The organism is Paenarthrobacter sp. 2TAF44, assembly GCF_052114885.1.
GTDB lineage: Bacteria > Actinomycetota > Actinomycetes > Actinomycetales > Micrococcaceae > Arthrobacter.
In genome coordinates this window covers 1-55,562 of sequence record NZ_JBFRFP010000016.1, presented here as the reverse complement: position 1 = coordinate 55,562, position 55,562 = coordinate 1, and the positions used below count along the sequence as shown (strand labels likewise).

Sequence of the window (55,562 nt, the reverse complement as noted above, 5' to 3'; positions counted from 1 at the left end):
CCCGTACCATTCCTGAGTAAGCCTCATCTTCTGGACGATTGTCCGGTGCGGAACTAGCGGCATCAGCAGCATGCCAGTATCCCTCAGCTGATCGATACTGTTTGCAGCGATCCTGCTGATCGGGCCGTTGATTCAGTGGCTGATGCCCTTGTTTACTGTTCCCGCACGCCCGCAAGAACCCATGCCAGCCGCTGCTGTGCGCAGGCAGTAGGCATTCGGGGAGGGCAGTGACGCCAAGCCACGCCGACTCGCGAAACGCAAGTGCCGCCGTCGTACTTCCTGTGAAAAGTACGACGGCGGCACTCGCCGTTTGTTCCGGGGCTGAACGCTAGGCGGTCTGGCCTGCGTGCTGGCCTTCCGAGATCTCTTCAACAACCTTCGCGTTGAACGCCGGGAGGTCGTCCGGATTCCGGCTGGTGACGAGGCCTTGGTCCACCACCACTTCCTCGTCGGTCCAGTTGGCGCCCGCGTTCCGGAGGTCGGTCTGGAGCGTATGGTATGACGTGACGTTGCGGCCCTTGATGACGCCCGCGTCGATGAGGATCCACGGTCCGTGGCAGATCGAGGCCACCGGCTTGTGTTGCTCGAAGAAGGCCCGCGTGAAGTTCTGGGCGTCCTTGTCGACCCGTAAATGGTCGGCGTTCACGACGCCACCGGGGAGTACCAGTGCGTCAAAGTCGGATGCGTTCGCGTCGGCTACCGCGAGGTCGACGTCGAAGGTGTCACCCTTTTCGACGCCGTTGAATCCCTGGAGCTTTCCCTTGGAGAGGGCTACGAGCGTGGGCTGGCCTCCGGCGTCCTTCACGGCCTGCCAGGGGCTGGTGAGTTCGACCTGCTCCACGCCGTCCGTCAGAAGGAATGCGACCTTCTTGCCTGTGATGCTGTGTTCTGACATTGTTCCTCCTCCATTTGCGCGGTGGATTGCTTCTTGAGCGTGGGCCGCCGCCGTGAGAGTTGTTTGTCTGACTTGTTCAAGCCTAGGGAAGGTCATTTTAGTAAGCAAGCTGAGTATTCATTTGCCGTCGATTCCGGGTGCGCACCGCCGGTCTCCGGGTCTACCCCTACTTCCCCTTCTTCCCGCCCCTCTTAGCCGCAGCATTCATCGCCGACTTCACCGCTGGCGGGAGTCCCGCCGTCTCGGTTTCCGGCTCAGCGACGGTCCCGCGCCAGCGAGCCAGCCCCTTCATGCCGTGATAAATCACCAGGGCCGCAGCAGACCCCAAAGCAATGCCGGTGAACTTCAGCTCGCCAATGGTCCATGTGTAATCAGCGATACCGATGATCAGGGCAACAGCAGCCGTGGTCAGGTTGATCGGGTTGGAGAAGTTGACCTTGTTCTGCACCCAGATCTTCACGCCGAGCACACCGATCATGCCGTACAGCATGGTCGCCGCGCCGCCGAGGACGCCGGGTGGCACGGTTGCGATCAGTTCGCCGAATTTCGGGGAGAAGCTCAGCAGGATGGCGAAGATGCCGGCCACCCAGTAGGCCGCCGTCGAGTAGACCTTGGTGGCGGCCATGACGCCAATGTTTTCCGCGTAAGTCGTAGTACCGGAACCGCCGCCGAAGCCGGCAAGTACGGTGGCGGCGCCATCGGCCATCAGCGCCCGCCCGGAGACGCCGTCGAGGTTTTGGCCTGTCATCGCGGCAACCGACTTCACGTGCCCCACATTTTCAGCGACCAGCACCAACACCACCGGCACGAACAGCCCCACAACGCCGATGTGGAACTCGGGCGTTTGGAACAGCGGCAGGCCCACCCAGGAGGCGGCGTCCATCTTTTCGTAGTTGACCTCGCCGCGCATCATCGCCACGAGATAGCCCACCACAACGCCCACCAGAATGCTCAGCCGCCCCAGGATTCCGCGGAACAGGACGCTGACCAGGATGATCGTGACCAGCGTGACCAGGGCGGTGACGGGAGCGGCGTCGAAGTTGTTCTTGGCAGCCGGAGCCAGGTTCAGGCCGATCAGCGCGACAATCGCGCCCGTGACGATCGGCGGCATCAGCCGGTTGATCCATTCGGCGCCGAACTTCTGGACCACCGCACCAATAAGCGCCAGTACGACGCCGGCAAGCACCACGCCGCCCAAGGCGCCAGCAACGCCGTACTGCTGCTGGGACGCCAGAATCGGAGCGATGAACGCGAAGCTCGAACCCAGGTAGCTGGGCACGCGGCCCTTGGTGATGACGAGGAAAAGCAGCGTGCCGATGCCCGAGAAGAGCAAGGTGGTGGCGGGCGGCATGCCGGTGATGATGGGGACCAGGAACGTCGCGCCGAACATGGCGACGACGTGCTGCATGCCGATGCCGATAGTGAGGGGCCAAGCCAGCCGCTCGTCGGGCGAGACCACGTGGCCCGGGCGGATCGACTTCCCGTTGCCGTGGAGCTTCCATTTGGTGCCGAGCATGCTCATGGCGGGCCTTCCTCAGAAGAATGTTGGGATTCGCTGCAACATTACCGCCATTCTGGGGCCCGTTCTACGCGCCTCGCGCGTCGTTTGGCGCACAAAACGGGCCTCGCAACGGAGATCCCGCAGGAGGACTGTGCCGAACGTCACGGTCCGTCATGGGAAGAGGACATGTGAAGTTGAAGTTGCAACCATGGAAAGCAGAAGCGCCTGGCCATCCCGAAGGCCCGGGCACAGCGAAAGGTTCACGAATGACGATCGCCCACGAAGAAGCAGTCATTGACGCCGCAGCAGTCGACGCCATTTTTGCCGAAGCCCGCACGGCCAACAGCTTTGCCGGTGAGGTCACCGACGAGCAGGCCCGCGCCATCTACGAGCTCACCAAGTTCGGCCCCACAGCTTTCAACTCCCAGCCCCTGCGCGTGACTTACGTCCGCTCGGAGGAGGCCCGCGCCAAGCTGGTTGACGCGCTGTCCAAGGGCAATCAGGCCAAGACCGCCTCGGCTCCGTTGGTCGCCATCCTGTCTTACGACACCGATTGGCACGGCCAGTGGGACAAGTTCCTCCCTGCCTACGGCGCCCCCAAGGCAATGTACGACGCCGACCCCGCCTTCGCCGCAACCACGGGCAACAACAACGCCCACCTGCAGGCCGGATACTTCATTCTGGCTGTACGCTCGCTCGGCTTCGCTGCCGGCCCGATGACCGGCGCTGACTTCTCTGCCATCGACGCCGAATTCTTCCCGGCGGGGGATCAGAAGAGCTTCCTCGTGGTCAACATCGGCCAGCCCGGCCCGGATGCCTGGGGCGAAGCCAAGCCAAAGTTCGCTTACGAAGAGGTCGTTCGCACAGTTTAATTTTCTCGTGCTGTTTCGCCGATGCTCTCGTACGTTATGTGCGAGAGCATCGGCGTTTAAGGGTCGGGATGTGAGAGAAGATCCGGGGGTTTGGATGTTCTCTCACATCCTGCGGCTATTTCGGCATCCCTCTCGCAGATCCCGTCAGTTCTGACTCGCTGAGTGGCAAACTATGCCTATGCGGAACCTCATCTGGGTGGCATTTACGGAGCCCGTGCGGCCGGGGCTGGTGTTTCCGCGGAGCGACTGGCCGCTTCACATCACGTTGTTAAGGTTCGACGTCGGAACGGACGTGAGTGCCGACGTCGCCGATGTCCTCGCTGACTTGGCCGAGGCGCCAGTCCAGGGAGCCCTTGGAACGCAACTGACCATTGGGGAAGAAGCGGGCTTTGGCCACATGGGGTCCATCCCCGTGAGCTTGGTGGAACAAAACCCGTTGCTCCAAGGCCTGCACGAGGAACTCTTCGATGCCGTGGTCAGCGTGGGCGGGCGCATCGCTACGCCGAACTACGTCCTCGAACGCTACCGACCGCACATCTCGCATCACGACGGCAAGCGCCCAAAGCCGGGAGACGTCGTCGTGCTTGACCAGGTGGCGCTGGTGGACATGGCGCCGGAAGGCAACCACACCATCCGGCGCATCCTCAGGCTCTGGACGCAGGACGCTGCAGAGGCTGAGGACTCGCAAACCGCCTGAACCTAGGCGATGACCCCATCCACCAAAGCCTTGGCTTCCTCCTGCACCTTGGCCAGATGGTCGGCGCCCTTGAAGGACTCGGCGTAGATCTTGTAGACATCCTCGGTCCCGGAGGGGCGGGCCGCGAACCAGGCGTTCTCGGTAACAACCTTCAGGCCGCCGATTGAAGCGCCGTTGCCGGGTGCTTCCGTGAGCTTGGCGGTGATGTCTTCGCCCGCCAATGAAGTGGCCGTGACGTCTGCGGCAGAGAGCTTGCCCAGCTTGGCCTTCTGCTCGCGGGAAGCCGCGGCATCGATTCGGGCGTAGACAGGCGCGCCGAACTGGTCGGTGAGTCCCTTGTACAACTGCGACGGGGATTTACCCGTGACAGCCGTGATTTCCGAGGCCAACAGGGCCAAGAGGATGCCGTCCTTGTCCGTGGTCCACACGCTGCCGTCGCGCTTGTTAAAGGAGGCGCCTGCCGATTCCTCGCCGCCGAAAGCACCCTCGCCGGACAGCAGTCCCGGCACGAACCACTTGAAGCCGACGGGAACTTCAACCAGCTTGCGGCCCAGCCCTGCAGCGACGCGGTCGATGATCGAGGACGAAACCAGCGTCTTACCCACAACGGACGCGGGATTCCAGCCACTGCGGTTGCGGTACAGATAGTCGATGGCGACGGCCAGGTAGTGGTTCGGGTTCATGAGTCCACCATCCGGCGTGACGATGCCGTGGCGGTCGGCGTCGGCGTCGTTACCCGTGGCGACGTCGTAGGCGGCGGTACCGTCCGCGCCCAGAGACATGCGCTTGATGAGCGAGGCCATAGCCGACGGCGAGGAGCAGTCCATGCGGATCTTCTCATCCCAGTCCAGTGTCATGAAAGCCCACTGCGGGTCGACGGTGGGGTTCACCACCGTCAGGTTGAGCTGGTGGCGCTCACCGATCTCGCCCCAGTAGTCAACGGACGCGCCGCCCATGGGATCGGCACCGATGCGGACACCGGCGTTGCGGATCGCGTCAAGGTCCAGAACGGACGGGAGATCGTCAACATAGCTGCTGAGGAAATCGAACTTTCCAGTGGTGTCCGCATTCAAAGCATCGTTCAGCGGAATGCGCTTGACCCCCCGGAGGCCGTTCTCAAGGAGCTGGTTGGCGCGTTCTGCGATCCACCCTGTGGCATCGGTGTCGGCCGGTCCGCCGTGCGGGGGGTTGTATTTGAAGCCACCGTCGCCGGGCGGGTTGTGGCTGGGCGTGACAACAATGCCGTCGGCCTGGGGTGTCCCCGGCGCGGCTTCGCGGTTGTACTTGAGGATGGCGTGGCTCAGAGCGGGCGTGGGCGTGTAGCCGTGGCGTGCATCCACGAGCACCGTGACGCCGTTGGCCGCGAGGACCTCCAGCGCAGAGTTCTGCGCTGGCTCGCTCAGGGCGTGGGTGTCGCGTCCGATGAACAGCGGCCCGGTGATGCCTTGGCGGCCGCGGTATTCAACGATCGCCTGCGTGATCGCGAGGATGTGGGGCTCGTTGAACGACGACTTCAAGCTGGAACCGCGGTGGCCCGATGTTCCGAACGCCACGCGCTGCGCGGGATCGCCCAAATCCGGAGTGACGTCGAAGTACGCGTCCAGCAGGGCTGTGATGTCAACAAGGTCTTGGGGAAGGGCAACTGTGCCCGCTCGGCTAGCCATGTCGTCCAGCATGCCAGACCACCCCGGTGGCTGACAGCAAATGTCCCGGGATCCGGCCCCTGTGACGCAGAATGGCGGCGATGTGGCGCCGGATGAGCCAAAGATTTACCTCGCGTTTACGAGCGGCGGCTTTAGTGGGAGGATTCCGCCCTGTCGCCCGCCCTGACACTGCGCGGAAGCGGAAAAGCGCGTTGCCTTATGCGGCGCACCCGGCGGCGGTAGGGTGGGAAACAAAGACTTAGCGAGGGGGATTCCCATGTCAGATCAACCATCCAAGGGCAACGAGGACAAACCGGCGGGCTACGAACCGCCGCAATACATCCCGCCCGCCGAATTCAGCCCGCCGGAGCAGAGCTCACAGACGCAGCCGCTTCCGCCGTACGACCAAGGCGCATACACGCAGAACGCCCAAGGCAAGGACGATTTCTACACTCAGCCGCTCCCGCCCACGAGCCAGGGCCAGAGCAGTGCTGGCCAGAGCAGTGCCAGCCAGGGCCCGTACACACCCGGTGATTACAGCCAGCCGAGTCCCTCTCCCTACGGGCAGCCGCCGAGCCCTTATAACCAGAGCCAGTACAACCAGGGCCAGTTCAACCAGGCCCCGTACCAGCAGCAGCCCTACGGCCAGCAGAACCCGTACGGCCAGCCGGCGTATTACGCCATGCCCACCCAGCCAAAGGGCCTGAGCATTGCGAGCATGTGCTGCGGCATTGCCACTTTTATTGGCTTCGGGTTCTTCATCCTGCCGCAGATCGCAGCCGTGATCCTGGGCCACCTTGCCCTCAATCGCGAGCCCGCCAGCAAGGGCATGGCGATTGCCGGCCTGATCATGGGATACGTGGGCGTGGCGATCACGGTGGTCGTCTTGATCTTCTTCTTCGCGGCGATCGGGGCCTCGAGCGGCAGGTACAACTACTAACGCGTACGACGGCGACCCTTACGTCAGGTGGGAATCCCACAGAACGTAAGGGTCGCCGTCGTTGTTAAGCGCAGGGTAGGTGGCTCACGTGCCGTCAGGCCACCCGAATTCGTCAGCGACACCGAATTCGTCAGCGCCACCCGAATTCGTGTGCGACACAGCAACGGACCAGCGCTGCCCGGATGTAGGCGGCGCTGGTCCGTTTGCGTGTCGCCAGCGGGTTTCCGTGACGAAAGCCAGCTACCGCACCCCGCCCATCAGCTTCTTGATGGCTGGTGATCCAGCAGCGAGGGCCACAGCCAACACCACAGCCACGCCGCCAATGCCCAGGAAGTACGGGAGTTCGTCGTCGGGGTTGTAAAGGCCGGCAAGGATGCCTGCCAAAGTGGTGCCCAGGGAGACGGACAGGAAGAACAGCGCCACCATCTGGGTATGGAAAGCCTGCGGGGCGAGCTTGGTGCTCACGGACAGGCCAATGGGGGAGAGGAAGAGCTCCGCCAGCGTGAACAGGAACAGGATTCCCACCAGCGCCAGCAGCGGGGTCTTGCCCTCGCCGGCCAGAGGGATGAAGCAGAGGAAAGCGAGGCCCATGATGAGCAGGCCCGCCGAGAATTTCAGCGGGGAGCTCGGCTGCTTGGAACCCAGCTTGGTCCACAGCGCAGCCATGACGCCGGCGAAGATGATGATGAACACCGGGTTGATGGACTGGACCCATGCGGCCGGCATTTCCCAGCCGAACAGGTTGCGGTCCAGTTTCTCCTCGGAATACACGGCGATGAACGTGAACTGCTGCTGGAAGAGTGCCCAGAACGCAGCCGATGCGATGTACAGCGGGATGAAGGCAACTACGCGTTTACGCTCCACACCGCTAACGAGCGGGCTGCGGAAGATCAGGAAAAGGTAGATCACCGAGGCGCCGATGGCGGCATAAGCCATGCTGCGTGCCAGGTTGTCGGCGTTAACGGTGCCCGTGCCGAGCAGTACGCCGATCACGATCAGGATGCCGAGGAAGATCAGCCCGTACCGGGTGCGGTCAGCAGCCGGCAGCGGGTTGGGAACGCGGTGCGCTTCGGCGGGGAGCTTGTTGCGGCCCAGTGAGTAGATGAGAAGGCCGATCGCCATGCCCACTGCCGCTGCGCCGAAGCCCCAGTGGAAGCCGTTGCTCTCCTGCAGCCAGCCGGTGACCAGCGGGCCGATGAGTCCGCCGATGTTGATGCCCATGTAGAAGATGGAGAAACCGGCGTCGCGGCGTTCGTCCTTCTCGCCGTACAGGCTGCCGACCAGCGCCGTCGCGTTGGCTTTCAGGCCACCGGAGCCGATACCCACAAGTACCAGCCCCGCGATCAGTCCGGGAATGCCGGGCAGGAGGGCCAGCGCGATGTGGCCGGCCATGATCATGAGGGCTGAGCCGAAGAGGACCTTTTCGGAACCGAAGATACGGTCAGCAAGCCAGGCGCCCAGGATGGTGGACAGGTAAACGCCGCCACCATATGCGCCCACCAAGCCGGCGGCGAGGCCCTTGTCTATGGACAGCCCGCCTTGGTCGGCGGTGAAGTACATGTAGTAAAGCAGGATGCCCTGCATGCCGTAGAAGGAGAATCGCTCCCACATCTCCACGGAGAAGAGGCTGGCCAGCATCTTTGGGTGGCCGAAAAATGACGTATCGCCCGATGGTTTTTGGGGCGTAGCCGTGGTTAGAGGTGTGCTCATTTCCTCAATGCTGGCATTGACGGCAGGCATTGTCACATCGAAAGGTGCCCATGGCAACCACTTTCCATATGGTAGACAACCGCACAATCCCGCTTACTGAAAGGCCTCCAGAACGGCCGCGAGCTGGAGAAGCTGCAGCTCAGAGCCCTGTTTCCCGATCACCTGAATGCCCATCGGCAGGCCACTTGCTGTCACATGGACGGGGATGCTGATCGCCGGCAATCCGCACACATTGACCATGGAGGACCAAGGTGCGTACTCGCATTGCCTTCTGTAATCTTCGTCCGCGTCACCGGCCCACTCGCTCGGCCAGGGCTCACTGCTGTGGCCGCCGCCCGTGAACCAGCCGATCGGGCGTGGTGTCTGCGCCAGCGTGGGCATGAGGATGACGTCCCACTCCGCGTATTGCGCGATCGTGTCGTGCTCGAACTGCCGGAGGAAACCCAGGGCTTCATTGACCTTCAACGCGCTGCGCTGCTGCGCACGACGACGGAACGTCCGGGTGAGCGGGGTCAGGAGCGCCTCGCGCTGGGGTGCGATTCGCGCACTTCCGACGCCGGCAGTCCAAGCTGCGGTGAACGCCTCGGGGTAGCGGTTGTCGTAGCGGATCTCCGCTTCCGCAACACGGTGCCCTGCCTCCTCAAGCAGCTTGATCCCCCGCGCCAGGGCGTCCAATGCTTCCTGTTCCACCCCGAAAGGGAAAACGCCGGCCCACGGGCTATCCAGGCTCACGCCTACATTGAGCGGCGTTGGGGCGTGGCCAACGTTGGCGAGATAACCGCCGTCGGGCGCTTGTCCGCGGGGGACCAGTGCGTCCATCAGCAGGGCAGCGTCTGCCGCCGTACGCGCCAGCGGTCCGGCGACCACCAATTTAGCTGCATCGCCCGCGCTCGCTCCGGACGGCACCACGCCGCGCCCGGGCTTGAGTCCCACCAGTCCACAGGCGCCGGCCGGAATCCGGATGGAACCGCCGCCGTCGGTCCCGGGAGCGAACGGAACCATGCCCGCTGCCACGGCCGCAGCGCTTCCGCCCGACGATCCACCGGAACTTCGGCTTAAGGAATGGGGATTGCGCGACGGCGGTGCGATGCGGTTTTCGCTGTACGCGGTGAGTCCGAACTCCGGAACCTGCGTCTTGCCTAGCGAGATGCCGCCCTGGCCTCTCAAAGTGGCTGCGAGGGCGCCGTCCTCCGGCGCAGGTTTGTGCTCCAACGCGGCACTGCCGTGAGTAGTGGGAATGCCTGCCACGTCAGTGAGGTCCTTGAAGGCCAAGGGCACACCATGCAACAGCGGCAACTCAGAAAGGCGGCCATCGCTGCACAGTTTCGAATGGAGATTGTCTGCCCTGCTGGCGTCGGCCATCGCTTGCTCTGGAGTAACGGTAATAAAGGCGCCCAAGTGCCTGTTCCGGGCCTCGATGACGGAAAGGAAATGACTAGTCACCTCCCTCGCCGACAGCTCGCCGGATGCGAGGGCATCGCGAAGCTCCACTGCGCTGAGGGCTTGCGGGGAAAGATCAACCAAGGAAACGAGACTCCAACCGTTCCTCCACAGCGATGGCGTCCACACTCTCGCCAGCACCTGCAGTAACCCGGAATGCAGCCTTGTTCTTGACTTCGGACACCACTTCCACAAGTTCGGTGTCCCGGTAAACCAGCCCCACGCCGTCGTCGGTGCAATGCGCCTCGCCCAGCGTGCCGTTAGCCACGAGCTTGTGGATGGCAGGAGCGCGGCGGGGCTCGGAATCGTAGTGGACGCCGTTGGCGTAAGGAAGGAAGCCAAGCGCGTTGGTCACCGGCTGCAATTCAGGCCCGAAGGAGTCCGTCACACCGCTCTTGAACCAACAAATGGAACCCGCGGAAACGCCGGCCAGGACCACGCCGCTTTCCCAAGCCTTCCGCAAAATTCCATCCAGGCCGTGTGCCCGCCATACGGCAAGCAGGTTGACCACCGAACCACCGTGGACCCACACCACGTCCTGCTGCAGAAGATGCGCTTCGGGGTCCTCAATATTGGGCATGGTGAAGAGGTTCAGATGAGCGAAATCAAACCCGGCGATGCGGGCCGCCTGATCCATCTCAGCCGCCCACCAGCGTTGGTCACCTGATGCCGTACCAATGTGGGTCACGCGCGGTGCGCGGCCACTTACCCCGGATAACTCCACGGCGTAGTGCATGAGGTGGTCGAACTCGATGCGGGTCCGGCTGCCTGGCTTGTAACCGCCGGATGTTGCGAGGATGGTGGGTTGGCCAGCCGCCATGGTCCTGCTCCTAACAGCCGATTCAAGGGAGTCCTTGCGTCCCAGTCTTAGTGCCGTAACCGCGGCGCGCAAGCGACGTCCCGCTTCGCGGCCGCTGCGACTAGGCTGGATGATGACCTGAATCGATGGGAAGGAACCGCCATGAGCGACTTCGAAACCGTGCCTGTGGGCGATATTCCGGCTGATGCCAGCATCCTGGACGTTCGTGAGGACTATGAATGGGTTGCCGGACACGTTGAAGGTGCACGGCATATCCCCATGGACCAACTGCCGAACCGCCTGGATGAACTGGATCCGGACGACGACCTTTTCGTCATCTGCCGTACCGGTGGCCGCTCCTTCCGCGTCGTCCAGTGGCTGGTGGGACAAGGCTACTCAGCAGTGAACGTAGCCGGGGGGATGGATATGTGGTTCGAAGCCGGCAGGCCGATGGTGTCGGACAACGGCCTCAAGCCAGTGGTTCTCTAACCTCCGGCTCAGCCTTTCCCACGCATATAACCACCAAGGAATACTCAATGTCAGCACCGACCTACACGTTCCTGGGCCCTGAGGGAACGTTCACTGAGACCGCCCTCATGCAGGTCCCCGGCGCCGCTGATGCCTTCCGTATTCCTTGTACCAACGTGAACACGGCGCTCGAACGAGTGCGCAATGGCGAGGCCGACGCCGCCATGGTTCCCATCGAAAACTCGGTGGAGGGTGGCGTGACCGCGACGTTGGACGCCATTGCCACGGGCCCCGAACTCCGGATCATCCGTGAGGCGCTCGTTCCTATTACCTTCGTGCTCGTGGCGAGGCCCGGCGTCGTGCTTTCGAGTATTAAGCGCATTTCCACCCATGGCCACGCGTGGGCTCAATGCCGCCTGTGGGTGGATGAAAACACTCCGAACGCGGACTATGTCCCCGGTTCTTCTACCGCCGCATCAGCCATGGGCCTCCTTGAGGGAGATGCGCACTACGACGCCGCTATTTGCGCGCCGCTGATCGCGTCTGAGCAACCCGGACTCAACGTTCTGGCCGAAAACATTGGCGACAACCCGGACGCAGTCACCCGCTTTATCCTGGTGAGCCGGCCGGGTACCTTGCCTGAACGCACGGGTGCCGACAAGACCACCGTTGTGGTCCCGCTGCCGGAGGACCACCCCGGTGCCCTCATGGAGATCCTTGACCAGTTCGCTTCGCGAGGGGTCAACCTGAGCCGAATCGAATCACGCCCCACCGGCCAGTACCTTGGCCACTACTTCTTCAGCATCGATGCCGACGGTCACGCGTCGGATTCCCGCGTTGCTGATGCCTTGGCAGGTCTGCACAGAATCAGCCCGGCAACCCGTTTCCTGGGCTCATATGCTCGTGCCGATAAGCAAGCTGCGGTGGTTGCCCCACATACTTCGGACGCCGCCTTTGCCTCCGCTCATGCGTGGGTCCAATCGATTCTGAAGGGCTAGGTCGCGCTGCGTCTGGCGCTAAATAATTGAACCTTCAACCCCTTTCGCGCTGATGCAAGTGTGCGTATGCTTGCCTGATCCATAAACGATGGATGAATGCCCAAAAGAAGGGAGCGGTCATGTCTGTCCACCGAGATGACAAAGACGGCCAGGGCATGATCGTCAATCCCAAGCCCTCCGGCGAGAACAAGGACGACTGGGACGGCGACGAAGCTGACCGCGCGGATCGACTCCGTTTTGAAGAAGAACAAGCGATGATCCGAGAGCAGGCCGAGGCCCGGGCTGCAGCGAAGGCGGCAGCCGAAGCAGCCGCAGCGAATGCGGCCCAACCCGAGAAGGGCGCAGTCTAGAGGGTTTGAGCCTTCGGTACCCGCACCAACAGCGAACCCGGCTGGACCTGAACGGTGACCTCCGTGGCCTCGCCCGCGGGGTCGCCGTCGAGCTGGGTCGCCATAGGTTCCTGGCTGCGAATGGTGACCTTGCCGGAGCGATAGAAATTCATCACCGGCAGATTCCGCTTGTGCTTGAACAGGATCTTTGCGTACATGGCAATCCATCCGAAGGCACTGCGGGGGCTGATGACGACGATGTCCAGCATGCCGTCGTCGATCATGGCTTCCGGAATGAAATCAATGCCTCCGGGAATCAGGCCACAGTTGGCAAAAAGCACGCTGCGGATTTTCCGGGCCTGCTCCGGCTGGTCATCCATGGTGATGGTGACACGCTTGCGGCGGCCGGGCAGATGCCGGACTCCGGCCTCGGTGTAGGCGAGCCAACCCACGGACTTCTTCAAGTCTTCCTTCGTATCGCCAAGAACCTCCGCATCGAGGCCCATACCGGCGATCACCAGGAACGTGTGGGTGGATGATTCTCCCGTGATGTCGTTGTCTATGGCCATGGTGGCGGTGTCGATAAAGCGCTGATGGCCAAAGAGGGCGATCTGGATGCAGTCGGCGATGTCGTTGACGTCCAGTTCGACATTTCGAGCCAGAAGGTTGCCGGTACCCAGCGGAATGAGGCCCATCGCCACGCCCTTATGCGCCAGCGACTCAGCCACGACACGCACTGTGCCGTCGCCGCCGCACGCAAGAACGACGTCGGCCCCGTACTCCAGCGCTTGGCGCGACTGCCCGTAACCGGGGTCCTCCAGGGTGGTCTCGAAGAACTGGGGACTGTCCCAACCGGCGAGGTCGCATGCGTCGATGATTGCTTGGCGGGCCTCGATCGACTTGTTTTTCACAGGGTTGAGGATCACCGCAACCTTCTGATGCCCAGGCTCCGGCTTGTGCGTGTCCTCCCGAACCGCGCTCCTGATGTGACGGGCTCTCAACCGGCGCACACCCCACCAACTGGAGACGGCAAACGCCACACCCCCAGCGAGAATCACGTACAGGATCCAGTCGCTCATGGTGCTCCAACACTATCGCCCTGCGTAGTCCTGATTTCACGGTGTTATTTCACTGCGTTCTTTTCGGCGCTTGCACGCCTCTGGGTCCGCACGGGAAATCAGCGGCCCATTCGATACTCTTGTGTGGTGATCGACGTAAAAGACCTCAGCGAAAATCCGGACAAGTTCCGTGCCAGCCAGCGCGCCCGTGGCGCCGACGAGTCCGTTGTGGACGCGATCATCTCCGCCGACTCCGACCGCCGTGCCGCGCTGATCCGCCACGAAACCCTCCGTGCCGAGCAGAACGCCTTCGGCAAAAGGGTTGCCCAGGCAAAGGGTGAGGAAAAGCAGGCTCTGCTGGCCGAGGTCAAGGAACTGGCCAACTCGGTGAAGGCTGCTTCCGCTGAAGCCGCTGCTGCCCAGGCCAAACAGGAAGAGCTCCTCCGCGGCATCCCCAACCTGATCGTGGATGGTGTTCCTGAGGGCGGCGAGGACGATTACGTTGTGGTCAAGACCGTGGGTACCCCGCGCGAATTCACGGATTTCGAGCCGAAGGACCATTTGGAAATCGGCGAACTGATCGGCGCGATCGACATGGAACGCGGCGCCAAGGTCTCCGGCGCGCGCTTCTACTTCCTTCGCGGTGTTGGCGCCCGGTTGGAAATGGCCCTTCTGCAGATGGCCATGGACCAGGCGATCGAGGCCGGCTTCGTCCCCATGATTACCCCCACCTTGGTGCGTCCCGAGACCATGCAGGGCACCGGTTTTGATGTAAAGCACGACGCCGAGATCTACCGTCTCGCTGAAGACGACCTTTATCTTGTGGGAACCTCGGAGGTGGCCCTCGCGGGCTACCACGCAGACGAGATCCTGGACCTCTCTGCCGGTCCCATCCGCTACGCCGGCCAGAGCTCCTGCTACCGCCGCGAGGCCGGTTCGCACGGCAAGGACACCCGGGGCATCATCCGCGTGCACCAGTTCAACAAAGTCGAGATGTTCATCTACACCACCGTTGAAGAAGCGGCTGCCGAACATGAGCGCCTGCTCGCCTGGGAAGAGGAAATGCTGGCCAAGTGCGAGCTTCCCTACCGCGTGATCGATACAGCTGCGGGCGACCTCGGCATGTCCGCTGCCCGCAAGTTCGACTGTGAAGCCTGGGTTCCTACCCAGAACGCCTACCGCGAGCTCACGTCCACGTCCAACTGCACCACGTTCCAGGCCCGCCGCCTCAACATCCGCGAACGCGTGATCAACGACGAAGGCGTTGCCAAGGGCACCCGCGCCGTCGCAACCCTGAATGGCACCCTGGCCACCACCCGCTGGATCGTTGCCCTGCTGGAGCACCACCAGAACCCGGACGGCTCGGTCAACGTTCCCAAGGCGCTGCAGAAGTACATTGGCGGGCTTGAGGTTCTTCCGGTCCTGTAGTTCTCTCCGCGGAAGACCCCGCCCTTGTTCGGCAAACCCACCTTTGAAGGGAGGGAATGGCGAACAAGGGCGGGATTTTTCGTTGGGGTCTGTTCCTCAACAGGGGAGGGTTATCCACATGGCCGCCTCAACTGACTCCTGCGAAGCGTGATCCGGCGCAAGGTAGGTGAATGGACATGCTCCCCGGGCTCATCGAAACTCCAGCAATCCTCCGGACGGGGATGGGCACGAGTCCTGTCCACGAAAGATTCACTGCTGGGGAGATGGTCCGCATCCGCCGGGGATACTACGTGGATGTTCCGCGTTGGTTGGAAGCCAAGCCGTGGGCCCGGTTCGCTTGGAGCTTGGCTGCCGCAGCACGGGCGATGCCGGACCTGATCCTGTGCAGGGAAACGTCGGCTTTCGTTAGAGGACTGCCCATCCTTCGAACACCTCCTTACGTGGAATGCACGACGCCGTCTCCGAGCAGATCAGGCCGGCGCCGACCAACGTTGACAGTGGTCGGAGAGAGCCGGGAGGCCCGGCAAATCCGTGGTGAAGGTGGCTTCCCGGTGCGCTTCTACCTGAGCAAGGATCAAACGCCGGAATTGGTCGGAGCGTATCAATGTACCGGTTTAGTTCGGACTGTCATGGATATCGCCTTCTCCTCGCGACTCAGTCAATCCTTGGTGGTTGCAGACGGCGTCGCGAGAGAGCTGTGGAGACGAGGCGGGCTGCCCCCTAATGGAAGGCTCCTGGATGTGGACGAGGTCGCCGCTTTACTGAACAGCCACCCGCATGAAGCAGCACGCCGCCGTGCCGAGCTCGTCCTTTCGTTGGCTAGTCCACTGCCGGAGTCAGTTGGTGAGTCTTACAGCCGGGCCGCATTTGAGTACTTGGGCTTTGAGCAACCGGAACTACAACACGACTTCAGCGATGTCGACGGGTTCATCGGCCGAAGCGATTTCTGGTGGCCCCCCACCGGCAGGTCCCGGGGCGTGGTAGGCGAATTTGACGGAAAGGCCAAGTACACCGAGGCGGAACTGAGGAATGGCGCATCGCCGGAGGAAATCGTCTACAAAGAGAAGCTGAGGGAGGACCGCATTCGGGCCCTCGGATTCGGTTTCGTGCGTTGGGGCTGGGCGCATATTGAGAATCCGGAGAGGCTCCGCAGCAAACTCATCGGCGTTGGCCTCGTCCCGGCTGCACAACGTCGATGAACTTCAGCTGCACAAATCCCGCCCTTGTTCGTCCCACCCGCCCTTGAGAGGAGGGAGTGCCGAACAAGGGCGGGATTCTTCGGAGCGGCCGCGCCGTGGGATGGCGGAGCGGAGCACGGCGTGGGACGGCGGGGCGGGGCGGAGCACGGCGGAGTGTTCACTCGGCGTTAATCCCGTGCTGTGTCCTCGGTCCTAGTGCGGTGTCAGAGGTGTCTGCTCTACTGGAACCATGACTATTTTGACTGACACTCCAGTTGCTGGCATCGATGACCAGCCAAATGACAACAACAAACTCATGATCGCATTGGACGTTGACGGCACGCTCGTGGACCACGATGGCCACATGTCTGCAGAGGTTAGGGCGGCTGCCCAAGAGGTGGTGGCAAGCGGGCACGACGTCATGATCGCCACCGGCCGGTCGCTGAATGCCACCCTGCCCATCATCGAGCAAATCGGCTTGGAACGTGGCTACGCGGTGTGCTGCAACGGCGGCGTGACGCTCCGGCTGGATCCCACCCTTGAGGCCGGCTACGAGATCATCCACAAGGCAACGTTCGATCCCGCTCCGGCTCTGAAGGCCCTGCGCGAACGCCTGCCCAACGCGAAGTACGCCCTGGAGGATGAAGACGGAAACTTCCTCTCCACGGAGCGTTTCCAGGACGCCAGCTTCGGCGTCGAGGCAATCGGCGTGGACTTCCAGACCATGCTGGAGGCCACGGCGGTACGCGTGGTGGTCTTCAGCAGCGACAACACCTCGGACGACTTCAACCACGCCATCCGCCACATCGGCCTTTCCGGCGTGACGTACTCGGTGGGCTGGACTGCGTGGCTGGACATTGCCGCCGAGGGCGTGACCAAGGCCAGTGCACTGGAGGCCCTGCGCCAGAGGATCGGCACGGAGCAGGCCAACACGGTGGCGGTGGGCGATGGCCGCAACGACATCGAGATGCTCACATGGGCCGGCAGGGGAGTGGCGATGGGCCAAGCTCCCGAGGAAGTAATCGCCGCTGCGAATGAGGTCACCGCGTCAGTATTCGACGACGGCGCCGCCCTGGTTCTCCGCAGCCTGCTGTAACAGCCGCGCAGCGCGGAACTACCGGACCCCTTAGTCCACCCGCCCGCGCCAGGCACCGGTTTCGCGGCCGCGGTCCTCGATGAAGTCCTTGAATTTATCCAGGTCCGCGGCCACTTGCATCTCGTCGGCGGAGAGCGCGGCGCCGGCCTTCTCCACGAATCCTTCAGGCTCCCATTCGAGGGTCACGTTGACGCCGCAGTGCTCGGGTCCGAGGTTGTCGAAGCGGACTGTGCCGGCGTTGCGGGGTGCGTCGATGCTTTCCCACGCAATGACGGTATCCGGAACTTGTTGGGTAATGCGGGCATCATATTCGCGCCGCACTCCGCCGACCTTGGTTGAGAAGTGGAGTGTTGAATCGTTGATCTGGCGGACGTTTTCCACGCCGCTCATGAACTCGGGAAACTTTTCGAACTGGGTCCACTGGTTGTAGGCGACCGAAACCGGTACCTCTACCTCGATGGCTTTCGTGACGGTTTGCATGAGAGACACCTCGATTTGGATTGTTGTGGTTTAGGTGAGGGGTTTAAGTGAAATGGGTCTGGACGGGGCCACCACCGGCTGAGTCAACGATTGCCTGCGCAACATCCCGGAGCTTGACGTTCCGGTTGCTTGAGGCCTTTTTGATCAGCTCTACGGCTTCAGCCTGGCTGCATCTGTTTTGGGCGATGATGATGCCCGTGGCGACGTCGATGACCGTCCGGGAGGCCATGGCTGCGCGAAGGTTGGCGGCTGTCTGGCTATGTTGCGCAATCAGCACTGCCAGCTGAAGGCCCTTGGATGCCTGCTGCACATAGTCGCTCGCCCTCTGGACGGCGACCTGGTCAAAGCCGTTGGGGCGTTCGGAGTAGAGGTTCAAGCCCGCCCGTGCGGTGTCATCCGTGAGCGGGAAAGGCACAGCGAGGACAGAATGAACACCATTCGCTAGAGCCAGGTCGTTGTACTCAGGCCACGTGTTGTCTTTTTCAAAGTCCGGAATATGCACTTGGGTGCCTACCCGGCAGCAATGGATGCAGGGACCGTCTGCGAACTGATACTGGAGTTCGTCCAGCATCTGCGCGCGCTCGCTGCTGCTGGCCACGGTGGCCGTCGCCCTATGCCGAAGCATGGTGATTCCGCAGAAGACTTCATTGTCAGGTTTGGTGAACATTGCCGCTGAGTGGCGTGCAAGCTCGGTCAGGAAGGCCTCCACGTCGGGTGTATCCAGAAGCAGGTCCTGGATCTCCGCTGCTACAAGATGCGGTTCGGTGAGTTGTTGGTCTTCCACGTGGATCTCCGATCCCTGGATGCGGCTACCCTTCGAGCCTAGTCCTGAATACCCGTTGAAAGCTAATAGTAAGTGTGCTTCTCTTTTTAAGGAGTCTTGCCGTGGGCTCACTCACTCCGAGCAGGTCTAAGGATTGAAGCCACATGCGACAAACCCGACCACACGACGTCCAAACCCGGCCTCCTGCGCCGGAGAGCACCATCCGTCAAAGCTTTCAAGACGGCTTGGTTTTGGACCATCTCAATCTCGCAAAGTCCATTGCCGCCAGGTATTCCGCCCACACGCACGACATCGACGACGTCCGGCAAGTTGCGTACATGGGCCTAATAAAGGCGGCCCGGGGATTCGATGAAACCAAGGGTGTCAGTTTCCCCGCCTACGCCGCCCCGACCATTGCGGGCGAGGTCAAAAGGTATCTCCGCGATCACTGCTGGGTAGTGCGGCCACCGAGGCCCATCCAGATGTGCGGCGCCAAGTCCTCGCCAGGACGGAGGAACTGACCCAAGCCCTCCAGAGGACCCCAACGCCGGAAGAAGTGGCGGCGGACCTTCGACTGGAGCCCTGCCAAGTCAGGGAAGCGTTGATGGCCGGCACCAGCAAGCGGCCGGATTCCCTCGACGCCCCTGCTGCAGAGGGCCGCGACGGACTGCAAGGATGCCTTTCCGCTTTCGGATGCCCTACGGATCGGCTGGAGGACGTGCTCGCCCTGCGCAATGCCATCCGGGACCTGAGCGCTGAGGACAGGCACCTTCTTTATCGCCGCTACTACAGGGAGGAAACGCAGTCCACCATCGCGGAGGCTCTGGGCATGTCCCAAATGCAGGTCTCGCGGCGGCTTTCCAAGATCCTGGTGTCCTTGCAGACACAGTTACTGGATGAGGAAGCGCACCTCCAGGATGGAACTGCGCCGTAGGAACAGCGACCTAATAAACACAATAAGCAAACAGCAGTCAGCAGGACTCAGCAGCCCAACCCGTCCACGGCATCCAACACGTCACGGACGGTCACGGCAAGGAGCGCGGGATCAGGATCGGCGGCGAAAACGTCACCGCGGCGAAGTTCGACGGCGGTAAGCACCACGTGCGGTCCAGGCGGCGGACCCCATTCTTCAGCAGGAGCGGGGCCGAACAGGACGACGGAGGGCCGGGCATAGGCAGACGCCAGGTGGGCGGCGCCGGTGTCCGCGGAAACGACGAGCCGAGCATCCGCAATGGTCGCTGCGAACTCTTCGAGGCCCTGCCGCCCGGCCAGCACGCCGCCGTCGAGGTTTGCTCCTTTGAGGTTTGCCAAGGCGGCAGTCTCCACTGCCCGCTGGCGCTCGGACGTGCCCCCGGTCAGCACGACGTCGTGTCCCGCGCGGGCGAGTTCAACTGCCACGTCGGCGAATCGCTCGGCGGGCCAGAGTCGGCTGCCATATGCGGCACCCACATGGATGACCGTTGCCCCGGGCCGGGGTGAGGGAATGCTTGGCCTGTTGAGGCGGTAATCCAGGGGATCGGCGTCGATGCCGTGCCAGTTGAGCAAGCGCGTCCAGCGCTCGCGCTCAGGGATGCCAGTTGTCCATTCCGGTCCGTCGAGGCCGGGAGCTTGGTAGGCGAGCACCCGCTTCGCGCGAAGTTCGTTGATTCGTTGGCGGCTTTCGGGTCCGTTCCCGTGCAGGTTCACGGCGACGTCCACGACGCCTGGGGGGATGCTCAGTGGATCATCGAGGCCCGGCGTGGGCAGGTGGTCGATGCCGCCCACCAGTTCCAGGGCCTCCGAAATCCAGGCCGGCGCCGCATACAGAATGCGGTGCTCGGGGAACGCCCGGCGCAGGCCGCGAAGCGCCGGAACGGCAACCAGGAGGTCCCCGAGTTTCAGGGCGCGCAGGGCGAGCAGCAGGGGTTGTCCGTTCTTCTCGGCTATGTCCATGGTGACCTCCCGCTAGGAGTCTAACGGCCAAGGCCAGCGCCGGCGCCGCAGGGAAACTTCTCGCCGCCACGCTGTTTAGTGTCGGGAGAACTGGGGAACGTTGCGGGTATGGGAGGAACTGGAACGTTGAAAGCGGTCCTGTTTGACCGCGATGGAACGCTCGTCGTTGACGTGCCATATAACGGTGACCCGCAACTGGTGCGGCCCATGGAAAGTGCCCATTTGGCGCTGGCGCGCGTACGCCGGGCCGGACTGGCAACAGGAGTGGTGAGCAACCAGTCGGGCATTGCCCGTGGCTTGCTGACCTTTGATCAGGTCCTTGCCGTAAACCATCGTGTGGAGGAGCTTCTGGGCCCGTTCGATGTGTGGGAAATCTGCCCCCACGGTCCGGCCGATGGCTGTACTTGCCGTAAGCCTGCACCGGGAATGATTCTCGCAGCCTGCAGCACACTGGGGTTGCATCCGTCCCAAGTGGCCTTTGTTGGGGACATCGGCGCCGACGTGGAAGCAGCGACGGCGGCCGGCTCGCAGTCCGTACTGGTGCCCACCCGCGTGACACGGACCGAGGAAATTGACGCGGCAGGGGTGGTCGCGGAGAACCTGTTGGCCGCCGTCGAGCTGTTGCTTGATACCGCGACAACCGCGACAGGAGGGGCATCGCCGAAACCCGACGCCAGGCAGGACGCACCTGTATGAGCCGCGTCCTGGTAGCCCGACTGGACAGCATGGGCGATGTGCTCCTTGCTGGACCCGCCCTCCGTGCCGTGGCGAACGGAAGCAGGCCGGACGGCAGCCGACGCAACGACGTCGTCCTTCTCTGCGGGCCCGAGGGCGCCGGCGCTGCGGAGATGCTCCCCGGAGTAACCCAGGTCCACACGTGGCCGTGCCCATGGATCGTCAATCCGGGGCCAGCCGTGACGGCTGAGCTGACCAATGGCCTGATTGAGTTCGTGCGCAGCTCCAGGATTGAGGAAGCTGTGATCCTCACGTCCTTCCACCAGTCCCCGCTTCCGTTGGCACTGCTGCTGCGGCTGGCAGGCGTCAAGCGCATCACGGGCGCCTCCACTGACTACGCCGGCTCCCTCCTGGACGTCCGGTTGAAACCGGGCGAAGACTTTCCCGAGGACCAGCCTGAAGTGGTGCGTGCTTTGGGGATTGCACAGGCAGCGGGCTTCCAGCTTCCCCGCGGCGACGACGGCAAGCTGCACATCAACCCGCTGGACGAACCCGAGGAGCTGGTGGACGAACTCACCCAAAAGGGCCCGTACATCGTGGTCCACCCCGGTGCAGCCGCTCCGGCGAGGGCGTGGCCCGCACTCCACCACGCAGCCACCGTGGAACTCCTTGAAGCGTATGGGCACCGCGTGGTGGTCACGGGAGGGCCTGGCGAAACGTCGCTGACGGCAACCGTTGCAGGACCCTCGGCACACAATCTCGGCGGCCGGACAGACTTGCGCACGCTGGCAAAGGTACTCGCGGGGGCCGCCGTCGTCGTCACCGGCAACACGGGGCCCGCCCATCTGGCCGCAGCGGTCGGCACGCCGGTGGTGTGCCTGTTTTCACCTGTGGTTCCTGCCATCCGCTGGGCGCCCTACGGCGTTCCGATGGAACTGCTTGGCGACCAGGAAGCAGCCTGCAGGAACACCAGGGCTCGCGTATGCCCGGTCCCGGGCCACCCGTGCCTGAGCTCAGTTACCCCTGAACAAGTCCTGGAGGCGGTGGAACGGCTGTTGGGGGGAGTCTCCTCCCTCAGCACCCGAAGAAAGGTGTGGAAACCATGAGGATTCTGGTCTGGCACATCCACGGAGGATGGATGGAGGCGTTCGTCAGGGGCCCGCACGAATACCTCCTTCCTGTCGAGCCCGACGGCGGGGCCTGGGGTTTGGGGCGAGGCGGCCGTGAGTGGCCGGTCGCCGCGCAGGAAATTGACCTCGATACCGTTGATCCGGACAGCGTGGACGTTGTGGTCCTGCAACGTCCGGAGGAGATCGCCGCCGTTGCTCGGAAGCTTGGTCGCAGGCCCGGGGTGGACCTGCCTGCCGTCTACCTTGAGCACAACACTCCCAAAGGCGACGTTCCATTCACGCTCCATCCCTTGGCAGATCAGCACACTATCCCCGTGGTCCATGTGACGCACTTCAACCAACTCTTCTGGGACACCGGATCCACGCCAACAGTTGTAATCGAGCACGGCATCCCCGATCCGGGCCGGCTTTATACCGGTGAACGCGAAGAGATGGGAGTGGTGGTCAACGAACCCGTCCGTCGCGGCCGAGTGACGGGTACGGACCTCCTCCCTGGCTTCGCTGGAGTGGGGCCGTTGAGGGTGTTCGGAATGGGGACGGAGGCCTTGCCGGAAGCGCTGAACCTGAAGGGGTTCGGCCTGAGTGAGGAGCGCCTGCGGATCTCAGGTGATGTACCCGCGCCACGGCTGCATCAGGAACTCGCCCGCTGCCGGCTCTACCTGCATCCCCTTCGCTGGACATCGCTCGGGTTGGCCTTGCTCGAAGCCATGCACCTGGGTATGCCTGTTCTGGCGCTGGCAACCACGGAGGCGACGCGCGCCATCCCTCCGGGAGCCGGCCTTGTTTCGAACAGCCTGGACGAACTGCAACGGTTCGCGCGGCGCCTGTTGGATGAGCCCGATGACGCCTACGCGATGGGGATGGTGGCCCGGGCTGCAGCCTTGGAAAGCTATGGGCTGGGGAAATTTCATCAGGCCTGGGATGAACTCCTGGCCGATCTCCCCACGGCCCGCCCTACCAACCACTTCCTCCCCGAAAAGCAGATCCCCGACAACCAGCCCCCCGACACGGAACGCCGCCCGCAACCCGGCCCGGAGTCCGTCAGCCATGACACAGAGAGGACGCACCCATGAAAATCTCCATGGTTTCCGAACACGCAAGTCCATTGGCCGCCTTGGGAGGCGTTGACGCCGGGGGGCAAAACGTCCACGTGGCGGCTCTTTCATCAAGCCTGGCCAGCCGTGGCCACCAGGTCACCGTGTACACGCGGCGGGATGATCCGGATCTGCCTGCAAAGGTGCAGGTTGCGCCGGGACTCACCGTGGTACACGTCGACGCCGGTCCGGCGCGCCACATCCCCAAGGACGAGCTGCTTCCGTTCATGGGTGAACTGGCTGATGGCATCTGCCGGGACTGGTCGGGCTTGGTCCCGGACGTAGTCCACGCGCATTTCTGGATGTCCGGACTGGCCGCGATCCAGGCTTCCAGGCGGGCCGGTGCAGCTGAGCCGATCGCAGTAGTTCAGACCTTCCACGCACTGGGTTCGGTCAAGCGCAGGCACCAAGGTTCAGCTGACACCAGCCCACCCGCGCGTGCCTGGCTTGAGCCGTGGGTAGGGCGCACCGCGGACTGGGTAATCGCCACCTGCCCTGACGAGGTTTTTGAGCTCAAAGCGCTGGGCATAGGCCGGTCAAGGATTTCCATTGCGCCCTGCGGCGTGGACCTTAACCTCTTCCCAGGCACAGGAGAACCAGAAAGCAGGTCCCGCACACACCGCATCCTCAGTGTTGGCCGCCTGGTTCCCAGGAAGGGCGTGGACCTGGTGATCCAGGCTTTGCCTCTCCTGGCCGACGCTGGCTTCGACGACGTCGAGCTCCTGATCGTCGGGGGCTCCGGCGACGCCCTGAACCTCGAAGAGGACCCGGAAGCCCAGCGACTACGCGCGCTGACCAAAGAACTTGGCGTGGAGGACAAAGTGACCATGCGGGGCCAGGTCCCGCGCGACGCGATGCCCGGAATTTTCCGCAGCGCCGACGCCGTGGTCTGCACGCCATGGTACGAACCGTTCGGCATTGTTCCCCTCGAGGCCATGGCCTGCGGCGTGCCCGTTGTGGCCGCGGCTGTCGGCGGACTCCGGGAGACCGTCGTCGACCAGAAAACCGGACTGCACGTACCTCCGCGGCACCCCGAAGCAATTGCCGACGCCGTGGGTCGGCTCCTCGCCGACCCCACCTTGCGTGCCGAAATGGGTCGGGCCGGAAACCGGCGTGCCCGCTCCCGCTACTCCTGGGACCGGATCGCCGCAGACACCGAGAAAGCGTACCGGTCCGTCTTGGCCGCGGGTCTGTCCCGGCAGGCTGGGGAAGGCCTGGAACCACTGGAAGGAACAGCGCTGTGACCACAGAATCGACAGTTCCCAAGAGAATCACGCCCACCACGCAGCCCGTCCCGGATACCGTGCCCGTGGGCTGGAGCGGGTCTGCCTACACAGCCGCACGTGGACCGCAGATCGCAGCAGAGGTTGCCGCGCATCTGGACAACGTACTTCCAGCGCTTGAGTCCCTGCGCTCGCAAGCCGCCCGCCTCTCCGAATGGGGAGCAGAACTCGCCCACCGGCTCCTGTCCGGACAACGGCTGCTGGCCGCCGGTAATGGGGGATCGGCGGCCGAAGCCCAGCATCTCACCGCCGAACTCGTGGGCAGGTTCGATGCCGAACGCGCGCCCTTCTCGGCGATTTCCCTGCACGCCGAAACCTCTGCCCTCACGGCACTGTCCAACGACTACGGCTACGAGGAAGTCTTCGCCCGCCAGGTCAGGGCACACGGCCGGGCAGGGGACGTCCTCATCCTGCTCTCCACCAGCGGACGCAGCCCCAACCTCCTCAACGCCGTCAGGGCCGCAAGCGAACGCGGCATCACCACCTGGGCGCTGACGGGCGCTGGCCCCAACCCGCTGGCCGACGCCTGCGATCAAGCCATCACAGTGGACGCCATCGCCGCCAACGCCCAGGAAGGCCACCTCATTGCCGTCCATGCGGTGTGCCGTGCCTTCGATGCCGAAGTCGCGAGGCGGACTGCGCCCGGCACGATCGGAGACGGAGCGCAGCCATGAAAGTGACAGTGGTAGGTGACCTCCTCCTGGACGTTGACATCAACGGCACCGCCACGCGGCTCAGCCCCGACGCGCCTGTCCCCGTTGTGGACGTCGCCCATATCCGGCGTCGGGCCGGCGGCGCGGGTCTCGTGGCTACCCTCCTTGCACGCGACGGTCACGACGTCGCCCTGGTCACCGCGCTATCGGACGACGACGGCGCCAGCCACGTCAGGCGCGCCCTGACCGGCGTCGCTATACTCACCGGAGCCCCGCTCGCCCCAACGCCCACCAAGACGCGCGTGCGTATTGGAACCCACCCCATGGTCCGGTTCGATGAAGGATGTGCGCCAGCTCCTTCGCCGTCATGCACCGCGGAAATGCTCGCAGCCATTGCCTCGGCGGAAGCGGTTATCGTGGCCGACTATGGCCGCGGAATCACCGCCAATACTGATATCCGCACTGCGCTCGCCGATGCTGCCCGCCACGTCCCCGTGGTGTGGGATCCGCACCCCGCCGGTTCGGAGCCGGTGCCGGGTATGGCCGTCGTGACGCCCAACCTCGCAGAGGCGCGCGCCGCTGTGAAGGCGGGCGGGCTGGATCCGTCCACGTCTGGTGCGGAGGGCGCAGGGAAACATTTGCTGGATCGCTGGCGCAGCAATGCCGTCCTGGTCACGACCGGCCAAGACGGTGCAGTCTTGGTGGAGGCTGCGGGGCCGGGCAAGATCATCCCCGCTCCGAAAACAATCGTGGACGATCCTTGCGGCGCCGGAGACCGCTTGGCTGGGAGCCTTGCCGTGTATTTGGGGCTGGGGCTCGAGCTGCCTGGTGCCGCGGCCAGGGCTGTTGAGGATGCCTCTGCGTTCCTCGCCAAGGGTGGGGCGTCCACCCTGACCATGGATACGAGCAACGCTGCAACCGGAGGCGACGGGCCAGCCAGCCAGCCTGTAAGCGCAAAGGCGAGTCCCGTCGTCGAGCTTTTTGGCCGCTTTCCGGGCCTGGAACCCGGAATTCAACTCGCGCGGACAGTCCGCGCGACGGGCGGGACCGTCGTGGCGACCGGCGGCTGCTTCGACCTCCTCCATGCCGGTCACGCCAGGACGTTGGCCGCAGCCCGCAGTATGGGCGATTGCCTCATCGTTTGCCTGAATTCCGATGATTCTGTGCGGCGCCTCAAGGGCCTGCACCGGCCGATCGTCAGCATGGAGGACCGGGCAGAGCTCTTGCTCGCGTTGTCCTGCGTTGATGCCGTGGTGGTTTTCGATGAGGACACCCCCGAAGCCTGCCTGAACCAACTCCGGCCCGATATCTGGGTCAAAGGCGGAGATTACGAACCCGATGAATTGCCGGAAGCCAGCCTCGTGGCTGCGTGGGGAGGGCGTTGCGTTACGGTGCCCTTCCATCCGGCCCGCTCCACCAGCGGCCTGGCTGAAGCACTGGCCAAAGTCAGCTGACCGTACCTGCCAACAAAGAATCGACCACCGAAAGGAACCGTATGAACACGCAAATTCCCGGCCGCGTCATCGTCACCGGAGGCGGCTCGGGCCTCGGCGCTGCAATCGTCGATGCCATCCGTGACGCCGGAGGAACTCCCTTCGTCTTCGACCGCAACATCAGCAACGTCTCCGGCGCGAAAGCCCTCGAAGTCGACGTCTCCAATCGTGAATCAGTGGAGGCGGCCGTAAAGGAGGCAGCCGAAAGCCTCGGAGGCCTGGATGGGGTGGTGACCGCCGCGGGCATCGACCGCTGTGGCAAGCTGGCCGACGTTCCCGCAGCCGAGTGGGAAAAGGTGATTGGAGTGAATCTCCTGGGCACGGTTTCCGTGGTCCGTGCGGCGTTGCCCTACTTGAAGGAATCCCGGGGCCGGGCCATCACCATCGCCTCAACCCTCGGCTTACGGGCTCTGCCGGACGCGACGGCGTACTGCGCCTCCAAGTTCGGCGTCATAGGATTCAGCCGGGCATTGGCCGCTGAAACCGGGGGAGTCATTGGTGTCACCACCATCATCCCGGGAGGCATGAAGACACACTTCTTTGATGACCGCGACGAACAATACAAGCCGCAGGACGACTCCAAGCTCAACGATCCCGCGAATGTGGCGCAAGCCGTGGTGTTCGCGTTGTCGCAGCCGTTTGGCAGCGAGGTCCGCGAGCTCCTTATTTGCCCCGCAGAAGAAGGCTCGTGGCCATAAGGTCATGCACGTCCTGAACAACGTCGGCCACGGCGATGCCCCTGATCAGGGTGTCGTCGTGGCCGCAGTGCTGTGCGGACCAGCCCACCTGGGTCACGTCCGCCCCACACACCGGGCACTGGGTCACCCACGACATGTGGATACGGTGCAGGCTCCGGCCTCGGGGCCCTGCGTTGAAGACGTTGCCTACCCAGAAGATCCCGACGCTCGGTGTTCCGAGGGCTTGCGCCAAATGCCGGGGACCACTGTCGCTGGCAAGCATTACGGTGGCTGCGTCCAAGAGCGCCGCGAGTTCGCCGATTTCCAGTTCGCCGGCAACTGATCGGACGGCCTCCTTGTTCGTCAGTTGCCTTGCCGCGAGTTCTGCCACTTCCTGGGCCAGCGCCTTTTCGGAGCGGTCACCCACCACCAACACTTGCGCGCCTTCCTGCGCGATGCTCGCCGCAGCTTCAGCAAAGTACGACGCCGGCCATCGCCGCCGCGGATCGGTGGCGCCTGGGTGGACCACCAGGAGGGGACCCCGTTGGGGATTAAGCAGACTTTGGACGCTTTGTTGGTATTCGGGCAGGGGCCGTAAGGGCGGAGAAATGATGGTGGGGACGCCCGCCAGGCCTGCTACCTCAAGCCATCGGTCAGGCTCGTTTTGGTAGTAGATGTAGTCGAGATTCCGCTCCAGGGGTTCTGCGTCCTTGGTTCGGGTGCCCACTGTGTGTCGCGCCCCGAGACGGAGCAGGAAAGGATTGGAGTACCGGCCGCCGCCATGCATTTGCAGCGCGAGGTCGAACTTGCGGGCGCGCATGGCGGAGAAGAATTCCTCCTGGGCAAGTCTGTCTTCGGTGCCGTCGTTTTGATCGCCGTCATTTGGGCCGCCGTCTTTGTGGTCGCGGTCGCGGACGCCTTTGGCGAAGGGGAGGATTTCGACGTCGTCAATGGGCCCATCCGTCCCGGCCGCCAAAGCCGCGTGGATCGGCGTGCCCAGGAGCGTGATCGCGGCTTCAGGATAGGCCGCTTTCAGGGCATAGAGCGCAGGGTATGCGTAGATCACATCGCCCAGGCCGCCACCCCTGAGGACCGCAATCCGTTCCACGTCCGGGAACTTCTCCAGCACCGGGCCAACGCCTGAATTCGGTTGAACGACCATCTGGACTTCCCTTCGTCAAAGGTGGTGGAAAACTACCGAACCCGGCGTGTGAACCGCGGGCTGTGGGGTACCTGAGGGGAGCAGGAACATGCCGCCTCTACCGGAAGGTACCCAATGGCACGCCTATCCAATCAAGAAGGTTTGGCCGAATGGCTCCCCCACCGCTTGGCCGAGGAACGGCCGGTTGTGACAGTCGTCGGGGACGCCATCCTGGATGGTTGGTGGGATGGGCTGATTGAGCGATTTTGCCGCGAAGCTCCCGCCCCAGTGGTCCAGGTCAAGCGCCGCGACTTCGCCCCCGGGGGAGCCGCAAATACTGCCATGAACCTGGCGGCCCTTGGCGCGGACGTCAGGTTTGTCTCCCTGGTCGGCCAGGATACTGCGGGTCAGGAGCTCCTTGGGAGACTCGGGGCTGCCGGCATCGACATATCAGGCGTGGTGCAGCATCCCGGCATGATCACCACCACCAAGTTCCGGATAAGCAGCGCCGGCCAGGTGATGCTTCGCCTGGATGACGCCGCCAATGACGTTCCCCCGGAGGGCCTCCAGGAGTTGGCGGCCGCCATTCCGGGAGCACTGGCGGGTTCCAACGCCGTGGTGCTCTGTGACTATGAGGCCGGTGCCTTGGTGGGGCCGGTGCGTGCCGCTTTGATGGATGCGCTCGGACCCGCACGTAGTCCTCAGACTGGTTCGCACCCTGGCTCCAGCCACAAGCAGGGCACCCTCCTGGTGGTAGACGCCCATCATCCTGCCCGGTGGGCCGACCTCAAACCGGATCTTGCCACCCCGAACGCCCAGGAAGCTGCCGGGCTGCTCGGAACAGAGCTTCCCGGTGGCGCTGCACGCTGCCCCTTCGTGGAGGCCCACGCGGACCAGCTCCTTCGCGCCTCAGGTGCGGGCGCCGTCGTCGTGACTTTGGACCGTGACGGGACACTGACGCTGCGTTCCAGCGATCCGGACGCAAGCGGTGACGAAAAGAACGGATCCCTCGCCAACCACCGGACCTGGGCCAGGCCGGAAGCCGAAAAGCAGGCTTCCGGTGCGGGCGATACCTTTGTGGCTGCGCTGACCTTGGCGCGGGCGGCCGGGCTGCCCCTGACTACCAGCGTTGACCTTGCCCAGGCCGCAGCTGATGTGGTGGTCCACCGGCCAGGCACCTCCGTCTGCACCACGGAGGAACTTGCCCGTCACCTCGGCGGGTTCGCCGATACTGCGTTGACTGCCGACGAACTGGCCAGGCAAATAGAGGCCCATCGCAGGGAGGGCCGGAGGATCGTGCTGACCAATGGATGCTTCGACGTCCTGCATCGCGGCCACACCCGCTACCTGAACCAGGCCAAGCAACTGGGCGATGTCCTGGTGGTGGCACTTAACAGCGATTCCTCGGTGCGGCAGCTCAAGGGGCAGGACCGGCCCGTGAATCCCGAGGCGGACCGTGCCGCCGTGATCGCCGCGCTCAGTTGCGTGGACCACGTCACGGTGTTCGATACCCCAACTCCCATCCCGCTCATCGAGATGCTGCAGCCCGATGTGTACGCCAAAGGTGGCGACTACACGCCGGAAATGCTGGCCGAGACCGCGGCTGTGGAGCGCTATGGCGGCACGGTGACGATTTTGGATTATGTCCCGGAACACTCCACGACGGCGGTACTGGAGCGTATTCGCTCCACAGGAGAGAACCCGCATGCCTGAATGGCCTTGCAGGAACGTGAAGGGAGAGTTTCATGCGCATAGTCATCACGGGAGCCACCGGTAACGCAGGTACGGCGTTGTTGAAGCGGTTGCAGGCTGCGCGCTCGGAAGAGGGCGCGGCCCTTGACCTCGTGGGGATAGCCCGGCGCGAACCCGACAAGAGCGCAGCCCCTTACAACGCGGTGGAATGGCACAAGCTGGATGTTGGCGACTATAGGGACCGGGAAGCACTGGAGAAAGCTTTCGCAGGTGCCGACGCCGTGGTGCATTTGGCCTGGCAGATCCAGCCAAATCACGATCGCGAACTTCTGCGCCGGACCAACGTGGCAGGAACAGCCCACGTATTGGGCGCGGCCAGGAAGGCCGGCCTGAAGCACGTCGTCTGTGCCTCATCGGTTGGTGCCTATTCGCCCGCCCCCAAGGATCAACGGACCAAGGAAGGGTGGCCGGCCGGCGGTATCAGGCGATCCCATTACAGCGTGGACAAGGCAGCGCAAGAGCGGCTTTTGGATGGTTTTGCCAAAGAAAATCCGGATATCGTGGTGGCTCGCCTACGCCCGGCACTGATCTTCAGCGCCGAGGCAGGCAGCGAAGTGGGTCGCTACTTCCTGGGGAGCGTTCTCCCGCGGCTCATTCCCCGTAAGCCGTGGCTGCCCATTCTCCCCATTCCCAACGAGCTGATTTTTCAGGCCGTTCACGCCGACGACGTCGCCGATGCCTACTGGCGCGTGCTGGAACGTCGCGCAGAAGGAGCGTTCAACATCGCCGCGGAGCCCGTGCTGGACCCCAACGCCCTCGCCTGGATCCTCAACGCCCGGCGGCAGTTGCCGTTACCGCTCCCGGTGCTGCGCGCCGTCGTCGAGGTCAGTTGGCGCTTGCGGTTGCAGGTAACCGACGGCGGCTGGGTGGACATGGCGGCCGGGGCACCCATTATGGACACAAGCCGCGCCCACCGCCTCCTGGGTTGGATGCCGCATCGCTCGTCGCTGGAGGCGCTGACCGAAGTGCTGGATGGCCTCACTGCCGGCAAGGGGCGGAAAGCCTCGCCACCGTTGACGCCACGCTAGTTTTTGGTGTGTATGGACCTAATCCGCAGGGGATACCACCGTGATGATCCGGCGCAAACTCATGGCCACTGACGCCGCAGCGTTCACTGACGCCTGGCCAGCTGCAGCTTCCGTGACCGCATCCCCGAGTTCCGAGATGCTGTCCTTCGCCTCCGCTAAATGGCTTTTCAATTCCTCGTCATCCCCGCCCCGCCACTGATCAATCACCCGGGAAACGGCCTCCAGCGCCTCGGACAGGTTGGCCAGGACGCTGTCCGGGATGACTGTCCCCGCATCCTCTTCCCAGATCACGCTGGCCAGGACGTCCGTGATGTCCTGGACATGGAAGGTCAGCCGTTCCACTATCCGCAATCCAGCCAGATCGCTCGGTAGGCGGCCAGCACGACGCCGGCTCCTGGGGTTCGCCTTTGCGCTGAGCTCCGCTTCATGAACGGCAGTCCGCACGGCAGCGGCGGTTGCTGACAGCTCGCCGCTACGGCTTGCCCAGGCTTCGTGGTTGGGCGGCCAGGATTCCTCCATGGCACGGGCCATGTCCTGCAATTGTTTGGACAAGGCCCGCTGATGCCCGGCCAGGGCCGGGTCGATTCCTTCGAGGTGCAACGGCGGGAACACCAGCCAGTTCACAGCGAAGCCAACGGCAACGCCCATTGCCATCTGCAGGACGTAGGCAAAGGAGAAGCCCTCCGCGTTGGAATCCCCAAGGACAAGGACGAACAAGGCGGCCATGGGAACCCATTCGGAGGCGGTGCCCAGCCGGGGGAGACCGCCGATGATGACGCCCAATCCCACCACCACGGCAACTGCCAACGCCGTCGGCGCTGCCACCGTGGTCACCGCAAAAGCCATGCCGATACCCAGAACCAGGCCCATGAGGCTCTGCAGACCGTGTCTGGCGGAGTCTGCCACCGTGGGATGCATGCTCACGAGTGCGCCGAGCGGTGCGTAGTAGGGGTAGGACGCTGCAGGACCAGGCATGAATGGCGCGAGATACCAGGCCAGTCCGGCGGCTGCAGCGGTTTTGGCGGCGAACAGGAGCCGGTGGCGCGTGACAGTTTTTCGAAGCGCGGGAATCAGCCGTCGCCTGGAGGGCTTGTGGCTCATTGGTCCAACGTAGACGGGTCTTGCTGCGCGTGTCGAGCTGGGATTTCGTTTCAGAATCTGGCGATTGAATCCCCGGCAAGCGGGTACACACCCATTGATAGTAACGATACTTACTATCCCGGCTGCTGTCCGCAGCCTGCCAACTGTGGAAAGAGAGCGACAATGACTGAGAGCCAATCGCCGCAGGACGGAAGCTTCGCGGCGCCACGGACTGGGGTCCCCGCCGGGACCGAGCCTTACTCGGGAAGTTACCTGGACTCACCGGTCGAAACCGACACCACTGGCATGGAAACCGATGCTGGCGCGGGGACTACCGGCTACGGAAGCACTACCGGGGGAACCGGGACCACATCCGGCACGGGAACCGTCGAATCGGCCAAGCAGGAAGCGGCCGAAGTCGCCGGCACAGCGCGCGATGCTGCTGGCGGTGTGGTCGAAACAGCCAAGGCCGAAGCCGGAAACGTGGCCCAAGAGGTCAAGATGAACGCCCGGCAATTGCTGACGCAAACCAAGGGCGAGTTGACCGACCAGGCCGCTACCCAACAACAGAGGATTGCGGAGGGCTTGCGGTCCATTTCCGACGAACTACACACCATGGCCAATTCGACCCAGGATGGCGGAGTCGCCACGGACCTGGTACAGCAAGCGGCCCAGCGCTCCTCCTCGGTTGCCCATTGGTTGGAGAACCGGGATCCCGGTTCACTCCTGGATGAGGTAAAGAGCTTTGCCCGGCGTAAGCCCGGCACGTTCTTGCTGTTGGCTGCCGGTGCGGGTGTCCTCGCCGGCCGTTTGGGCCGGGGAATGGCGGACAACTCGCCCATGACGGGAACGGCGGATACCACCCCGCGTGCCCAGTACTACCCGACCCAGGGTGGCGCTGTGTCTCCTCCGGCCGTTGATCTGCCCGGGCCCCAGGCGACCACAGCAGGATACGGAACGACGGGCGTTGGAACTGGTGCTGGATACGGAACCGGTGCCGGAACAGACGCCGGATATGGCGCTGGTGCCGGAACTGACGCCGGATACGGCGCGGGTGCTGGAACTGACGCCGGATACGGCGCGGGCACCACGGGTGGCCTTGAAGGATCAACCATGCCCTACCCGGAAACCGACGCCGGTGGAGTTAAGGCGCAAGGAGATCCACTTGTGGGTCCCGACGATCCCAGCGATCCCGATGATCCCGTATATGGAGGTCCCCGATGAGTAGTCCTGCCGACCTTCCTCCCACCGAAGCCCATATGAAAGCCGAATCCGTACCCCTCGGCGAACTGCTGAGCGACCTGACGCGCGACGTCTCCACGTTGATGCGACAGGAAGTTGAGCTGGCCAAGGTAGAGCTCAAGGAATCGGCCACCAAGGCCGGAAAGGGCGCCGGGATGATGGCCGGAGCCGCTTGGGCCGGGCATCTGACCATGCTGTTCCTTTCCCTGGCGCTTTGGTGGGCCTTGGGTCAGCTCATCGGCCTGGGATGGTCCGCAGTTGTTGTGGCGGTCATTTGGGGCATAGTCGCAGCAGTGCTGGCCTCGATGGGTCGCAAAGAGTTGAACACCATCAAGGGCATGCCGCGCACCACCGAGACAGTCAAGGAAATACCTCCAACCTTCAAACCGAATACTGAGGAGACACGATGACGCAGAACCCCGACGCCCTGCGCGCCGACATCGAACAAACTCGCAGGCGGCTCAGTACCAACGTTGACGCCGTTGCCGACAAGGTCACGCCCTCGCACATCGTCAACCGGAGGGTAGACAGGATCAAGACGGCCGTGTTTGGCGCCCGCGACGATGTTCAGGACAGGGCGGGCCATGTTGCCCACCAGGCCCAGGACACTGTTTCCGGAGTGGTCTCTGACATTGGTGATGCACCACAGGTGATCACACGAAAGGCCCAAGGTAACCCCATTGCTGCCGGCTTGATCGCCTTCGGCGCCGGTTTGCTGGTTTCGGCCCTCATTCCGCCGTCCGACAAGGAGCGCGAGGCTGCGCAGGCAGTGAAGGAAGCAGCCCAGCCCCTGACCGAGGAACTGGGCCACGCAGCCCAGGAGATGGCCGAGCACCTCAAGGAGCCGGCACAGGACGCAGTCCAGAACGTCAAAGACAGCGCCACTGAAGCAGCTGCCAACGTTAAGGACGAAGGCCAGGCCGCTGCTGCAGATGTTCAGGACCGCGCCGCCATGGCCAAGGAGAACCTCGGCAACCAGTAATCGCGTTACTCACCTAATCGCGCTACCCACCCAATCGCGTTACCCACCCAACTGAGTCGCAGTTAAGCCCGTTTTGAGCTCTCAGAACGGGCTTAACTGCGACTCAGTTGGGTTCCGCGGTTGGGTTCGAGGTTGGGTGCGCGGGGCGGTTAGCGCACTTCGAGGATCATCTGCAGCAGACGCGCCGCGGCCGGACGGGCAGCGTGTTCCTCCGCCCACTGCGCGCGGGCAAGTGCTTTGCTGACGGCCTGCGTCGTGATGCCGAGTTCCTGGGCAACAGCCTTTTGTTGGCCGCGGACTCCAGGAGTGAGAAGGTCCAGGACCCGCCACTCGGCCGCGCTTCGGTGCTGCACGATGTGTCCGAGGAGCCGCAGCACTGCTTCGGCTTCTGCTGCCAAGGCCGTAAAAGGGCCATCAACGGCAACGGGGACCCGTTCCTTCCCGTTGCGGAGACGGTCAACAGCCCGGCGTGCATAGACAAGGCCGTGCCCGGAAGCGTCTTTGACAAGGTTGGGAAGGGGCTCGTTGATGGGCCCGACGCCGATTCCCACATACCACTGGCCGGTCCGAAGGGCGATCAGCGCTGTGTCAACAGCTTGGTGGCCGGACTCGACGATGCCTTGCACCTCATCCTCAACCGAACGGTCGAAGTCGAGCCGTGCCGGAATATGCCGCAGGTCCTTGAGGAGCTCGGGCACGAGGTCGCCGTCACGGCGGCTGTCGCGTTGGTTGATGGTCAGCGTGAACATAGTGGATCACATGCTACCGGCTGGTAGCCGCTCTGCAAGGGCTTATTTTTCTTATTTCTTTAGCTGCTGCGCGGCGACCACTTTGGGGTCCGGGACCGGCTGCCGGCCCTGTGCCACGCCGGATCGTCGGTCAAGAGCGGCGAACTTCGGATCCCACGTATCGTCCGAGCTCCCGCTGAACGCCGCAAGAATCAGCATCACCACGAAGAATGGGAAGAAGGACCAGCAGATGGCACGCCAGCCGCCCAACCAGGCACCCGCCGTCGAGCCGTCCTTGATCCGTACCGAGCGCATGCCCGCGGCAGCATCTCCCACACTGCCCGCTGTACCCCAGATCATGCCGTAAACGAACAAGCCAACGAACCAGAGAACAATGTAGAGGGTCAGCCAGAAGCCGTCATTGAAGGCCAGGAGCGAGCCACTGTTCATCATGGCATTGCGTGCAACGGCCACGATCGTGGCCAGGACGCCGTACCCGGCAAGAAACACGATTGCGTCAAGAACGCGGCCCCAGAAGTGGGCTCCTCCGGACGCTTTCACGAAGTATGCGCCAGTCTCGGAATGGCGGCGTACAGGGCGGCCGTTGACGGCATCAACCAAGCCAGTAGCGGTTTGGGGCTTCGAATTGCTCATGGGTCAGGCCAGCCCAGCCAACCCGCCGAGGACGCGGGCAAGGGTGGATGCGGACGTCTCCTTCAACTCAAGGGAGACAGATTCGCCTTCTACGCTGGGAGTTACGCGGGGAGTAAGGACGTGCACGCTGGTGGGACCGGTGTACACGGTGACAGTCGGAAACTCGTTCGTGTCAGTGTTGAAGACCACCACGTTGCTGGCCGCCTGGGTATCGGCAAGGGCCGTTGCAGCATATTCTTCGAACGCAGCCTCCGTATAAACAGTGGGATCGGTGTCGCGGTGGGCGGCCGTGTTCGGGTCAACAAATTCAGCAAGGCGCGGAGCCAACTGATCACGGGTGACAACAGTGAAGCCGTGCAGCCCGCCTTCGTCCACTTCCTCCAGGAGCACGCCGTCGTCGTGGATGTAGCCATAGAGCCAGCGCTTGCCGGTGGAAACGGTCCGTTCAACGGAGACCACGCTGCTGCCACTGCGGCGCAGCGTCAGGGCACCGGTGATTTCCTCAATTGCGTGCAGGCGGGTGGGCTCGGTCTCGCCTTCAAAGACCACGGGGTAGACGAGTTCCTTGGCGAGCAGTCCGCGCAAGGCCACCGCGCACATCAGCTCTTTGCTGGCATCCTGTGCCGTGAGCCATGGAAGGGCCACGATTTGCTCGTGCTGGACGCCGTCCAAGGCAACAACCTCTTCATCGGTCAAGGTCGTCAGGGCCTTGCCTGTGGCGCTGGCAGACGCCAGAACCTTCGCTGCAGCCTGTACATCCCGCTCGGTCCAATTCATGGTGCTCGTGGTCATCCGAATATCCCTCCGACAAAGTTTCCGACTGACTTGGCGGCATTACCGACCCCGTCTGCAACCTTACTGCCTACATCCTTGGCGAAATTGCCTACTTCCCGGGCGCCGTCGGCGATGTAACTGCCGGGGTTCCGGGCGAAGTTGCTGATGGAATCCCAGTTGTCCGCCACCAGGTTGCCCAAGGCCCAGGCGCCGGCAACGATGCCTGCGCCGATCACGATCGGGGCGCCGATGGGCCCCAGCAAGGCTGCACCACCAGCGGTCATCAGCATGATGCTGCCCACGCCGCCTACTACGGACAGGCCGCCGGCCACCCGGTCTCCAGTACCGCGCCAGCCGTCGTGCTCGGGACTGATCATGTCGCTGATGCCGCCCACGATGTTCAATGGCGCCGCCAAGGCTCCGGCGATTCGCAGGCCCTTGGAGAACTTCGAGGCGTCCTGGAAAGCCTGGCTGTAAGGAATGTTGGCCTTGAGGTCGGTGATCACGTCAGTGACCTTCTCGCCGCTGCGCAGGGCGCTCAAGGCATCCCGCAGGACTGTACCGCCAGCCCGCCAATTGGTGAGTACCTCGCGGGTCTTGACCCATTCGGCATGGCCGAGCTTGCCGTATTTGTAAGCAGTCCAGAGCTGCGCGCCGAGTTCCTTGACACCCGTTGCTGTGTCGTAGACATCTGCAAGGACGCCCACAGATGTACCCGAGCCGTCATTGTGGCTGGCAAATTCCTGCTGGTTGGCGTTCTTCTTGAGTTGGCTCGCGTTGTCCCTCAGCATGTTGGCGGCCTTCACCAGGCTCTGCCTGTGCTGGCTGTTCCAATCGCTCTTGAAGACTGTGGCGTCGCGCCCCTGCCACGCCGTTGCGGAGTTGATGGCGTTGGACAGCTGCGCGCTCTGCAGATTGATGGCATCGGCAGCTTTGCCCATGACGCCGGCCAGACTGCGAAGCTGCGCAATGTCCGCGCCGTAGAACCCAGCCATGTGGAACCCCCTGTTACATGCGTCGTAAAGTCTCGTCCCAGCCTAGGGGGACTCCGAAGCTGCCGCGATGGGGAGAGATACCCATGTGGACAACGCGGGGTCAGTTATGGCCCATGTGGGGGTCCACAAAGGGCCAGAAGTGACCTCGCGTTGCTTAAAGCACGACGGCGGGTGGTGCTGTTCACAGGGAACAGCACTACCCGCCGTCGTAGGTGTTGCTAGTGGCCTTCGGCCGAGAAGCGCTTGATGGAAGCTTCCAGCTCGGCTTCGGCAGCGGCGCGGTCGCCCCAACCCTCAGCCTTAACCCACTTGCCGGGCTCCAGGTCCTTGTAACGGGTAAAGAAGTGCTCGATTTCCTTGATGAGGAATTCGCTGACGTCGCTGACTTCCTGGATGTGGTCGAAGCGTGCATCCACCGGAACGCAGAGGACCTTGGCGTCTCCGCCGCCGTCGTCGGTCATGTTGAAAACGCCGATGGGGCGGGACTCAACAATGACGCCCGGGTGGAGGTCGAAGTCCTGCAGGAGCACCAGTGCGTCCAGCGGGTCGCCGTCTTCGCCCAGGGTGTTCTCGAAGAAACCGTAGTGCGTGGGGTACTGCATGGAGGTGAAGAGGACGCGGTCCAGGCGGACGCGGCCGGTTTCGTGGTCAACTTCGTACTTGACGCGCGATCCCTTGGGGATCTCGATGGTCACGTCGTGCTTCATGGCGTGCTCCTTGACGGGTGGGGGTGGGGCGCGGCATGCAAAAGTGCAGCCAGCGCCGCCGACTACTATTGAGGATATAGCGAGAGGCCCGGGTTTCTTGAACCGGCGGGGACATTTTCAGGACTGACAGGACCAAGCAACTGCATGAAGGGCGTTAAAAACGGGGGTGCCCGGAAGTGGGTGTCCACGGCGTGGGGGCGCTTGAAATGGCCGATGCTGTTGACGTTGGTTCTGCTGTGCCTGGGCGCGATCGTGGTGGTCGGCATGGTGCCAGGACTCCTCAGCGCACCCAAGTCCTCCCCTTCCGCGCCGCCATGGCAGCAGGAACCTGACCGCCTGTCCGAGGCCAACGGCGTGCTTCCCCTGGACGCAGATGCGCCCGTGCCAGTACCGGCTGAGCTCTCGCGACTTGTGAATGACGCCCTGAAACCTTCCGGTGCCGGTAGCATTACGGGCATTGTCATGGACGCCTCCACAGGCACGGTCCTGTTCGACCGCGATGCCAACGCCAACCGTATCCCGGCGTCGAACATGAAGCTGTTGACCGCCGTCGCCGCTTTGAAGGCGCTCCGTCCCGAATCCCGCTTTACCACCCGCGTGCTGTCCGGTTCTGATGCGTCAACCGTGGTGCTGACCGGGGGAGGGGACGTGCTGCTCGGCGGAGGTGCCACGGATCCAGCTGCCGTGATGGGCCGGGCCGGGCTTGCAACGCTGGCTGCCGATACTGCCGCTTCCTTGGCTACCGCCGGTGTCAAAGGACCCGTGACGGTGCAGGTGGATGATTCGCTGTTCAGCGGAGCGCCCCTCAATCCTGCGTGGAGTCTGGACGACGTCGCTGCTGGCGAGACCGCCCCTTTGTTTTCCCTTGCCCTGAATTCCGGGCGTTACTCACCCGCGGTTACCACTGGGCCCCGTCCACAGGATTCGGCCGTCACCACCGCCGAGGCTTTCGCCGAACAGTTGGTGGCTGCCGGTGTCCAGGTGAGTCCCGGCGTCGAGCGTGGCAAGGGTGTCCCCGCCACGGTGCTGGCCGCCGCCGAGTCCGCCACTGTGAGCGAGCAAGTGGACCTCATGTTGGAGACCTCGGACAACTTCCTGGCGGAGGCGCTCGGACGGATGACCGCCATTGCTTCCGGTCGGGAGGCGACGTACGACGGCGCCACTTCAGCCGTGCGGCAGCGGCTGGGGGAGTTGGGAATCGCCACAGGTTCAATGCAGTTGGCCGACGTTTCGGGACTGGCCCTGGAGAACCAGGTCACTGCCCGCCAGTTTGCCGAGGTAGTCCGCGCGATCACCAGCGGACCGGACCTGAGCCTGAGGACGGCCTTGGACGGATTCCCGGTGGCGGGCCTTACGGGCACCTTGGACGACAGGTATGTGGACCCGAGTACAGCCCAGGGCGCAGGCCTTGTCCGCGCCAAAACCGGCACGCTCAACACCGTCATTGCGCTGAGCGGGTACGTAGTGGACGCTGATGGACGCCTGCTGGTGTTCTCGTTCATCGGCAATGGCTTGGAACCGGGTGCGGCTGGAAACAAGGAGGCGATGGACCGCTCGGCGTCGGTGCTGGCCTCATGTGGGTGCCGCCAGCCCGGTTAGGGAACAGCAAACTCCCGCCGCTCCGCGCGGAGCGAACTTAAGGGTCGGTTGTCAGAGTCATGTGGTGTGATGGACCGTATGGTGTCATCTGCCCGAGATTCGTCAGCAGGGGCCCCGTCCCTGATCAATTGGGACCTGGCCGCCTCCACGGCTGCCCGGCTTACCCCGCCCGGTCCCGCGCTGAGCGCGGGGGAGATCGGCAAGGCGGTGGATAACCTGCGCTTCAACGCCGATATCTCCGTCCCGCATGTCCACGACATCACCGGCCTTGAAGCGGCGCGGGACCTGCGGGATTCGCACGTCCTCGTCGTGGACCGAGCCTCCTGGTCCAAGGCCAACACCCAGAGCTTCTCCGTCATGCTCCAGCCTGTTCTGGAGAAAATGCTGGAGTCCCGCAGCAGCCTGTCCCTGTCACCTGCTGCCGCCGCCGCCAGCGGGGCGATCACGGGCAGCCAACTCGGCGCCATCCTTGCTTTCCTGTCCAGTAAAGTCCTGGGCCAATACGATCCCTTCGCGGCCTTGGCCCCGGACGCCAACGTTCCTTCGGGCGGCCGGCTGCTCCTTGTTGCACCCAACATCATCTCCGTGGAACGCGAACTCAATGTGCACCCGGACGACTTCAGGCTCTGGGTATGCCTCCACGAACAAACCCACCGCGTTCAGTTCGCCGCAGCGCCGTGGCTGCGGGACCACATGCTCGCCGAAATCGAAAAGCTCAGCGGTCATCTCCTGGGCAACATGGATTCCCTGGTAGAACGGGCAGCCGCCGTAGCCAAGTCCCTGAAGGACCGCGCTGCATCAGGGAACGTGCCAAGCCGGGGTGCCATTCTGGACCTGCTGCAGGATCCTGAGGAGAAGGCTTCCCTATCCCACATCACTGCCGTCATGAGCCTCCTCGAAGGTCACGCCAATGTGGTGATGGATGCGGTCGATTCCAGCATCGTCCCATCCGTGAAGACGATTCGCCAGCGGTTCAATGATCGCGGCAAGGACCGCGGCATCATTGAGAAGTTCATCCGTAACCTCCTCGGTCTCGACGCCAAGATGCGCCAGTACACAGACGGCGCAAAGTTCGTGCGCGAGGTTGTTGAGGTAGGCGGCATGGAAGGCTTCAACCGGGTATGGAACTCGGCGGAAAACCTCCCCACCGAGGAAGAGATCCACAATTCCAGGATGTGGCTCGAGCGGATGGGGCTTTGAGCGCACCCGTATTTGATGGCCCCTCAGATGGTGGTTCCAGCCGTGGTTCCGAGAATGGAGCGACAGGCAAGGGCCGACGCCGGCCCGGTCGTTTGGCGCCCGTCGTCGGCAAGGCACGCAAGCAGTTGCAGAACGCCTTGGCCGCTGCGGATTACCCGGAACGTGTTCTCGTAGCCTGCAGCGGAGGACCGGATTCACTTGCGCTCGCAGCAGTAGCTGGATACTTCGCCCGGCGCGGACACGTGGATGGACATCCCCTTTCCGTGGCCGGTGTGGTTGTTGACCACCAACTGCAGGATGGCTCGGCAGAGGTAGCTTCCCGGACGGCAGCTGTCTTGCGGGAACTGGGCCTCTCACCTGTGCAAGTGCGCACCGTGGAGGTTGCCGCCACTGGATTCGGGCCCGAAGCTGCCGCCCGCGACGCCCGCCACGCAGCACTCGAAGATGCTGCAGATGACCTTGGTTGCGATCGAATCCTGCTCGGGCACACCTTGGACGACCAAGCCGAACAGGTGCTCCTGGGACTGGCTCGTGGCTCGGGTACCCGTTCTTTGGCCGGCATGAGGCCCGCCCGGGGACGCCTGCTAAGGCCCTTCCTGGGCCTAAGGCGGGAAGACACCCTGGAAATCTGCGAGGTCGAGGAACTGCAGCCGTGGCACGATCCGAGCAACAGTGACTCGGCTTTCGCACGCTCGCGAACCCGCGTCGAGGTAATGCCCGTCCTCGAAGAAAAGCTGGGGCCAGGCGTTGCCGAATCTCTGGCACGGACAGCCGCAATCCTGCAGCAGGACGCCGATTTCCTGGAGGATCTCGCAAACGAGACGTATCTCTCGATGGTGCAGCGAACCGACGACGGCGCGTGGTTGCCGGAGGACGCCGTCCGCGGACTTCCCGCGGCGCTGAGGTTCCGCGTCATCGCAAAGGCGGCTGCCGACGTCGGGGGCCAACAACCCGGGTACGGACGGCTCCAAGCCGCGGAAGCGCTGCTTCGCCGGCAAGGTTCGGCCGGGCCTGTGGAACTTCCCGGGCACGTCAGCGTCTATCGATTGTCCCTCAGCGATTTGGAGCAGGAACGGGCTGCCTCCGGCGGTCCAGGGTCCGCTGCTTCGGCCACCAGCGGTCCCCGCGAGGCCGCACGCTGTGGGAAGCTAGTATTCCGGCATCAGAAATCGCCCCAACAGTAGCCGCACCCGAGCATCAAAACAGGAGCCATTGGTGGATTCAAACGACGTCCAGGCAGATCTCAAGCACGTTCTTTACACCAAAGAGCAAATCCAAACGCGCATCGCTGAACTGGCGGCGCAGATCGACAAGGACTACGAAGGCCGCGAACTGCTGATCGTCGGTGTCCTCAAGGGTGCCGTGATGGTCATGGCCGACTTGGCGCGTGCCCTGCACAGCCACGTCAGCATGGACTGGATGGCAGTTTCTTCCTATGGCTCCGGCACCCAATCCTCCGGCGTTGTCCGGATCCTCAAGGACCTCGATACCGACCTCATGGGCAAGGATGTTCTGATCGTCGAGGACATCATCGACTCCGGCCTGACACTGTCATGGCTCAAGTCCAACCTCGAATCCCGGGGTACGGCCAGCGTTGAGATCTGCACCGCTTTCCGTAAACCGACCGCCGCCAAGGTGGAGATCGACGTCAAATACGTCGGCTACGACATCCCCAACGAGTTCGTTGTGGGCTATGGCCTGGATTACGCCGAGAAGTACCGCAACCTGGACTTCGTGGGCACGCTGGCCCCGCACGTTTACGAGTAACACACGCCCTTTCACGGGATCACAGGGACGTGGGGACCGGTTGACGAACAAAAGCATTGGCATCAAGGATGTAGCTGTTGCCGCCGGCGTATCTGTCACCACTGTTTCCCACGTCCTGAATGACGTCGCCTACGCCCGCATCAGCCTGGAAACACGGGAGAAGGTCAAAGCCACGGCGGAACGCCTCGGCTATGGCCCAAACCGGCTGGCCCAGGCCCTGCGAACGCAACGGACCGGGATGCTGGGGCTCGTCAGCGAGGAAATCGCCACCACACCACACGCAGGGCGCATCATCCTGGGTGCGGATGAGGCCGCCAGGGCGCGGGGCTACAACCTGATGATCATCAACACCTCAGGCGCAGCAAGTGGTGGGTCCCGGCAGGCCGACGTCGAGGCTCTCCTGGAGAGGCGCGTGGATGGCATCCTGTACGCCACCATGTACCACCGCGAGGTCACCTTGCCGGAAAACCTGAGTTCAGTTCCAGCAGTGCTTGTGGACTCCGAAAGCCTGGCAGGAAGCGTCGCTTCTGTAGTCCCCGACGAAGAGGGCGGTGCCAGGGTTGCCGTTCAAAGCCTCCTGGATGCCGGCCACCGCCGGATCGGTTTCCTGAACAACACCGACGACGTCCCGGCTACACGGGACCGCTTGCGTGGCTTCCGGAACGCCCTGGACGAAGCAGGGCTCGACGGCGCCGCCGCACCTGTGGAGTCCGAACTCTCGGAGGTGATGGGTGGCTATATTGCCGCCTTGCGGATGTTCAAGCGAAAGGACCGGCCCACGGGCCTGTTCTGCTACAACGACCGTATGGCCATGGGCGCCTACCGGGCAGCGGCCGAGGTAGGAATCAGCATTCCCAACGAACTGTCCGTGGTGGGTTTCGATGACCAGGAACTCATCGCCGCTAACCTCTATCCTGGCCTGACAACAGTGGCGCTGCCCCACTACGAGATGGGCGCCTGGGCTACTGAACGCCTGATCGATGCCATCGAGGGCAAAGCGGACCTCGCCGTCCTGGCAGCTAAACCGACGATTCTGGAGTGTCCCCTGGTGGCCCGCGAATCCATCACGAATCCCCATCCAGGGCTGTCCTAGAGCGACGCAGGCGAGTATCCTGTGTACGCCCAGAGGGAACTTTTGAGCATTCCAGTGCGTGAATAACTGGGAACGGTGTATAGCTAGAAACTGAAGCAGCACCATTCGCGCGCAGAAGTTGCGCCTCGCAGCACTACCAGGAGGGACGGGGCAAAACCCCGATCAGATGAAAGCTAAGAGTTTCTTCAAGGGCCCGGGCATCTGGATTGTTGTCGTCGTCGGCTTGCTCCTGGTGGCATTCGCAACGCTGGCTCCGGGCGGTTCCACACGTATTGACACCAAGGACGGCCTCGAGCTCCTCGCGCAAAGCGGCAAGGTGGAGCAGGCCAAGATTTTCGACGCCGAGAACCGCGTTGACTTGGTACTGAAAGACAACCTGAATATTGATGGCCAGGACAAGGGCAAGAACGTCCAGTTCTTCTACGTCACGGACCGTGGCCCGGACGTCGTCAAGGCTGTCACCAGCGCCAACCCGGACAAGGGCTTCACGGACCAGCCGGTCGAGAACAACTGGTTCTCCGGTCTGTTCTCCCTGCTCATCCCCGTGCTGCTGCTCGGTGTGCTGTTCTGGTTCCTGCTTTCCCGCATGCAGGGTGGCGGCTCCAAGGTGATGCAGTTCGGCAAGTCCAAGGCCAAGCTGGTCAACAAGGACATGCCGCAGGTGACCTTCTCTGACGTCGCCGGTGCTGACGAAGCCGTGGAAGAGCTCCAGGAAATCAAGGAATTCCTCCAGGAGCCGGCAAAGTTCCAGGCCGTTGGCGCCAAGATCCCCAAGGGTGTGCTGCTGTACGGCCCTCCAGGTACAGGTAAGACGCTGCTGGCCCGCGCTGTTGCCGGCGAGGCAGGCGTTCCCTTCTTCTCCATCTCCGGCTCGGACTTCGTTGAGATGTTCGTCGGCGTTGGTGCTTCCCGTGTTCGCGACCTTTTCGAACAGGCCAAAGCAAGCTCCCCTGCCATCATCTTCGTTGATGAAATCGACGCCGTTGGTCGTCACCGCGGTGCCGGTATCGGCGGCGGCAACGACGAGCGCGAGCAGACCTTGAACCAACTCCTCGTTGAGATGGACGGCTTCGACGTCAAGACCAACGTCATCCTCATCGCGGCCACCAACCGTCCGGACGTGCTGGACCCCGCCCTGCTGCGCCCGGGCCGTTTTGACCGCCAGATCACCGTGGAAGCCCCGGATATGATCGGCCGCGAACAGATCCTCAACGTCCACGCCAAAGGCAAACCGATGGCCCCGGGCATCGACCTCAGGGGTGTAGCCAAGAAGACTCCCGGCTACACCGGTGCTGACCTGGCCAACGTCCTCAACGAGGCCGCCTTGCTGACGGCGCGTTCGAATGCCAACCTTATCGATGACCGTGCCCTGGACGAGGCAATCGACCGCGTCATGGCAGGCCCGCAGAAGCGCAGCCGCGTCATGAAGGAACTCGAGCGCAAGATCACCGCGTACCACGAAGGTGGTCACGCACTGGTGGCTGCCGCGCTGCGCAACTCCGCTCCGGTCACCAAGATCACCATCCTTCCCCGTGGCCGCGCCCTTGGGTACACCATGGTGATTCCTGAGGACGACAAGTACTCGGTTACCCGTAACGAGTTGCTGGACCAGATGGCGTACGCAATGGGTGGCCGCGTTGCCGAGGAAATCGTGTTCCATGACCCGTCCACCGGTGCGTCCAACGACATCGAGAAGGCCACGTCAACGGCCCGGAAGATGGTCACCCAGTACGGTATGAGCGAACGCGTTGGTGCAGTGAAGCTCGGCCAAGGCGGCGGCGAGCCGTTCCTTGGCCGCGACGCCGCGCAGGAGCGCAACTTCTCAGACCAGATCGCCTATGTTGTGGACGAGGAAGTACGTCGCCTGATCGACCAGGCGCACGACGAGGCCTACGCCATCCTCACTGAAAACCGCGAAGTCCTCGATCGGCTGGCACTGGAACTCCTTGAGCGCGAAACCCTCAACCAGGCCGAGATCGCCGAGATCTTCCACGACATCCGCAAGCGCGATTTCCGTGAGATCTGGCTGTCCAAGGAGTCCCGTCCTGTCCAGTCGATTCCGCCGGTAGAGTCGCGCGCAGAGAAAGCTGAGCGCGAGGCCCAGGAAGAGGCCAAGAAGGCCCGCCTGGATGAACCGCTTGATGCCGTAGCCCCGCATGCCCAGGGCGTCAGCAGCCAGGAGTCATTCCAGTCACCGGGACCCGACGGCGGCAACGACTCTCCGCTTCACGGCTAAGCTTTCTGCTGTGACTCATTTCGACGACGACGACCTCGCCGCCGACCACGGCTCAGCCGCGGACGGCAAGCGGGGCCACAAAGTAGACCGCCCGCGCATTGAAGCGGCAGTACGTGAAATTCTGCTGGCGATTGGTGAAGACCCTGATCGCGGGGGCCTGCATGACACGCCCAAGCGTGTTGCCAAGGCCTATGCGGAGGTCTTCGCGGGCCTCCACCAGCACCCGGCAGATGTCCTCTCCACCACGTTTGACCTTGACCATGAAGAGCTTGTCCTTGTGAAGGACATTCCCTTCTACTCCACGTGTGAACACCACCTGGTGCCGTTCCACGGGGTGGCTCATGTCGGTTATATTCCGTCACATGAGGGCAAGGTGACGGGCCTGAGCAAGCTGGCCCGTTTGGTGGACATTTATGCGCGCCGGCCCCAGGTGCAGGAGCGGCTCACCACCCAGATCGTTGAGGCACTGGTCAAGCACCTCAACCCGCGTGGGGCGATAGTCGTCATCGAATGCGAACACATGTGCATGTCCATGCGCGGCATCCGCAAGCCCGGCGCCAAGACTGTCACCAGTGCGGTGCGCGGTCAGCTCCATGACCCGGCCACCCGCGCCGAGGCCATGAGCCTCATACTCGGAAGGTAAGCAATATATGGATTCCCTCGCTGCAGCACCCGGAACCGGCCCGGCCACAAGCCCACTGCCGATTCTCCGCAAGCCGCGGCCCGCGGCCAGGTTTGAGGACCTGCCAACGGACCGCACGCTCGTTATGGGAATTCTCAACGTCACACCGGATTCCTTTAGCGACGGCGGCACCCACCGCACGCCGGACACCGCCATCGCGCTCGGCCTGCGTATGTTCTACGCCGGCGCGGACATCATCGACGTCGGTGGCGAGTCCACGCGCTCCGGCGCCGAGCCCGTTTCCCCTGAAGAAGAACAACGCCGGGTCCTCCCGGTGATCCAGGCGCTGGTGAAGGCTGGCGCACTCGTCAGTATCGACACGATGCACACCTCAACTGCGGCCGCTGCCGTGGAAGCCGGCGCGGCGATCATCAACGACGTCTCCGGCCTGACCATCGAGCCGGACATGCCCGAGCTCGTCGCACGAACCAAGGTTCCTTACATCCTCACGCATCGTCGTGGCGATGCCCGCACCATGGACAGCCTCACGGAGTACAACAACGTGACGGAAGACGTTGTGGCTGAGCTCAGCGGTGTCCGCGACAAACTTTACGCGGCAGGCGTCGCTCCGGAGCAGATCATCGTTGACCCCGGGATTGGCTTCTCCAAGAACGAGAACCAGAACTGGGAAATCCTCAAGAACCTGGACAAGCTGTTCTCACTCGGCCACAAGGTCATGGTGGCTGCATCACGCAAGCGGTTCCTCGGCTCGCTCCTCACTGTTGCCGGCAAGTCTGCCGCGCCGCTGGAACGCGACGCCGCCACGGCAGCTATCACCGCTTTGAGCGCCGCGAAGGGCGCCTGGGCTGTGCGCGTCCACGACGTCGGTCCCAGCCTTGACGCCGTCAAGGTTGCTGCTCGAATCGCCCGCTGACCGGAGGACCTTGTGGACAGGATCACGCTGACCGGTGTCACCGCCGTCGGCCATCACGGAGTGTTCGATTTCGAGCGCCGCGATGGCCAGCCGTTCGTCGTGGACGCCGTCCTTCATACTGACTTCAGCAAGGCTGCGGAGACGGATGACCTCCAGTACACCGCGCACTACGGTGAGGTGGCTGAGCTCATCACCTCGCACATTGAGGGCGAGCCGCTGAACCTGATTGAGGGGTTGGCAGTGAGGATTGCCGATGGCATCCTCGCCAATTACAACGTGGCCGCAGTGGATGTCACCGTCCATAAGCCGAAAGCGCCCATTGAGGTTCCGTTTGGCGATGTCACTGTGAGTGTCCACAGGGAGCGATCATGAACTCCGGATACACCAAAGCGATCCTGGCCCTCGGCAGCAACCTTGGCGAGCGGAACGACACCCTCTCCACCGCCGTCGCCGATCTCGTGGACCCGCCGGACATAAGGCTCCTTGGAGTGTCTCCGGTGGTCCAGACCAAGGCAGTCGGCGGCCCGGAAGGGCAACCCGATTTCCTGAACATGGTCATGGCAGTTGAGACAACGCTCAGTCCCCAAGAGCTGCTGCAGCACTGCCACGACGTCGAGCAGAAGCACCATCGCACCCGTGAAGTGCGGTGGGGTCCGCGGACACTGGACGTGGACATCATCGTCTTCGGTGACGTGGTCAGCGACGACCCCATCCTGACCCTGCCTCACCCGAGGGCGGCCGAACGCGCGTTTGTCCTGTACCCATGGTCGCTGCTGGAGCCGAACGCCCAACTGAACGGGCAAAGCGTTGCAGAGTTGGCGGCCGCAGCTGAGGACATGCCCGACATCCGTCGGTTCGACGGCTACGGCGATATCGCAGGTGTTCCGGCGACGGGAGCGGTGGAGTAGAAGTGAAGCCCATGCGCCCCGCGGTCCTGGTCATCATCGCCATCATCGCTGCCGCCATCGGTTGGCTGGCCACGGCGGCAACAAACCGCTTCAGCATGCCCACTCCCGTGCTTCCGGTCTCTGCACTGGTCACCATGGGCGTCATCGCAGTACTCACCCTGATCATGGGAATCCGGGTGCTGCGGTGGCGTAACGGCAAGAAGAAGAACCTGCTCAACCCGATCCTTGCCGCGAGGACGCTGATCCTTGCCCAAGCCTGCGCATATGCCGGGACGCTCCTTCTGGGCTGGCACGCAGGCATCTCCTTTGACCTTCTCCGAATCGGGACCTTGCGCAGTGGTGAAGGCATCCTCTGGAACGCCGTCCTGATGGGCGGTGGTGGCGTGGTGATGGTGGTCGTCGGCCTGGTGGTCGAGAGATTCTGCCGGATCCCACCGGAAGACCTCGAAGGTGGCACCCCTGGACCGGAAACCCGCCGCGGGGAAGCAAAAGGCGAAGGCGAGTATGCGTACCGAGGCGATTGACCCTCCCGGCGTCCAGTGGCTGCGGGTCTCCCCGAAGTACGTCACGGTCCGCTTGGTGGAGTGGGCCATCGGAAACCTGGTGATGGTGGCGATCCTCAGCCTCCCCCTCGTGTTTGTGCAGCTGGGTTGGTGGCGTTGGCCTCCGCTGTGGCTCGCCATCACAGTACCCGCGGTGATGCTTGTCCTGGCATTGTGGCGGCTCGTGCTGATTCCGCGCCAGGTCCGTGCAATCGGTTACGCCGAGCGCGATGACGATCTCCTCATTCGCCGTGGCATCTTTTTCCAACGCACCATGGTGGTCCCGTACGGACGCATGCAGTACGTGGATGTGACTGTTGGTCCGGTGGAACGCGGCCTTGGTCTCTGCACCTTGAAACTTCACACGGCTTCAGCTGGAACCAGCGCTTACCTGCCTGGACTTCCTGCCGAGGAAGGCGCACGGCTGCGTGAACAGCTCTCGGCACGTGGAGAAGCCAGGCTGGCCGGGCTGTGAGCCCGGAGGGTAGCGCCACCGTGGGCCTCCCGGCTAAAGCGGACGACGGCGATTGGCGGCGCGTGCATCCAGCGTCACCGTTCGTACGCGGCTGGGTGGCGCTGGCCGCCGTCGGATACTTTTTCGGTCGCGACGCCTTTGAACGCGTACTTCAGGGCCGCGACATCCTTGATCCCAACCTCAACGGACGGGTGCCCTGGCTGTTGGCCGGTGGCGGCATTGTGCTGCTCCTGACCGTGGGCGGATTCATCCTGAGCTGGTACTTCACCCGCTACCAGGTGGCCGAGGGCTATGTCCGGGTCAACACAGGATTCGTGTTCAGGCAGCAGCGGCAGGCTCGGTTGGACCGGGTCCAGGCGATCGACATCGTGCAGCCCCTTTTGGCGAGGATCTTTGGCCTCGCTGAGCTCAAGTTTGAAGTCGCCGACGCCGGCGAGTCGGCCGTGCGGCTCGCTTACCTTCCGCTGGCCCAAGCCAAACAGTTGCGCGCCACTATCCTTGCGCGTGCCGCCGGAGTGGTGAGCGGACCGGAGACTGCGCAAGAAATCCCCGAAGCGCCGGAGCACGTTGTCTTGTCCGTGCCGCCTTCCCGGCTTATTGGCTCGCTCCTGCTGAGCGAGCAGACCGTCGGGATCCTGCTCGGCGCCGCCGCATCCATAGCCATCTCCGTGTACACCGAAAACAGCGCCATCTTCCTGGCGCTGATCCCGGCAGTGCTGGGCATTGGTGCTGCTTATTGGAACTCATTCAACAAGGGCTACAACTTCACCGCGGCGATTTCCCCTGATGGGATCCGGCTACGCTACGGGCTCCTGGACACGCAAGCCCAGACCCTGCCCCCGGGCCGAATCCAGGCACTGAAGGTCAGGCAGCCACCCATCTGGAGGATCTTCGGCTGGTACCGCATGCAAGTTAACGTGGCCGGCTACGGTGGCGCGGCAGGCAATGAGAACGCTGCGCGGACCACTTTGCTGCCAGTGGGCTTGAAGCCGGACGTCATGCGGATGCTGTCCCTCGTGCTGCCGGACCCGGGTGTTGAGGATCCCGAACGGGTGTTCACTTCCGCGCTGGAAGGGTTGGCTGGGCCTACCTCCACGGATGGTTTCGTCACTACTCCGCGCCGGGCCTGGCTCCTGGCACCACTGGGCTGGCGGCGCAATGGTTTCCTGGCCACGCGAACGGCATTGTTGATTCGATCCGGCCGATGGTGGCGCACCCTGGTTCTGGTTCCCCATCAGCGCACACAGTCCATGGCCTTGCAGCAAGGTCCGCTGGCGCGGCGTTTCGGGGTGGCTGATCTTGTGCTTCACACCACGGCCGGACCCGTGGTGCCCCGTCTCTATCAGGCTGACGTGGAGCAGGCTGTGCAGCTGTTCGACCAGCAGGCCGCCCGTGCCCGCGAGGCGAGAAAGCGGCAGACCAGCGAGCAATGGCTTTTGCAGGTAACCGGCCAGGCACCAGCACAGTCACCACCGCAAGCACCGCCTCAATCACTACCGCAAGCACCAACCCAGGAGGACCCTCAGCATGGTTAGGCCAGGAAGACTCGGAGTCGGCATCATCGGCGCCGGAAAGGTGGGTGCCGTCCTGGGTGCCGCTTTGCGCGCGGCCGAGCACGCCGTCGTCGGGGTTTCCGCCGTTTCCGAAGCGAGCCGCGAGCGGGCAGAGACGCTGCTGCCGGGAGTCCCGATCCTTGGGATCCAGGACATTGTGGAGCGGTCGGAACTGGTGCTGCTGGCCGTTCCCGACGATGCCCTCGGCGAACTTGTTGAGGGACTCGCGAAGCTTGGTGCCTGGCAACCGGGCCAGTTGGTGGCGCATACATCCGGCCGTTTCGGCGTCGGGATCCTGCAACCGATCCGCAGCGCGGGTGCCATTCCGCTTGCCATGCATCCTGCCATGACTTTCACCGGCATGAGCCTGGACCTGACCCGCCTCATGGATTGCACCTTCGGAGTCACAGCCGACGCCGCCATGTTGCCGATTGCCCAGGCCCTGGTAGTGGAGATGGGTGCCGAGCCGGTAGCGATCGCCGAGGCAGACCGCACCCTGTACCACGCGGCCCTCGCGCACAGCTCCAACCACATGGTGACGCTTGTTGCGCAGGCATCCCAGTTGCTGCGGGAAATCGGCGTCGAATCCCCGGAGACCATGCTGGGTCCATTGCTGCGGGCCACACTCGAGAACGCTCTTGCGTCCGGCGAGTCTGCGCTGACCGGTCCCGTCGCGCGGGGCGATGTGGGCACCGTGGCCGCGCACGCCCAAGCGCTGAAAGAATACGACGGCGGTGCGGGCGGGGACGTGCTTGCGGCCTACCAGGCCATGGCCCGGGCAACGGCCCGGCGTGCCGGAAACCGCGGACTGCTGCGCCCTGAACAACTGACTGACATTGGCGAGGCCTTGGGAACAGAGCCCACGGCGCCGGAAGGAATCTGAACAGCATGGCCATCAAACTCGTAACCACCGCGGCCCAACTGCGTGCTGAAAGCGCCCGGCTCCTGGCTTCCAAGGGAGGAAGTTCGCAGGGCCTGGTGCCGACTATGGGCGCGCTGCACTCCGGCCATGCAGCCTTGGCGAGGACTGCCGTGGCAGAGAACGACGTCGTGGTAGCCACCATCTTCGTGAATCCCCTCCAGTTCGGCGACGCCGTGGATCTCGACCGCTATCCCCGCACCCTTGAGGCCGATATGGCACTCCTGGATGCCGAAGGAGTGGACCTTGTCTTCGCACCCTCCGTGGACGAGGTGTACCCGGGTGGCCAGCCCCTGGTTCGCGTCACGGCCGGCCCGCTCGGCGGGAAATGGGAAGGCGCCTCACGACCCGGGCACTTCGATGGCGCCCTGACCGTGGTGGCCAAGTTGCTGCACTACGGACTTCCCGGCGGTGCAGCTGTGGACGGTTCGACGCCGACCTACCGTGCCTACTTTGGCCAGAAGGACGCCCAGCAGCTTGCCCTCGTGAAGAGGATGGTCGTGGACCTGAACTTCCCCGTGGAGATCGTGCCGGTGCCAATCGTCCGCAGTGACGACGGGTTGGCTCTTTCAAGCCGTAACCGCTTCCTCTCGGACGAAGAACGCGACGCAGCGCTGGTGCTCTCACGGGCTCTGCGCCTCATCGAGTCCCGCGCGAACGCACATGAACCACTGGACCTGGATTCCGCCGTCGCCCTTGTTGAATCCCAGCCACTGGTGGAACTGGACTATTTCGACGTCGTGGATCCCACCACTCTTGAGCCGCTGGCCGAGAACTGCAAGGAGACTCCGTTCCGCGGCGAAGGGCTGGCAATCGTTGCCGCAAAGGTGGGTCCTGTGCGGTTGATAGACAACGTTCCGCTTAATTCCTGAGGTTGAATACCTAACGTTTGGATTTTCTGCTGACGGGAATCTCTTGGGCGTCTAGACTGTTCCTGTCTTCACCGGCATTGATCGCCGGAATCCAAGCCCAAACCTGAGGAATCCTCATGTCTACCGACGTCACGTCCGACGCCAACAGCGAGCCCGGTTCCGGTGCGTCCGCAAGTGCTGCCTCCACAGAGGAAGCGCTCACGCACGCTCCTGTATCAGCGAAGATGTCCCGTGAATCCGTCACGGTCATTGTCACCTTGTTGGTTGCCACGTTTGTGGTGATCCTCAACGAGACCATCATGAACGTGGCACTTCAGCGGCTGATGACCGATCTCAAAGTCGACGCCCCCACGGTCCAGTGGCTCGCCACCGGGTTCATGCTGACCATGGCGGTCGTCATTCCGACCACCGGATTCATCCTGCAGCGATTGACCACGCGGGGCTCGTTCATGCTCGCCATGGGACTCTTCAGCGGCGGAACTCTGCTGGCCGCCCTGGCGCCCGGGTTTCCCGTGCTGCTCCTGGCACGCATCGTCCAGGCCGGCGGCACGGCCATCATGCTGCCATTGCTGATGACCACCATTCTCACGCTTGTACCGATGTCCCGGCGCGGAGCCGTTATGGGCAACGTCAGCATCGCCATCTCTGTCGCTCCCGCCATGGGCCCCACCGTTTCAGGCATCATCCTGGACCACTTCTCCTGGCGCTTCATGTTCGTGTTCGTGCTCCCCGTAGCGCTGGCTGCCTTGGCGATTGGCGCCAAGTTCCTCACCAATGTGGGGGAGCGCGGGAAGACTGGCTTGGACTTCACTTCAGTGGTCCTCACCGTTCCTGCCTTCGGTGGCTTGGTCTACGGCCTCAGCCAGATCGGTGGCGCCAACGCCGGGGTGGTCCCGATCATCGCACTCGTGGTTGGAGTCGTGTGCCTGGCGCTGTTCGTCTTCCGCCAACTCAAATTGCAGAAGACCGATTCGCCGCTGCTGGATCTCCGGGCCTTCAACTTCCGAATGTTCACAGTGTCCACACTGCTGATGGTCGTAGCGATGATGGCCCTGTTCGGTGGCGTCATCCTGCTCCCGCTCTACCTGCAGAACACGTTGCACCTGCAGCCGATGGAAACAGGCCTGGCACTCTTGCCCGGTGGTTTGGCCATGGGTCTGCTGGGTCCTGTAATCGGACGGATCTTCGACAAAGTGGGTCCACTGCCCCTCACCGTATCCGGTTCAGTCCTCATGGTCCTGACGCTCTGGCAGTTCTCGCGCTTGGACCAGGCCAGCGCTCTGGGATGGGTGATTGCGCTGCACGTAACGCTGAGCCTCGGCCTGGCATTGCTCTTCACGCCTGCCTTCACCACAGGCCTGAACCCGCTGCCGCCGCATCTGTACTCCCACGGATCGGCCATCATGAGCACAGCTCAGCAAGTGGCCGGCGCCGCTGGCACTGCGCTGCTCGTGTCCATCTTCGCCGTAGTGTCCGCATCCTCCGGCCTGGTAGCCGGGATGCAGGCGGCCTTCCTGGCGGCAACCATCATTGCCGGCGCCGCAGTGGTGCTTGGTGCGATGATGCGCAAGACCGAGGGCGCAGGCCACGGAGGTCACTGAGTCTTCGTGCCGTTTGGCTGGGTCCGGCTGTTCGGCTGGGCCCGGCCGTTAGGCGGGGTCCGTCTGTTTGGCGGGCATCCTCTGCGCGCTCGCTCGTGCCTCGCTTAGACGCGCGCTGCCGGATGCCCGCCAAACAGCCTCTTGCCCTTATCAACGTTCTCTCACATCCTGACCCGTTTCGCCTGACGTTCTCTCACGTCCTGACGTGTTTGGACCGACGTTCTCTCACGTCCTGACGTGTTTGGACCGACGTTCTCTCACGTCCTGACGTGTTTGGACCGACGTTCTCTCACGTCCTGACGTGTTTGGACCGACGTTCTCTCAGGTCAGGAGGCGTTTTGCCCGACGTTCTCTCACGTCGTGACGCGTTTTGCCTGACGTTCTCTCAGGTGCTGATGCGCTTGGGCCGGTTGATGGTGAGCTCAGTGCTATTTGGCTTGCCAGGTACAAGCTGCTGATTAGGCTCGACGGCGGATCCTGGGTGCCGCTTCAAAGCGCGGCTATTGCCACCATTTCTTTGTGTGACGGGGTTCACGGATACTGGTTCTTCGGATATTGAGACGTTTCTGGGCTGTTTCCCCAGTGTTTACGGCGTTTTAAGCGGCGTCTGGGTGGATTTGTTCGGACGGTATGGCGCGTGTAAAGTTATCTGAGTCGCCGCCGCTGATGCGGAAATAATGGTGACGAAATCCCCTTCAAATTGCCGGATTCCGGTGGTGCTTTTTGCGCCTCTGATCTGGTTGGGGGAGCTGAGGACGGTTTGCTTCATGCGACCGAATCGGGTAAGTTTGAAAAGTTGCTCCGGAGCGATCCTGTGGCCCTGTTAGGGGTTTTGGTGGTGCCGGTTAGTGTCTGTTGTTTGAGAACTCAATAGTGTGCCAAGTTTGTTGATGCCGATTGTTTTATTGATTGGTTGAAATTATGGC

56 protein-coding genes are annotated in these 55,562 nt (G+C 63.3%); 39 read left to right on the top strand and 17 right to left on the bottom strand.

Features of this window, described 5'->3' with window-relative positions; translation table 11 throughout:
- Positions 1–328 precede the first annotated feature (328 nt).
- Positions 329–895, bottom strand: a complete 567-nt coding sequence (locus tag AB4Z15_RS16295) for a type 1 glutamine amidotransferase domain-containing protein (RefSeq protein WP_442005192.1) — start codon at positions 893–895, stop codon at positions 329–331.
- A 166-nt stretch (positions 896–1,061) separates the two neighbouring features.
- A complete protein-coding gene (locus AB4Z15_RS16290; protein WP_442018122.1) occupies positions 1,062–2,417 on the bottom strand; it encodes a uracil-xanthine permease family protein in 1,356 nt (451 codons plus the stop codon).
- A 245-nt stretch (positions 2,418–2,662) separates the two neighbouring features.
- Between AB4Z15_RS16290 and AB4Z15_RS16285 the strand changes: the two genes are divergently transcribed.
- A complete protein-coding gene (locus tag AB4Z15_RS16285; protein WP_442018121.1) occupies positions 2,663–3,268 on the top strand; it encodes a malonic semialdehyde reductase in 606 nt (201 codons plus the stop codon).
- Positions 3,269–3,446: 178 nt separating this feature from the next.
- Complete coding sequence (locus AB4Z15_RS16280) at positions 3,447–3,965, top strand: 2'-5' RNA ligase family protein (protein WP_216924279.1); 519 nt, start codon at positions 3,447–3,449, stop codon at positions 3,963–3,965.
- A 2-nt stretch (positions 3,966–3,967) separates the two neighbouring features.
- Here AB4Z15_RS16280 and pgm read toward each other — a convergent pair whose 3' ends face one another.
- Positions 3,968–5,629 (bottom strand): phosphoglucomutase (alpha-D-glucose-1,6-bisphosphate-dependent), encoded by a 1,662-nt coding sequence (gene pgm / locus AB4Z15_RS16275; RefSeq protein ID WP_442005188.1) that lies wholly within the window; start codon positions 5,627–5,629, stop codon positions 3,968–3,970.
- Positions 5,630–5,885: 256 nt separating this feature from the next.
- Between pgm and AB4Z15_RS16270 the strand changes: the two genes are divergently transcribed.
- Positions 5,886–6,548: a DUF4190 domain-containing protein gene (locus tag AB4Z15_RS16270; protein WP_442018120.1), complete on the top strand. Its 663-nt coding sequence runs from the start codon at positions 5,886–5,888 to the stop codon at positions 6,546–6,548.
- 240 nt (positions 6,549–6,788) lie between these two features.
- Here the strand turns inward: AB4Z15_RS16270 and AB4Z15_RS16265 are convergent, their stop codons facing one another.
- From AB4Z15_RS16265 to AB4Z15_RS16255, 3 genes are all read right to left on the bottom strand, one after another.
- Positions 6,789–8,288 carry a peptide MFS transporter gene (locus tag AB4Z15_RS16265; RefSeq protein WP_442018119.1) on the bottom strand — a complete coding sequence of 500 codons (1,500 nt, stop codon included), beginning with the start codon at positions 8,286–8,288 and terminating at the stop codon, positions 6,789–6,791.
- Positions 8,289–8,351: 63 nt separating this feature from the next.
- Positions 8,352–9,782, bottom strand: coding sequence for an amidase (locus AB4Z15_RS16260; RefSeq protein WP_442018118.1), 1,431 nt, complete (start codon positions 9,780–9,782; stop codon positions 8,352–8,354).
- Positions 9,775–10,518 (bottom strand): Type 1 glutamine amidotransferase-like domain-containing protein, encoded by a 744-nt coding sequence (locus tag AB4Z15_RS16255; protein WP_442018117.1) that lies wholly within the window; start codon positions 10,516–10,518, stop codon positions 9,775–9,777. The genes AB4Z15_RS16260 and AB4Z15_RS16255 overlap by 8 nt, the downstream gene beginning before the upstream one ends.
- 141 nt (positions 10,519–10,659) lie before the next feature.
- Here AB4Z15_RS16255 and AB4Z15_RS16250 point away from each other — a divergent pair, with 141 nt between their 5' ends.
- The 3 genes from AB4Z15_RS16250 (at position 10,660) to AB4Z15_RS16240 (ending at position 12,313) form a co-directional block, all read left to right on the top strand.
- On the top strand, positions 10,660–10,986 hold the full coding sequence (locus tag AB4Z15_RS16250) for a rhodanese-like domain-containing protein (protein WP_442005183.1): 327 nt from the start codon (positions 10,660–10,662) through the stop codon (positions 10,984–10,986).
- Positions 10,987–11,033: 47 nt separating this feature from the next.
- Positions 11,034–11,963, top strand: a complete 930-nt coding sequence (gene pheA / locus AB4Z15_RS16245) for a prephenate dehydratase (RefSeq protein WP_442018116.1) — start codon at positions 11,034–11,036, stop codon at positions 11,961–11,963.
- Between the two features lie 119 nt (positions 11,964–12,082).
- Entirely contained in the window at positions 12,083–12,313 is a 231-nt protein-coding gene (locus AB4Z15_RS16240) for a hypothetical protein (RefSeq protein ID WP_216924263.1), read from the top strand.
- Here AB4Z15_RS16240 and AB4Z15_RS16235 read toward each other — a convergent pair.
- Positions 12,310–13,371 (bottom strand): diacylglycerol/lipid kinase family protein, encoded by a 1,062-nt coding sequence (locus tag AB4Z15_RS16235; RefSeq protein WP_442018115.1) that lies wholly within the window; start codon positions 13,369–13,371, stop codon positions 12,310–12,312. The genes AB4Z15_RS16240 and AB4Z15_RS16235 overlap by 4 nt on opposite strands.
- A gap of 126 nt (positions 13,372–13,497) precedes the next feature.
- On the opposite strand from AB4Z15_RS16235, the gene serS reads away from it, so the two are divergent.
- The 3 genes from serS (at position 13,498) to AB4Z15_RS16220 (ending at position 17,052) form a co-directional block, all read left to right on the top strand.
- Positions 13,498–14,778, top strand: coding sequence for a serine--tRNA ligase (gene serS / locus AB4Z15_RS16230; RefSeq protein WP_442018114.1), 1,281 nt, complete (start codon positions 13,498–13,500; stop codon positions 14,776–14,778).
- A 170-nt stretch (positions 14,779–14,948) separates the two neighbouring features.
- Complete coding sequence (locus AB4Z15_RS16225) at positions 14,949–15,977, top strand: hypothetical protein (RefSeq protein WP_442018113.1); 1,029 nt, start codon at positions 14,949–14,951, stop codon at positions 15,975–15,977.
- 229 nt (positions 15,978–16,206) lie between these two features.
- A complete protein-coding gene (locus tag AB4Z15_RS16220; RefSeq protein WP_442018112.1) occupies positions 16,207–17,052 on the top strand; it encodes an HAD family hydrolase in 846 nt (281 codons plus the stop codon).
- A gap of 30 nt (positions 17,053–17,082) precedes the next feature.
- Here AB4Z15_RS16220 and AB4Z15_RS16215 read toward each other — a convergent pair whose 3' ends face one another.
- Positions 17,083–17,532, bottom strand: a complete 450-nt coding sequence (locus AB4Z15_RS16215; RefSeq protein WP_442005177.1) for an SRPBCC family protein — start codon at positions 17,530–17,532, stop codon at positions 17,083–17,085.
- A gap of 43 nt (positions 17,533–17,575) precedes the next feature.
- Positions 17,576–18,316, bottom strand: coding sequence for a GAF and ANTAR domain-containing protein (locus tag AB4Z15_RS16210; protein WP_442018111.1), 741 nt, complete (start codon positions 18,314–18,316; stop codon positions 17,576–17,578).
- A gap of 143 nt (positions 18,317–18,459) precedes the next feature.
- Here AB4Z15_RS16210 and AB4Z15_RS16205 point away from each other — a divergent pair, with 143 nt between their 5' ends.
- Positions 18,460–18,816, top strand: a complete 357-nt coding sequence (locus AB4Z15_RS16205; protein WP_442018110.1) for a sigma-70 family RNA polymerase sigma factor — start codon at positions 18,460–18,462, stop codon at positions 18,814–18,816.
- Positions 18,780–19,229 (top strand): sigma-70 family RNA polymerase sigma factor, encoded by a 450-nt coding sequence (locus AB4Z15_RS16200; protein WP_442018109.1) that lies wholly within the window; start codon positions 18,780–18,782, stop codon positions 19,227–19,229. The genes AB4Z15_RS16205 and AB4Z15_RS16200 overlap by 37 nt, the downstream gene beginning before the upstream one ends.
- A 47-nt stretch (positions 19,230–19,276) precedes the next feature.
- Here the strand turns inward: AB4Z15_RS16200 and AB4Z15_RS16195 are convergent, their stop codons facing one another.
- A complete protein-coding gene (locus tag AB4Z15_RS16195) occupies positions 19,277–20,227 on the bottom strand; it encodes a glycosyltransferase family 9 protein (RefSeq protein ID WP_442018108.1) in 951 nt (316 codons plus the stop codon).
- Positions 20,228–20,335: 108 nt separating this feature from the next.
- Here AB4Z15_RS16195 and AB4Z15_RS16190 point away from each other — a divergent pair, with 108 nt between their 5' ends.
- Genes AB4Z15_RS16190 through AB4Z15_RS16160 form a run of 7 tightly spaced genes read left to right on the top strand, consistent with a single transcriptional unit; the run spans position 20,336 to position 27,253 of the window.
- On the top strand, positions 20,336–20,923 hold the full coding sequence (locus AB4Z15_RS16190) for a D-glycero-alpha-D-manno-heptose-1,7-bisphosphate 7-phosphatase (protein ID WP_442018107.1): 588 nt from the start codon (positions 20,336–20,338) through the stop codon (positions 20,921–20,923).
- Positions 20,920–22,008, top strand: coding sequence for a glycosyltransferase family 9 protein (locus AB4Z15_RS16185; RefSeq protein WP_442005172.1), 1,089 nt, complete (start codon positions 20,920–20,922; stop codon positions 22,006–22,008). The genes AB4Z15_RS16190 and AB4Z15_RS16185 overlap by 4 nt, the downstream gene beginning before the upstream one ends.
- Entirely contained in the window at positions 22,005–23,105 is a 1,101-nt protein-coding gene (locus AB4Z15_RS16180; RefSeq protein WP_442018106.1) for a glycosyltransferase, read from the top strand. Before AB4Z15_RS16185 ends, AB4Z15_RS16180 begins: the two co-directional genes overlap by 4 nt.
- Entirely contained in the window at positions 23,102–24,370 is a 1,269-nt protein-coding gene (locus tag AB4Z15_RS16175; RefSeq protein WP_442018105.1) for a glycosyltransferase, read from the top strand. The genes AB4Z15_RS16180 and AB4Z15_RS16175 overlap by 4 nt, the downstream gene beginning before the upstream one ends.
- Positions 24,367–25,083 (top strand): D-sedoheptulose-7-phosphate isomerase, encoded by a 717-nt coding sequence (locus tag AB4Z15_RS16170; RefSeq protein ID WP_442018104.1) that lies wholly within the window; start codon positions 24,367–24,369, stop codon positions 25,081–25,083. The genes AB4Z15_RS16175 and AB4Z15_RS16170 overlap by 4 nt, the downstream gene beginning before the upstream one ends.
- On the top strand, positions 25,080–26,516 hold the full coding sequence (locus AB4Z15_RS16165) for a PfkB family carbohydrate kinase (RefSeq protein ID WP_442018103.1): 1,437 nt from the start codon (positions 25,080–25,082) through the stop codon (positions 26,514–26,516). Before AB4Z15_RS16170 ends, AB4Z15_RS16165 begins: the two co-directional genes overlap by 4 nt.
- Before the next feature lie 41 nt (positions 26,517–26,557).
- Positions 26,558–27,253: an SDR family oxidoreductase gene (locus tag AB4Z15_RS16160; protein WP_442005167.1), complete on the top strand. Its 696-nt coding sequence runs from the start codon at positions 26,558–26,560 to the stop codon at positions 27,251–27,253.
- Here the strand turns inward: AB4Z15_RS16160 and AB4Z15_RS16155 are convergent.
- Positions 27,219–28,394: a glycosyltransferase family 9 protein gene (locus tag AB4Z15_RS16155; protein ID WP_442018102.1), complete on the bottom strand. Its 1,176-nt coding sequence runs from the start codon at positions 28,392–28,394 to the stop codon at positions 27,219–27,221. The genes AB4Z15_RS16160 and AB4Z15_RS16155 overlap by 35 nt on opposite strands.
- Positions 28,395–28,508: 114 nt before the next feature.
- Between AB4Z15_RS16155 and rfaE2 the strand changes: the two genes are divergently transcribed.
- The gene (rfaE2, locus tag AB4Z15_RS16150; protein ID WP_442018101.1) at positions 28,509–30,086 is read left to right on the top strand and encodes a D-glycero-beta-D-manno-heptose 1-phosphate adenylyltransferase; all 1,578 of its coding nucleotides are present in this window, start codon (positions 28,509–28,511) and stop codon (positions 30,084–30,086) included.
- Between the two features lie 32 nt (positions 30,087–30,118).
- Positions 30,119–31,153, top strand: coding sequence for an NAD-dependent epimerase/dehydratase family protein (locus AB4Z15_RS16145; RefSeq protein ID WP_442018100.1), 1,035 nt, complete (start codon positions 30,119–30,121; stop codon positions 31,151–31,153).
- An 18-nt stretch (positions 31,154–31,171) separates the two neighbouring features.
- On the opposite strand, the gene AB4Z15_RS16140 is transcribed toward AB4Z15_RS16145, so the two are convergent.
- Complete coding sequence (locus AB4Z15_RS16140) at positions 31,172–32,254, bottom strand: FUSC family protein (RefSeq protein ID WP_442018099.1); 1,083 nt, start codon at positions 32,252–32,254, stop codon at positions 31,172–31,174.
- 162 nt (positions 32,255–32,416) lie between these two features.
- On the opposite strand from AB4Z15_RS16140, the gene AB4Z15_RS16135 reads away from it, so the two are divergent.
- Genes AB4Z15_RS16135 through AB4Z15_RS16125 form a run of 3 tightly spaced genes read left to right on the top strand, consistent with a single transcriptional unit; the run spans position 32,417 to position 34,457 of the window.
- Entirely contained in the window at positions 32,417–33,457 is a 1,041-nt protein-coding gene (locus AB4Z15_RS16135; protein ID WP_442018098.1) for a hypothetical protein, read from the top strand.
- Positions 33,454–33,885 (top strand): phage holin family protein, encoded by a 432-nt coding sequence (locus AB4Z15_RS16130; RefSeq protein ID WP_442018097.1) that lies wholly within the window; start codon positions 33,454–33,456, stop codon positions 33,883–33,885. The genes AB4Z15_RS16135 and AB4Z15_RS16130 overlap by 4 nt, the downstream gene beginning before the upstream one ends.
- Positions 33,882–34,457 carry a DUF3618 domain-containing protein gene (locus tag AB4Z15_RS16125; RefSeq protein ID WP_442018096.1) on the top strand — a complete coding sequence of 192 codons (576 nt, stop codon included), beginning with the start codon at positions 33,882–33,884 and terminating at the stop codon, positions 34,455–34,457. The genes AB4Z15_RS16130 and AB4Z15_RS16125 overlap by 4 nt, the downstream gene beginning before the upstream one ends.
- Before the next feature lie 149 nt (positions 34,458–34,606).
- On the opposite strand, the gene AB4Z15_RS16120 is transcribed toward AB4Z15_RS16125, so the two are convergent.
- The 5 genes from AB4Z15_RS16120 to AB4Z15_RS16100 form a co-directional block, all read right to left on the bottom strand.
- Positions 34,607–35,206 carry a hypothetical protein gene (locus AB4Z15_RS16120; RefSeq protein ID WP_442018095.1) on the bottom strand — a complete coding sequence of 200 codons (600 nt, stop codon included), beginning with the start codon at positions 35,204–35,206 and terminating at the stop codon, positions 34,607–34,609.
- Between the two features lie 51 nt (positions 35,207–35,257).
- Positions 35,258–35,839, bottom strand: coding sequence for a hypothetical protein (locus AB4Z15_RS16115; RefSeq protein WP_442018094.1), 582 nt, complete (start codon positions 35,837–35,839; stop codon positions 35,258–35,260).
- 3 nt (positions 35,840–35,842) lie between these two features.
- Entirely contained in the window at positions 35,843–36,631 is a 789-nt protein-coding gene (locus AB4Z15_RS16110; RefSeq protein ID WP_442018093.1) for a hypothetical protein, read from the bottom strand.
- Entirely contained in the window at positions 36,628–37,608 is a 981-nt protein-coding gene (locus AB4Z15_RS16105) for a hypothetical protein (RefSeq protein WP_442018092.1), read from the bottom strand. The genes AB4Z15_RS16110 and AB4Z15_RS16105 overlap by 4 nt, the downstream gene beginning before the upstream one ends.
- Positions 37,609–37,826: 218 nt before the next feature.
- The gene (locus AB4Z15_RS16100; protein ID WP_144663396.1) at positions 37,827–38,315 is read right to left on the bottom strand and encodes an inorganic diphosphatase; all 489 of its coding nucleotides are present in this window, start codon (positions 38,313–38,315) and stop codon (positions 37,827–37,829) included.
- A 144-nt stretch (positions 38,316–38,459) separates the two neighbouring features.
- On the opposite strand from AB4Z15_RS16100, the gene dacB reads away from it, so the two are divergent.
- From dacB to AB4Z15_RS16020, 16 genes are all read left to right on the top strand, one after another.
- Positions 38,460–39,914: a D-alanyl-D-alanine carboxypeptidase/D-alanyl-D-alanine endopeptidase gene (dacB, locus tag AB4Z15_RS16095; protein ID WP_442018091.1), complete on the top strand. Its 1,455-nt coding sequence runs from the start codon at positions 38,460–38,462 to the stop codon at positions 39,912–39,914.
- A 78-nt stretch (positions 39,915–39,992) separates the two neighbouring features.
- Positions 39,993–41,114 (top strand): zinc-dependent metalloprotease, encoded by a 1,122-nt coding sequence (locus AB4Z15_RS16090; RefSeq protein ID WP_442018090.1) that lies wholly within the window; start codon positions 39,993–39,995, stop codon positions 41,112–41,114.
- A 125-nt stretch (positions 41,115–41,239) separates the two neighbouring features.
- On the top strand, positions 41,240–42,298 hold the full coding sequence (gene tilS / locus AB4Z15_RS16085) for a tRNA lysidine(34) synthetase TilS (protein WP_442018163.1): 1,059 nt from the start codon (positions 41,240–41,242) through the stop codon (positions 42,296–42,298).
- Between the two features lie 31 nt (positions 42,299–42,329).
- Entirely contained in the window at positions 42,330–42,881 is a 552-nt protein-coding gene (gene hpt / locus AB4Z15_RS16080) for a hypoxanthine phosphoribosyltransferase (RefSeq protein ID WP_216924216.1), read from the top strand.
- A gap of 40 nt (positions 42,882–42,921) precedes the next feature.
- The gene (locus tag AB4Z15_RS16075; RefSeq protein ID WP_442018089.1) at positions 42,922–43,974 is read left to right on the top strand and encodes a LacI family DNA-binding transcriptional regulator; all 1,053 of its coding nucleotides are present in this window, start codon (positions 42,922–42,924) and stop codon (positions 43,972–43,974) included.
- Between the two features lie 166 nt (positions 43,975–44,140).
- A complete protein-coding gene (gene ftsH, locus AB4Z15_RS16070; protein ID WP_442005153.1) occupies positions 44,141–46,210 on the top strand; it encodes an ATP-dependent zinc metalloprotease FtsH in 2,070 nt (689 codons plus the stop codon).
- A gap of 10 nt (positions 46,211–46,220) precedes the next feature.
- Entirely contained in the window at positions 46,221–46,853 is a 633-nt protein-coding gene (gene folE, locus AB4Z15_RS16065) for a GTP cyclohydrolase I FolE (protein ID WP_442005152.1), read from the top strand.
- Positions 46,854–46,860: 7 nt separating this feature from the next.
- Positions 46,861–47,766, top strand: coding sequence for a dihydropteroate synthase (gene folP / locus AB4Z15_RS16060; RefSeq protein WP_442005151.1), 906 nt, complete (start codon positions 46,861–46,863; stop codon positions 47,764–47,766).
- 12 nt (positions 47,767–47,778) lie between these two features.
- Complete coding sequence (gene folB, locus AB4Z15_RS16055; RefSeq protein ID WP_216924207.1) at positions 47,779–48,138, top strand: dihydroneopterin aldolase; 360 nt, start codon at positions 47,779–47,781, stop codon at positions 48,136–48,138.
- Positions 48,135–48,674: a 2-amino-4-hydroxy-6-hydroxymethyldihydropteridine diphosphokinase gene (gene folK, locus AB4Z15_RS16050; RefSeq protein WP_442018088.1), complete on the top strand. Its 540-nt coding sequence runs from the start codon at positions 48,135–48,137 to the stop codon at positions 48,672–48,674. The genes folB and folK overlap by 4 nt, the downstream gene beginning before the upstream one ends.
- A gap of 2 nt (positions 48,675–48,676) precedes the next feature.
- Positions 48,677–49,198: a DUF3180 domain-containing protein gene (locus tag AB4Z15_RS16045; protein ID WP_224166000.1), complete on the top strand. Its 522-nt coding sequence runs from the start codon at positions 48,677–48,679 to the stop codon at positions 49,196–49,198.
- Positions 49,179–49,691 (top strand): PH domain-containing protein, encoded by a 513-nt coding sequence (locus tag AB4Z15_RS16040; RefSeq protein ID WP_442018087.1) that lies wholly within the window; start codon positions 49,179–49,181, stop codon positions 49,689–49,691. The genes AB4Z15_RS16045 and AB4Z15_RS16040 overlap by 20 nt, the downstream gene beginning before the upstream one ends.
- A complete protein-coding gene (locus AB4Z15_RS16035) occupies positions 49,688–51,226 on the top strand; it encodes a PH domain-containing protein (RefSeq protein WP_442018086.1) in 1,539 nt (512 codons plus the stop codon). Before AB4Z15_RS16040 ends, AB4Z15_RS16035 begins: the two co-directional genes overlap by 4 nt.
- Entirely contained in the window at positions 51,219–52,127 is a 909-nt protein-coding gene (locus AB4Z15_RS16030) for a Rossmann-like and DUF2520 domain-containing protein (RefSeq protein WP_442018085.1), read from the top strand. The genes AB4Z15_RS16035 and AB4Z15_RS16030 overlap by 8 nt, the downstream gene beginning before the upstream one ends.
- A gap of 5 nt (positions 52,128–52,132) precedes the next feature.
- On the top strand, positions 52,133–53,035 hold the full coding sequence (gene panC, locus AB4Z15_RS16025) for a pantoate--beta-alanine ligase (protein ID WP_442018084.1): 903 nt from the start codon (positions 52,133–52,135) through the stop codon (positions 53,033–53,035).
- 116 nt (positions 53,036–53,151) lie between these two features.
- Positions 53,152–54,636, top strand: coding sequence for a DHA2 family efflux MFS transporter permease subunit (locus tag AB4Z15_RS16020; protein ID WP_442018083.1), 1,485 nt, complete (start codon positions 53,152–53,154; stop codon positions 54,634–54,636).
- Positions 54,637–55,562: the final 926 nt, after the last annotated feature.

Coding starts and splice junctions, on each gene's coding strand:
- AB4Z15_RS16295 (WP_442005192.1), bottom strand. CDS start 895: ATGTCAGAACACAGCATCACAGGCAAGAAGGTCGCATTCCTTCTGACG.
- AB4Z15_RS16290 (WP_442018122.1), bottom strand. CDS start 2,417: ATGAGCATGCTCGGCACCAAATGGAAGCTCCACGGCAACGGGAAGTCG.
- AB4Z15_RS16285 (WP_442018121.1), top strand. CDS start 2,663: ATGACGATCGCCCACGAAGAAGCAGTCATTGACGCCGCAGCAGTCGAC.
- AB4Z15_RS16280 (WP_216924279.1), top strand. CDS start 3,447: ATGCGGAACCTCATCTGGGTGGCATTTACGGAGCCCGTGCGGCCGGGG.
- pgm (WP_442005188.1), bottom strand. CDS start 5,629: ATGGCTAGCCGAGCGGGCACAGTTGCCCTTCCCCAAGACCTTGTTGAC.
- AB4Z15_RS16270 (WP_442018120.1), top strand. CDS start 5,886: ATGTCAGATCAACCATCCAAGGGCAACGAGGACAAACCGGCGGGCTAC.
- AB4Z15_RS16265 (WP_442018119.1), bottom strand. CDS start 8,288: ATGCCTGCCGTCAATGCCAGCATTGAGGAAATGAGCACACCTCTAACC.
- AB4Z15_RS16255 (WP_442018117.1), bottom strand. CDS start 10,518: ATGGCGGCTGGCCAACCCACCATCCTCGCAACATCCGGCGGTTACAAG.
- AB4Z15_RS16250 (WP_442005183.1), top strand. CDS start 10,660: ATGAGCGACTTCGAAACCGTGCCTGTGGGCGATATTCCGGCTGATGCC.
- pheA (WP_442018116.1), top strand. CDS start 11,034: ATGTCAGCACCGACCTACACGTTCCTGGGCCCTGAGGGAACGTTCACT.
- AB4Z15_RS16240 (WP_216924263.1), top strand. CDS start 12,083: ATGTCTGTCCACCGAGATGACAAAGACGGCCAGGGCATGATCGTCAAT.
- AB4Z15_RS16235 (WP_442018115.1), bottom strand. CDS start 13,371: ATGAGCGACTGGATCCTGTACGTGATTCTCGCTGGGGGTGTGGCGTTT.
- AB4Z15_RS16225 (WP_442018113.1), top strand. CDS start 14,949: ATGGACATGCTCCCCGGGCTCATCGAAACTCCAGCAATCCTCCGGACG.
- AB4Z15_RS16220 (WP_442018112.1), top strand. CDS start 16,207: ATGACTATTTTGACTGACACTCCAGTTGCTGGCATCGATGACCAGCCA.
- AB4Z15_RS16215 (WP_442005177.1), bottom strand. CDS start 17,532: ATGCAAACCGTCACGAAAGCCATCGAGGTAGAGGTACCGGTTTCGGTC.
- AB4Z15_RS16205 (WP_442018110.1), top strand. CDS start 18,460: ATGCGACAAACCCGACCACACGACGTCCAAACCCGGCCTCCTGCGCCG.
- AB4Z15_RS16195 (WP_442018108.1), bottom strand. CDS start 20,227: ATGGACATAGCCGAGAAGAACGGACAACCCCTGCTGCTCGCCCTGCGC.
- AB4Z15_RS16190 (WP_442018107.1), top strand. CDS start 20,336: ATGGGAGGAACTGGAACGTTGAAAGCGGTCCTGTTTGACCGCGATGGA.
- AB4Z15_RS16185 (WP_442005172.1), top strand. CDS start 20,920: ATGAGCCGCGTCCTGGTAGCCCGACTGGACAGCATGGGCGATGTGCTC.
- AB4Z15_RS16180 (WP_442018106.1), top strand. CDS start 22,005: ATGAGGATTCTGGTCTGGCACATCCACGGAGGATGGATGGAGGCGTTC.
- AB4Z15_RS16175 (WP_442018105.1), top strand. CDS start 23,102: ATGAAAATCTCCATGGTTTCCGAACACGCAAGTCCATTGGCCGCCTTG.
- AB4Z15_RS16165 (WP_442018103.1), top strand. CDS start 25,080: ATGAAAGTGACAGTGGTAGGTGACCTCCTCCTGGACGTTGACATCAAC.
- AB4Z15_RS16160 (WP_442005167.1), top strand. CDS start 26,558: ATGAACACGCAAATTCCCGGCCGCGTCATCGTCACCGGAGGCGGCTCG.
- AB4Z15_RS16155 (WP_442018102.1), bottom strand. CDS start 28,394: ATGGTCGTTCAACCGAATTCAGGCGTTGGCCCGGTGCTGGAGAAGTTC.
- rfaE2 (WP_442018101.1), top strand. CDS start 28,509: ATGGCACGCCTATCCAATCAAGAAGGTTTGGCCGAATGGCTCCCCCAC.
- AB4Z15_RS16145 (WP_442018100.1), top strand. CDS start 30,119: ATGCGCATAGTCATCACGGGAGCCACCGGTAACGCAGGTACGGCGTTG.
- AB4Z15_RS16140 (WP_442018099.1), bottom strand. CDS start 32,254: ATGAGCCACAAGCCCTCCAGGCGACGGCTGATTCCCGCGCTTCGAAAA.
- AB4Z15_RS16135 (WP_442018098.1), top strand. CDS start 32,417: ATGACTGAGAGCCAATCGCCGCAGGACGGAAGCTTCGCGGCGCCACGG.
- AB4Z15_RS16130 (WP_442018097.1), top strand. CDS start 33,454: ATGAGTAGTCCTGCCGACCTTCCTCCCACCGAAGCCCATATGAAAGCC.
- AB4Z15_RS16125 (WP_442018096.1), top strand. CDS start 33,882: ATGACGCAGAACCCCGACGCCCTGCGCGCCGACATCGAACAAACTCGC.
- AB4Z15_RS16120 (WP_442018095.1), bottom strand. CDS start 35,206: ATGTTCACGCTGACCATCAACCAACGCGACAGCCGCCGTGACGGCGAC.
- AB4Z15_RS16115 (WP_442018094.1), bottom strand. CDS start 35,839: ATGAGCAATTCGAAGCCCCAAACCGCTACTGGCTTGGTTGATGCCGTC.
- AB4Z15_RS16110 (WP_442018093.1), bottom strand. CDS start 36,631: ATGACCACGAGCACCATGAATTGGACCGAGCGGGATGTACAGGCTGCA.
- AB4Z15_RS16105 (WP_442018092.1), bottom strand. CDS start 37,608: ATGGCTGGGTTCTACGGCGCGGACATTGCGCAGCTTCGCAGTCTGGCC.
- AB4Z15_RS16100 (WP_144663396.1), bottom strand. CDS start 38,315: ATGAAGCACGACGTGACCATCGAGATCCCCAAGGGATCGCGCGTCAAG.
- dacB (WP_442018091.1), top strand. CDS start 38,460: ATGAAGGGCGTTAAAAACGGGGGTGCCCGGAAGTGGGTGTCCACGGCG.
- AB4Z15_RS16090 (WP_442018090.1), top strand. CDS start 39,993: ATGGTGTCATCTGCCCGAGATTCGTCAGCAGGGGCCCCGTCCCTGATC.
- ftsH (WP_442005153.1), top strand. CDS start 44,141: ATGAAAGCTAAGAGTTTCTTCAAGGGCCCGGGCATCTGGATTGTTGTC.
- folP (WP_442005151.1), top strand. CDS start 46,861: ATGGATTCCCTCGCTGCAGCACCCGGAACCGGCCCGGCCACAAGCCCA.
- folK (WP_442018088.1), top strand. CDS start 48,135: ATGAACTCCGGATACACCAAAGCGATCCTGGCCCTCGGCAGCAACCTT.
- AB4Z15_RS16040 (WP_442018087.1), top strand. CDS start 49,179: ATGCGTACCGAGGCGATTGACCCTCCCGGCGTCCAGTGGCTGCGGGTC.
- AB4Z15_RS16030 (WP_442018085.1), top strand. CDS start 51,219: ATGGTTAGGCCAGGAAGACTCGGAGTCGGCATCATCGGCGCCGGAAAG.
- panC (WP_442018084.1), top strand. CDS start 52,133: ATGGCCATCAAACTCGTAACCACCGCGGCCCAACTGCGTGCTGAAAGC.
- AB4Z15_RS16020 (WP_442018083.1), top strand. CDS start 53,152: ATGTCTACCGACGTCACGTCCGACGCCAACAGCGAGCCCGGTTCCGGT.